This is a genomic window from Pantoea phytobeneficialis (assembly GCF_009728735.1).
GTDB lineage: Bacteria > Pseudomonadota > Gammaproteobacteria > Enterobacterales > Enterobacteriaceae > Pantoea > Pantoea phytobeneficialis.
The window spans coordinates 4,082,526-4,134,753 of record NZ_CP024636.1 but is presented as its reverse complement, the minus strand read 5'-3'; the positions used below and the strand labels follow the sequence as shown (position 1 = coordinate 4,134,753).

General features: G+C 56.6%; 47 protein-coding genes, 1 pseudogene and 1 riboswitch (1 of these 49 running past the window's edge). Of the genes and pseudogenes, 27 read left to right on the top strand and 21 right to left on the bottom strand.

The features are described 5' to 3' along the window. A partial coding sequence (locus tag CTZ24_RS19255) for a transposase (protein WP_208723593.1) occupies positions 1-277 on the top strand: 277 nt, incomplete at its 5' end. A 450-nt stretch (positions 278-727) separates the two neighbouring features. Here CTZ24_RS19255 and CTZ24_RS19250 read toward each other — a convergent pair. Continuing rightward, positions 728-2,080, bottom strand: a complete 1,353-nt coding sequence (locus CTZ24_RS19250; protein WP_208724368.1) for an MFS transporter — start codon at positions 2,078-2,080, stop codon at positions 728-730. A 173-nt stretch (positions 2,081-2,253) separates the two neighbouring features. Further along, positions 2,254-3,156, bottom strand: coding sequence for a GntR family transcriptional regulator (locus CTZ24_RS19245; RefSeq protein ID WP_208724367.1), 903 nt, complete (start codon positions 3,154-3,156; stop codon positions 2,254-2,256). Between the two features lie 135 nt (positions 3,157-3,291). Between CTZ24_RS19245 and CTZ24_RS19240 the strand changes: the two genes are divergently transcribed. Continuing rightward, positions 3,292-4,320: a zinc-binding alcohol dehydrogenase family protein gene (locus tag CTZ24_RS19240; RefSeq protein WP_021184948.1), complete on the top strand. Its 1,029-nt coding sequence runs from the start codon at positions 3,292-3,294 to the stop codon at positions 4,318-4,320. 112 nt (positions 4,321-4,432) lie between these two features. Here the strand turns inward: CTZ24_RS19240 and CTZ24_RS19235 are convergent, their stop codons facing one another. Continuing rightward, on the bottom strand, positions 4,433-5,350 hold the full coding sequence (locus CTZ24_RS19235; protein WP_021184947.1) for a nucleoside hydrolase: 918 nt from the start codon (positions 5,348-5,350) through the stop codon (positions 4,433-4,435). A 130-nt stretch (positions 5,351-5,480) separates the two neighbouring features. After that, positions 5,481-5,556: riboswitch (Fluoride riboswitch) on the top strand. 91 nt (positions 5,557-5,647) lie between these two features. Between CTZ24_RS19235 and crcB the strand changes: the two genes are divergently transcribed. Continuing rightward, a complete protein-coding gene (crcB, locus tag CTZ24_RS19230) occupies positions 5,648-6,025 on the top strand; it encodes a fluoride efflux transporter CrcB (RefSeq protein ID WP_021184944.1) in 378 nt (125 codons plus the stop codon). Positions 6,026-6,132: 107 nt separating this feature from the next. Then, positions 6,133-6,948 (top strand): sugar phosphate isomerase/epimerase family protein, encoded by an 816-nt coding sequence (locus CTZ24_RS19225; RefSeq protein WP_208724366.1) that lies wholly within the window; start codon positions 6,133-6,135, stop codon positions 6,946-6,948. On the opposite strand, the gene CTZ24_RS19220 is transcribed toward CTZ24_RS19225, so the two are convergent. From CTZ24_RS19220 to CTZ24_RS19210, 3 genes are all read right to left on the bottom strand, one after another. After that, positions 6,945-7,550, bottom strand: a complete 606-nt coding sequence (locus tag CTZ24_RS19220; RefSeq protein WP_021184942.1) for an alpha/beta hydrolase — start codon at positions 7,548-7,550, stop codon at positions 6,945-6,947. The genes CTZ24_RS19225 and CTZ24_RS19220 overlap by 4 nt on opposite strands. A gap of 11 nt (positions 7,551-7,561) precedes the next feature. Next, positions 7,562-8,503: a glutathione S-transferase family protein gene (locus CTZ24_RS19215; protein WP_208724365.1), complete on the bottom strand. Its 942-nt coding sequence runs from the start codon at positions 8,501-8,503 to the stop codon at positions 7,562-7,564. A 99-nt stretch (positions 8,504-8,602) separates the two neighbouring features. Then, entirely contained in the window at positions 8,603-9,502 is a 900-nt protein-coding gene (locus CTZ24_RS19210) for a LysR family transcriptional regulator (RefSeq protein WP_021184940.1), read from the bottom strand. Positions 9,503-9,690: 188 nt separating this feature from the next. Here CTZ24_RS19210 and CTZ24_RS19205 point away from each other — a divergent pair, with 188 nt between their 5' ends. After that, entirely contained in the window at positions 9,691-10,806 is a 1,116-nt protein-coding gene (locus tag CTZ24_RS19205; protein ID WP_208724364.1) for a GNAT family N-acetyltransferase, read from the top strand. Here the strand turns inward: CTZ24_RS19205 and CTZ24_RS19200 are convergent. Beyond that, positions 10,803-12,635, bottom strand: coding sequence for an ABC transporter ATP-binding protein (locus CTZ24_RS19200; protein WP_208724363.1), 1,833 nt, complete (start codon positions 12,633-12,635; stop codon positions 10,803-10,805). The two genes, CTZ24_RS19205 and CTZ24_RS19200, sit on opposite strands and share 4 nt — an antisense overlap. A 63-nt stretch (positions 12,636-12,698) precedes the next feature. Between CTZ24_RS19200 and CTZ24_RS19195 the strand changes: the two genes are divergently transcribed. The 10 genes from CTZ24_RS19195 (at position 12,699) to CTZ24_RS19150 (ending at position 25,986) form a co-directional block, all read left to right on the top strand. Then, entirely contained in the window at positions 12,699-13,205 is a 507-nt protein-coding gene (locus tag CTZ24_RS19195; protein ID WP_021184937.1) for a GNAT family N-acetyltransferase, read from the top strand. Between the two features lie 1,239 nt (positions 13,206-14,444). Beyond that, a complete protein-coding gene (locus tag CTZ24_RS19190) occupies positions 14,445-15,839 on the top strand; it encodes an MFS transporter (protein WP_208724362.1) in 1,395 nt (464 codons plus the stop codon). After that, positions 15,820-16,779: a 2-hydroxyacid dehydrogenase gene (locus CTZ24_RS19185; protein WP_208724361.1), complete on the top strand. Its 960-nt coding sequence runs from the start codon at positions 15,820-15,822 to the stop codon at positions 16,777-16,779. Before CTZ24_RS19190 ends, CTZ24_RS19185 begins: the two co-directional genes overlap by 20 nt. 195 nt (positions 16,780-16,974) lie before the next feature. Continuing rightward, positions 16,975-18,141: an HD-GYP domain-containing protein gene (locus CTZ24_RS19180; RefSeq protein ID WP_208724360.1), complete on the top strand. Its 1,167-nt coding sequence runs from the start codon at positions 16,975-16,977 to the stop codon at positions 18,139-18,141. A gap of 108 nt (positions 18,142-18,249) precedes the next feature. After that, positions 18,250-18,339, top strand: a complete 90-nt coding sequence (gene kdpF / locus CTZ24_RS19175; protein WP_071783594.1) for a K(+)-transporting ATPase subunit F — start codon at positions 18,250-18,252, stop codon at positions 18,337-18,339. Beyond that, entirely contained in the window at positions 18,339-20,018 is a 1,680-nt protein-coding gene (kdpA, locus tag CTZ24_RS19170; protein WP_208724359.1) for a potassium-transporting ATPase subunit KdpA, read from the top strand. Before kdpF ends, kdpA begins: the two co-directional genes overlap by 1 nt. A gap of 7 nt (positions 20,019-20,025) precedes the next feature. Next, on the top strand, positions 20,026-22,074 hold the full coding sequence (gene kdpB / locus CTZ24_RS19165) for a potassium-transporting ATPase subunit KdpB (RefSeq protein WP_208724358.1): 2,049 nt from the start codon (positions 20,026-20,028) through the stop codon (positions 22,072-22,074). Positions 22,075-22,085: 11 nt separating this feature from the next. Next, on the top strand, positions 22,086-22,658 hold the full coding sequence (gene kdpC / locus CTZ24_RS19160) for a potassium-transporting ATPase subunit KdpC (RefSeq protein WP_021184930.1): 573 nt from the start codon (positions 22,086-22,088) through the stop codon (positions 22,656-22,658). Between the two features lie 100 nt (positions 22,659-22,758). After that, positions 22,759-25,434, top strand: a complete 2,676-nt coding sequence (gene kdpD / locus CTZ24_RS19155) for a two-component system sensor histidine kinase KdpD (protein WP_021184929.1) — start codon at positions 22,759-22,761, stop codon at positions 25,432-25,434. 54 nt (positions 25,435-25,488) lie between these two features. Continuing rightward, a complete protein-coding gene (locus CTZ24_RS19150) occupies positions 25,489-25,986 on the top strand; it encodes a TIGR00645 family protein (RefSeq protein ID WP_208724357.1) in 498 nt (165 codons plus the stop codon). A 71-nt stretch (positions 25,987-26,057) separates the two neighbouring features. Here the strand turns inward: CTZ24_RS19150 and CTZ24_RS19145 are convergent, their stop codons facing one another. After that, positions 26,058-26,990: a LysR family transcriptional regulator gene (locus tag CTZ24_RS19145; RefSeq protein WP_208724356.1), complete on the bottom strand. Its 933-nt coding sequence runs from the start codon at positions 26,988-26,990 to the stop codon at positions 26,058-26,060. Between the two features lie 92 nt (positions 26,991-27,082). On the opposite strand from CTZ24_RS19145, the gene CTZ24_RS19140 reads away from it, so the two are divergent. The 3 genes from CTZ24_RS19140 (at position 27,083) to CTZ24_RS19130 (ending at position 29,780) form a co-directional block, all read left to right on the top strand. Then, on the top strand, positions 27,083-28,291 hold the full coding sequence (locus tag CTZ24_RS19140) for an MFS transporter (protein ID WP_208724355.1): 1,209 nt from the start codon (positions 27,083-27,085) through the stop codon (positions 28,289-28,291). A 92-nt stretch (positions 28,292-28,383) separates the two neighbouring features. Further along, on the top strand, positions 28,384-28,710 hold the full coding sequence (locus tag CTZ24_RS19135; protein ID WP_021184926.1) for a hypothetical protein: 327 nt from the start codon (positions 28,384-28,386) through the stop codon (positions 28,708-28,710). A 173-nt stretch (positions 28,711-28,883) separates the two neighbouring features. After that, a complete protein-coding gene (locus CTZ24_RS19130; protein WP_208725596.1) occupies positions 28,884-29,780 on the top strand; it encodes an alpha/beta hydrolase in 897 nt (298 codons plus the stop codon). A gap of 8 nt (positions 29,781-29,788) precedes the next feature. Here CTZ24_RS19130 and CTZ24_RS19125 read toward each other — a convergent pair whose 3' ends face one another. Further along, positions 29,789-30,703, bottom strand: a complete 915-nt coding sequence (locus tag CTZ24_RS19125) for a bestrophin family protein (protein ID WP_208724354.1) — start codon at positions 30,701-30,703, stop codon at positions 29,789-29,791. Between the two features lie 238 nt (positions 30,704-30,941). On the opposite strand from CTZ24_RS19125, the gene CTZ24_RS19120 reads away from it, so the two are divergent. Beyond that, positions 30,942-31,583 carry a hydrolase gene (locus tag CTZ24_RS19120; RefSeq protein ID WP_021184923.1) on the top strand — a complete coding sequence of 214 codons (642 nt, stop codon included), beginning with the start codon at positions 30,942-30,944 and terminating at the stop codon, positions 31,581-31,583. On the opposite strand, the gene CTZ24_RS19115 is transcribed toward CTZ24_RS19120, so the two are convergent. Both CTZ24_RS19115 and CTZ24_RS26985 read right to left on the bottom strand, forming a co-directional pair. After that, complete coding sequence (locus tag CTZ24_RS19115; protein WP_437180266.1) at positions 31,574-32,197, bottom strand: LysR substrate-binding domain-containing protein; 624 nt, start codon at positions 32,195-32,197, stop codon at positions 31,574-31,576. The genes CTZ24_RS19120 and CTZ24_RS19115 overlap by 10 nt on opposite strands. A gap of 112 nt (positions 32,198-32,309) precedes the next feature. Beyond that, positions 32,310-32,444: pseudogene (locus CTZ24_RS26985) on the bottom strand (helix-turn-helix domain-containing protein); the annotation flags it as partial. A 95-nt stretch (positions 32,445-32,539) separates the two neighbouring features. Between CTZ24_RS26985 and CTZ24_RS19110 the strand changes: the two are divergent. The 3 genes from CTZ24_RS19110 (at position 32,540) to CTZ24_RS19100 (ending at position 35,705) form a co-directional block, all read left to right on the top strand. Then, positions 32,540-33,361 carry an SDR family oxidoreductase gene (locus tag CTZ24_RS19110; RefSeq protein WP_208724353.1) on the top strand — a complete coding sequence of 274 codons (822 nt, stop codon included), beginning with the start codon at positions 32,540-32,542 and terminating at the stop codon, positions 33,359-33,361. Positions 33,362-33,407: 46 nt separating this feature from the next. After that, entirely contained in the window at positions 33,408-34,544 is a 1,137-nt protein-coding gene (locus tag CTZ24_RS19105) for an epoxide hydrolase family protein (RefSeq protein ID WP_208724352.1), read from the top strand. A 144-nt stretch (positions 34,545-34,688) separates the two neighbouring features. After that, positions 34,689-35,705: a zinc-dependent alcohol dehydrogenase family protein gene (locus tag CTZ24_RS19100; protein WP_208724351.1), complete on the top strand. Its 1,017-nt coding sequence runs from the start codon at positions 34,689-34,691 to the stop codon at positions 35,703-35,705. A gap of 222 nt (positions 35,706-35,927) precedes the next feature. Here CTZ24_RS19100 and CTZ24_RS19095 read toward each other — a convergent pair whose 3' ends face one another. From CTZ24_RS19095 to gorA, 3 genes are all read right to left on the bottom strand, one after another. Further along, positions 35,928-36,707, bottom strand: a complete 780-nt coding sequence (locus tag CTZ24_RS19095) for an L-threonylcarbamoyladenylate synthase (RefSeq protein ID WP_021184918.1) — start codon at positions 36,705-36,707, stop codon at positions 35,928-35,930. A gap of 320 nt (positions 36,708-37,027) precedes the next feature. Next, positions 37,028-37,960: a nucleoside recognition domain-containing protein gene (locus CTZ24_RS19090; protein WP_208724350.1), complete on the bottom strand. Its 933-nt coding sequence runs from the start codon at positions 37,958-37,960 to the stop codon at positions 37,028-37,030. Positions 37,961-38,191: 231 nt separating this feature from the next. Further along, a complete protein-coding gene (gorA, locus tag CTZ24_RS19085; RefSeq protein ID WP_208724349.1) occupies positions 38,192-39,544 on the bottom strand; it encodes a glutathione-disulfide reductase in 1,353 nt (450 codons plus the stop codon). 125 nt (positions 39,545-39,669) lie between these two features. Here gorA and rnz point away from each other — a divergent pair, with 125 nt between their 5' ends. After that, a complete protein-coding gene (rnz, locus tag CTZ24_RS19080; RefSeq protein ID WP_208724348.1) occupies positions 39,670-40,581 on the top strand; it encodes a ribonuclease Z in 912 nt (303 codons plus the stop codon). Positions 40,582-40,587: 6 nt separating this feature from the next. Here the strand turns inward: rnz and CTZ24_RS19075 are convergent, their stop codons facing one another. After that, entirely contained in the window at positions 40,588-41,430 is an 843-nt protein-coding gene (locus CTZ24_RS19075) for a 23S rRNA (adenine(2030)-N(6))-methyltransferase RlmJ (RefSeq protein ID WP_021184914.1), read from the bottom strand. A gap of 186 nt (positions 41,431-41,616) precedes the next feature. Here CTZ24_RS19075 and prlC point away from each other — a divergent pair, with 186 nt between their 5' ends. Together prlC and rsmJ are read left to right on the top strand one after the other, a co-directional pair. Beyond that, positions 41,617-43,659, top strand: a complete 2,043-nt coding sequence (gene prlC, locus CTZ24_RS19070) for an oligopeptidase A (protein ID WP_021184913.1) — start codon at positions 41,617-41,619, stop codon at positions 43,657-43,659. 8 nt (positions 43,660-43,667) lie between these two features. Further along, positions 43,668-44,417 (top strand): 16S rRNA (guanine(1516)-N(2))-methyltransferase RsmJ, encoded by a 750-nt coding sequence (gene rsmJ / locus CTZ24_RS19065; protein WP_208724347.1) that lies wholly within the window; start codon positions 43,668-43,670, stop codon positions 44,415-44,417. Positions 44,418-44,469: 52 nt separating this feature from the next. On the opposite strand, the gene uspA is transcribed toward rsmJ, so the two are convergent. Next, on the bottom strand, positions 44,470-44,904 hold the full coding sequence (uspA, locus tag CTZ24_RS19060; RefSeq protein ID WP_013510885.1) for a universal stress protein UspA: 435 nt from the start codon (positions 44,902-44,904) through the stop codon (positions 44,470-44,472). A 410-nt stretch (positions 44,905-45,314) separates the two neighbouring features. On the opposite strand from uspA, the gene uspB reads away from it, so the two are divergent. Beyond that, on the top strand, positions 45,315-45,650 hold the full coding sequence (gene uspB, locus CTZ24_RS19055; RefSeq protein ID WP_036626735.1) for a universal stress protein UspB: 336 nt from the start codon (positions 45,315-45,317) through the stop codon (positions 45,648-45,650). 45 nt (positions 45,651-45,695) lie between these two features. Here uspB and pitA read toward each other — a convergent pair whose 3' ends face one another. Continuing rightward, positions 45,696-47,195, bottom strand: a complete 1,500-nt coding sequence (pitA, locus tag CTZ24_RS19050) for an inorganic phosphate transporter PitA (protein ID WP_021184910.1) — start codon at positions 47,193-47,195, stop codon at positions 45,696-45,698. A gap of 241 nt (positions 47,196-47,436) precedes the next feature. On the opposite strand from pitA, the gene CTZ24_RS19045 reads away from it, so the two are divergent. Then, complete coding sequence (locus CTZ24_RS19045; RefSeq protein WP_208724346.1) at positions 47,437-48,627, top strand: BaiN/RdsA family NAD(P)/FAD-dependent oxidoreductase; 1,191 nt, start codon at positions 47,437-47,439, stop codon at positions 48,625-48,627. On the opposite strand, the gene CTZ24_RS19040 is transcribed toward CTZ24_RS19045, so the two are convergent. The 4 genes from CTZ24_RS19040 to CTZ24_RS19025 form a co-directional block, all read right to left on the bottom strand. Continuing rightward, positions 48,628-49,458, bottom strand: coding sequence for a hypothetical protein (locus CTZ24_RS19040; protein ID WP_021184908.1), 831 nt, complete (start codon positions 49,456-49,458; stop codon positions 48,628-48,630). It abuts the gene before it with no gap. A 17-nt stretch (positions 49,459-49,475) separates the two neighbouring features. After that, positions 49,476-49,958 carry an Hcp family type VI secretion system effector gene (locus CTZ24_RS19035; RefSeq protein ID WP_021184907.1) on the bottom strand — a complete coding sequence of 161 codons (483 nt, stop codon included), beginning with the start codon at positions 49,956-49,958 and terminating at the stop codon, positions 49,476-49,478. Between the two features lie 45 nt (positions 49,959-50,003). Next, positions 50,004-50,486, bottom strand: a complete 483-nt coding sequence (locus CTZ24_RS19030) for an Hcp family type VI secretion system effector (RefSeq protein WP_021184906.1) — start codon at positions 50,484-50,486, stop codon at positions 50,004-50,006. Between the two features lie 497 nt (positions 50,487-50,983). Continuing rightward, positions 50,984-52,228, bottom strand: partial view of an APC family permease gene (locus CTZ24_RS19025; RefSeq protein ID WP_036626733.1) — the 3' portion only. Its footprint extends 153 nt past the window's final position; the window shows 1,245 of its 1,398 coding nt (coding positions 154-1,398); its start codon lies beyond the right edge, outside the window; its stop codon occupies positions 50,984-50,986.

Genomic DNA, 52,228 nt, shown 5'->3' with positions numbered 1-52,228 from the left:
TGTGGTACCGGTGGAAAAAACGTCCGGGAGCTCAGTCAGGGGGCGTGCGCGGATGTCAAAAACAGGCCCGGCAGACGTAAGGGCGAAACTGTATATGGCGGCGATCGTAGCGATCAGGTGGAATGCCCCGGCGAAGGCGCTGTACCAGAGGCTAATCGCGAAGGGCAAAGCCAGCAAGGCCGCGCTTGGAGCGGTGATGCGCAAGCTGGTTCATCAGTGCTTCGGGGTGCTGAAAACGCGGATGAAGTGGGATGAAAATTACGCAGCTACCGCTTGACGTTCAAGACGGTAGCTACAACTGCCGACGGACCGGCGGCGATTCGCTCCTGCTCAACGCCGCCTTTCGCCGCATCCATGCGGCTCATCCTGGCAGCATTCATTCGCTCAGCGAGTCCGGATGGCGCCCCACCCTCGCTGCACGCCTTTTACTTCTCTGTAATATCATCACTGCTGTCTGCGCGATAAATCGCGCCGCTACGGGTAACGTGCGGCCATTTGTAGCGGCGCGATTTATCGCGCAATTAAGAGAGCACCTGGCTTACAGGCGGTGAGGTGGGCGGCATCCGCAGCGCCGAGCGCGAGGACGGCGCAGGGCGCGGATTGTTAAGGCCCGCGTCCTCGGGCCTTAACCCGTCCGCCTGCACGATGCAGCTGAAACTCCACCATGTCTGGCGGGCGGAACCTACTCAGAGTTAAACCGCTGCTGGCGGGCGGAACCTTTCCAGAATCAAACCCCATCCGTAATCGGTTTACGCACCAACAACAGATACGCCAGCGCCCCTACCACCGTCACACCGGCACAAATCATCAGCGCCAGGCTGAAGGATTTGGTGGTGTCCAGCACCCAGCCCGTCACGACCGGTGCAAACGAAGCGAAAACAAAGCTGGCAAAGTTCTGGATACTGCCGACCGACGCCGTCATGCGTGCAGTCACGTTGGCATGAATCAATCCCCAGCAGGACGTACCGGCAAAATGGATACAGAACAGCGCCATACCAATCAGCGTCACCGCGCTGGTGGTGTCAGTGGCACGGGTGACGAAGGCGGTAAATGCAGCTGACAGCAACATACCGCTGACAATGCTCACCTTACGCACCTTCACTGCATTTATCCCACGACGCACCAGCGCATCCACCACATAGCCGTTGAGCAACATCCCGGCGGCACCGAACAGGAACGGAATCGCCGCCAGTAAACCGGTGCTTTTCAGGTCGAGGTTATAGGTGGATTGCAGGTAGCCCGGCAGCCAGGCGATATACAGCCACGCGGTGTAGTTGATGCCGCTGAAACCAATCATCATGCCCCACATGGTGCGTTGCTTAAACAGACCACGCCACTCGGCAAAACTGATCGGCTCCTTGCGTGATGCCACGCTACCCGCCTGTAAATAATGGATCTCTTCCGCGCTCAGTTTGTTGTTGTCGCGATCGCGGTAGGTCAGATACCAGCCGATAGCGAGGAACATACCCAATACGCCGATGGTGACAAACATACCGCGCCAGCCCAGCACCAGCATCATCGCTGCCAGAATGGGCGGGGCAATCGAAAGGCCAATCATCGAGGCGGCGTTAAACATCCCCATCGGCATACCGCGATCTTTGATGTTGAACCAGTCGTTGATCACCTTCACGCCGCACGGGTTCATCGGCGCTTCGCCAATACCCAGGCCAATACGCACGAGGATAAATTGGGTGAAGTTATGCACCATACCGGCGGCGGCCTGGAACAACGACCAGAAGAACATGCCAATCGCCAGCATAATGCGCGGGCCTTTGCGGTCCAGCAGTGCACCGCACGGCAGCTGCGCCAGACCATACGCCAGCGAAAACGCTGACAACAGTACGCCAATCTCGGTGGCCGACAAACCCAGCTCGCCGCGAATGGTCATATTGGCGACGGACAGGGAACTGCGGTCAAGATAGTTAATAATGGCGGCGAACAGCAGCAACAACATCGCTGTCATCTGAATCTTTCTGATGCGCGGTGAGCGCACCACATCGCCGCGTGCAGGGACAAATTCGCGTCCATCTGCGGCTGGGGCTGGCGCTGTCTCGCGACCACGAGCCGACGTATTTTCCATTGCAACCTCCCGGATCTGGGTACTTATCGTTATCAGTCAGTGTGGGGTTCTGTGGTCGCCAACCGATGCGACCTCAACAGATGGTTCCGAGACTAGAAGCAAAGATGACAGGATGTTGCAAAGATGTTTCTGATTCGTGCGGGAGCTAATGCTTTGTGGTTTTTAATCGGTTTTTAATTGTACTGACGGATCGATCGGATCATCGAGGTTTTGGCGGTGTCGAGATGGGCATGCAATGCACACAGCGCTTCCACATCCTGACGGCTAATCAACGCGGTGAGGATCGCCATATGTTCCTCCAGTGCCACGATATTACGCTGCTTTAAATCGCTTTCATCCCATTGATAATGCGAGTGAAAAATCACCGAGATGATCTCCAGCGATTGATTAAAAAATGGGTTGTTGGCGGCGGAAAGAATCAACGAATGCATCTCCTTATCCAGTGCGGCGAAGTGGCGGTAATCGCTGGCAATGGTGTCTCGCATCGCACGGTGCCGGTCGAGTAAATCGCGTGCCTGAATCCAGCGCTCATCCTCCGATGCCAGATTGAGAAAGCGATTTAACGCGTGGGTTTCCAGCATTTCACGCAGCTCAAACAGTTTTTCCGCGTAATTCTGGTCGAACTTTTTCATGCGCCACTGACCGCGCTTCACCGGCTCCAGCAGGTTGTAGCGCATAAAACGCAGCAAAAACTCACGCACCACCACCGGGCTGACCTTCACCCGTTGCGCCAGTTGCAGCTCGGTAAAGGTATCACCCGGCATCAGTAGCCGCTGGTTGATCAAATTAAAAAATGCCTGCTCGAATTGCGTGGCCTGCTGCTCAATCGGTGGAGTGAGGGCACTGAAGCCATCTTCATCGCTGGGGTTACGCACGATGACATACGTCTCATCCACTTTATCCAGAATGCCGCGCTGGTGCAGGTAATGCAGGGTGTGGCGCACCGTGGTACGGCTGATATTGAACATCTCCGCCAGCGCCGCCTGCGGGGGTAAAGGCGAACGGATATGGCGTTGCGCGATGCCTTCCAGCATTTGGTTGATAACGTTCTGACGCAGATTCTGGCTTCGGCTCATAACAGGCTCCGGTTTTTTATTTATTAAAAACCATCGAAAGCCCAAAAAAATCGTTCTGCCTCACACTTTTGCGTGCGCAACAAGCCGTTAACATCGATTCTCGCCATAACTGTGACATCAGCACAGGAGAAACCTATGACAAGCATGAAAACCCTGGTGGTGGCGGAACCGCGTAGCATGGTGTGGCAGCAGCGTGCCAGACCGACCCCGGCCGCCCACGAGGTTCTGATCAAACCGATTACCGCCGGGATTTGCGGCACCGATATCCATGCCTGGGCGGGGAACCAGCCGTTTTTCAGTTATCCACGCGTGTTGGGCCATGAGCTATGCGGCGAAGTGGTGGCGCTGGGCGCTGAGGCGAGCGGCTTTACGCCGGGGCAACGTGTGGCGTTGATCCCGTACGTCGCCTGCCAGCAGTGCGACGCTTGTCAGAGCGGCAAAACTAACTGCTGTGAAAACATCTCGGTGATTGGCGTGCATCAGGATGGTGGTTTCTGCGAACTGCTCAGCGTACCGCAAAACAATTTACTGGCGGTGGATGATGTCGCACCGGAAGCGGCAGCCTTGATCGAGCCATTCGCCATCAGCGCCCATGCGGTGCGCCGGGCTGCGGTGATGCCGGATGAGCAGGTGCTGGTGGTCGGTGCCGGGCCGATTGGCCTGGGTGTGGCGGCAATTGCCGCAGCAGCGGGCGCGCAGGTGGTGGTGGCGGATACCAGCGAGCAGCGGCGGGCGCATGTCGCGCAGCAACTGGGGCTGGCAACCATCAACCCGCTGGATGCGGATTTTGACGCCACGCTGCGCGCGCAGTTCGGTGGACGCCTGGCAGCCAAAGTGATCGATGCCACCGGCAGCCCGGCAGCAATGAACGGCGCGGTAAAACTGATTCGTCACGGCGGCACTATTGTGTTTGTCGGCCTGCACAAAGGCGACCTGGTGATCCCCGATACCGAATTCCACAAAAAAGAAACCACGCTGATGGGCAGCCGCAATGCTACGCGCGAAGATTTCGACAAAGTGCGCGCACTGATGGCGAGCGGCCAGCTACGTGCTGACATGATGCTCAATCGGCATTATGACTTCTCCACCCTGGCGGAAACCTTTGAACCCGAGGTGATCAACAATCGCGAACTCATCAAAGGCGTCATCCACTTCGCCCGTTAAGTTTTCATCGGGCACCGCACCGTGGGTGTGCGGTGCCGCAAAAATCGCGTGATAAATCACGCCGCTACAGGCCATCAATCATCCCAGTAGCGGCGCGATTTATCGCGCGTCTTTACGCCTGCAATGTGGCGAAAAAGTGCTGGCGCACTGCGTCAGCCTCCACCCCAAGACACAGACGCTGGGCATGCAACCCGGCAAAGGGATCATGGCGTGAGGCGAGGGCGTTGAGGCGGCGTAACGTCTGACCGCTGCTGATACCTTCCGTCACCACGCGTACCGGCGCTTCCGTGACGTGAAAGGCGTGCGGCAGCGCCAGCCAGGAAAGGGTTAGGGTGTCGTGCAGTGCCATACCCGCAAACCCCTCTTTTTCCAGGCTATACGCCAGATAGGGACGGCAGATGGCGCTCAACACCGGTTGATTAAGTTGATGTACTTCATTTGCGGTAATCAACACCTTATGGGTGACATCCAGCGGCAGTACCACCACTTTTAACGCCGAGGACAGCACCTGGTCGGCGGCATGCGGGTCTTTCCAGATGTTGAACTCGGCGAACGGCGTAACGTTGCCGCTGTGTCCGTCGGTGCCGAATGCGCCACCCATGATCACCAACTCTTTCACCAGCGGAATAATATCCGGGGCCTGATTGATCGCGCTGGCAATATTGGTCAGCGGGCCAATCGCCACCAGGGTGATGGCATGCGGGTGAGCGCGTACGCTGTCGATAATAAATTGTACCGCGCTGGGGGCCTGATCGCTGTGCGGGTTAGGGAAGGCATCGCCCAAACCATCTTCCCCATGCAGACGCGCCGGTTCAGAAGGGGTCAGCGCCAGCGGGCGTGAACACCCGCGATACACCGGGGCATCAATAGCCATTTTCTCGCAAAACAGCCGGGCGTTTTTCACCGCCTGGCCCACCGGAACATTGCCAAATACCGTGGTGATACCCAGCAATTTCTGGGTGCGCGCTGCATACGCCAGCGCAAAGGCGTCATCCACGCCGATATCAGTATCAAAAATCAGGGTGCGCATGAGGATCTCCAGTTAATCGCTGCCGTCCAGGTTAAAACATAAATGTGTTGGGTGATACACCAATTTGTCCGGACGATTACCTTGCGCAACGTCACATATTGTTTGCCAGCGCCAGCCATCGTATTATCAACCCCCTCAAGGTGATGGCGTGCCACCTTCCCCAACCGCCGTTCTGGCAACAGACGGCTGATGACGCCTGACAACACTCTTATCCCTGCGCGGGAGACGGCGGTGTGTCAGGTGTTTTTCTGTCCTGCCGCGGCCCTGCGCGTTTCAAACATCAGGAGCTACACATTTATGTTGAAGTCGCTGTTGGCTGTTATGCTCGGTGGTGCCGTGGGTTGTACACTGCGCTGGCTGATTTCCCTCCGTTTTAACACGCTATTCCCCAATCTGCCGCCCGGCACCTTAATGGTGAATCTGATTGGTGGATTTATTATTGGTGCTGCACTGGCCTGGTTTTTAAAGAATCCACAGCTTGATCCGGCCTGGAAATTGCTGATTGTCACCGGTTTGTGTGGCGGTTTGACCACCTTCTCCACCTTCTCGGCAGAAATTGTCGTGCTGATCCAGGCAGGCAAATATTTCTGGGCGATGTCGAGCGTGATGGTGCATGTGATCGGTTCTTTATTGATGACCTTTGCCGGTTTCGCCGTGGTCAATCTGCTGGGCTAAACGGAGCGCTTGAAATAACCTTTAAGAGGTAGATACTGGTCAGAGTTCTGTGCGTGTGACGCACAGAACGTGTCACCGATTTATCCGGACGATTAAGGAGCACGTTGATGAGTAGTCACCCCAAATTCCTTAACCTGGTGTTGTTAAACGGTGAGCCCGAAGAGAAATTGCGAGCAGCGCATGCCGCGGGCTTTGATCAGGTTGAAATCTGGCGTGAAGATGTTCAGGCCAGCGCGCAGGGCACCCTGGCGCTGGCGCAATTGGCCGCTCAGCAGCAGCTTACGTTTACCAACTTGCAGGTATTACGCGATTTTACCGGTGCGCCGGATCGTGAACGTCAGCAGAAACGCGAAGAACTGCGTCAGTTTATTCAGGTCGCTCAGGCGCTGGGCTGCGACACCATTCAGGCACCGGCCACCACGCGTGAAGATTGCCTCGCGGAACGTATCGATGAGGATTTGCAGTGGATGGCGTCAGAAGCCGCGCGCTACAAAATGCGTATCATGTACGAGCCAATGGCGTGGTGCAGCGTCGATAACACCCTGCCGCTGGCGTGGGAGCGCCTGCAACGGCTGGATCAACCCAACATTGGTTTGGTGGTCGATCTGTTCCACATCTGTGCGCGGGGCGGCGATGCTTCGCAGCTGGATGGTATCCCCGCCGATCGCATCTATGAAGTGCAGCTGTGCGATATGGCGGCACTGCCGCCGCAGAACAATGACGCCATTATCGATATTGCGCGTCATCAGCGTTTATTACCGGGTGACGGCATCATCGAAGTGGAGCGTTTTGTCGATAAGCTGAAAAGTGCCGGTTACAACGGCCCGGTTGGCATCGAGGTGTTTAACGATGCGTTAAAAGCGCAGCCACCGGCAGTGGCGGCGCAACAGGCGTGGACTGCACTGAATCGCTACTGGCCTTAATCCTGCAAACATTGCGCGATAAAGGCAGCCGCCTGCATCGCGCCCTGCGAAGAAATGGTGTGGCCGGTGGCCGGTTCAAAACGTGTTTCCAGCGTCACACCCGCGGTTTTCAGGCGCAGCGCGGCGGATTCGCTCTCGGTCCAGGGGATCACGCCGTCAGCGTGGCCGTGGATCAACAGCGCAGGCGTCAGCGGCTGCGGCGTCAGGGCACCGTCAAAGGCCAGACGGCCAGAGAATGCCACTACACCCGCCAGCGGATGACGACCCGACGCCAGCGCATCCAGCGCCATAATCGACCCCTGCGAAAAGCCCACCAGAATCACTTTATCCCAGGCATCGGTAAAGCCATGCTGTGCCATTAATTGCTGTAGCGTGGCATCGAACGCAGCGCGCGCTTCACGCACCCGTGCCGGACGGTTTTCCACGGTGACTCCGTTCAGGCTAAACCACTGATAACCCATGCCGTGTTCAAACGGATAAGGCGCATTCGGTGAGGCGAACGCCACATCCGGCAACAGGCTGGCCCAATGCTGGCCGAGTACCGCCAAATCGTCACCATTGCTGCCGACGCCGTGCAGAAAAATCACTAACGCTTTTGCCATCTTACCGCTCCTTAAAAACCGTATTCCGCCATATCCGGGCCAACCGGCACGATACCATTCGGGTTCAGTGCTTTGATGGAATAGTAGCCCTGTTTGATATGGTCGATATTCACTGTCTGACGCACGCCGGACACCGACAGCATACTCTTCAGGTAGCGATCGAGCAGCGGATAGTCGCGCAGGCGGCGCAGGTTGCATTTGAACAGGCCGTGGTAAGCCGCGTCAAAGCGGATCAGCGTCACAAACAGGCGGATATCGGCTTCGGTCAGGCGCTCACCCAGCAGGAAAGTACGGCCATCGCTCAGGCGTTCCTCCAGCTCATCCAGTTGGCTGAAAACATCCTGAAACGCCTGCTGATAGCTGATTTGCGTGGTGGCGAAACCGGTGCGATACACGCCGTTATTCAGACGCGGATAGATCGATTCGTTGATCGCATCGATCTCGCTGCGCAGATCCTGCGGATACAGATCGAGGCTGTTCTCGGCCAGATCGCCGAATCCGCTGTTCAGCATCCGCAGGATGTCGGCGGATTCGTTATTCACGATGGTTCCGGTTTTTTTGTCCCACAACACCGGCACCGTGGCACGACCGGTGAAATCAGACGCGGCGCGGGTATACAGCTCGTGCAGATATTCGGCGTTATTCAGCGTATCGCGATCGGCGCCGGGATAATCGCCGAAATGCCAACCCTGGTCACCCAGTTGTGGCTCCACCACCGACACGCTGATTACCTGCTCCAATCCTTTGAGGTTGCGGGCAATCAGGGTACGTGAAGCCCACGGGCAAATCAGCGCCACATAGAGGTGATAGCGATCCGGCTCGGCGGCAAACTCGCTGGAACCATCGGCGGTGATCCAATGGCGAAAACTGGATGTCTGACGGACAAAGCCGCCCTGTTTATCGGTGGCCTGTACCGGATGCCACTCTGCGCTCCACTTACCGTTTACCAACATCGCTCTGCTCCTCTGTGGTGATGTTGGTTAGCTTAACCCGCTGCCGGATGGGTGATAATCCGGGCAAAATGGCTTTCATTGCTTCCAGAATGGAAGGAATCAGCCCGGTGGATAATGACGGAAATGCTCGGCGAGAAAGTCGATCAGCAGACGAGTTTTCTGTGCCAGATGGCGGGCCGGAGGATAAAGCGCAAACAGGCCGAGCGGCGGGGTGGCAAAGGCATCCAGCAGCGAGACGATCTCACCGCGTTGCAGGGCCGGCGCGGCAATAAAACCCGGTAAGCGCGCGATGCCCAGCCCGGCCAGTGCCGCCTGTAAACAGGCTTCGGTATTGGAAAAACACAGGCGACCGCGAATTGGCATATTAACGCTATCGCCGCATGGGGTGACGAACGGCCAGTGCCAGGGATCGCGGAAATTGGTGTCGCTGATACATTGGTGTGCCGCCAAATCGCGCCAGTGCTGCGGCGTGCCGTGTTGCTGGAGATACCCCGGCGAAGCCGCCACGCGCACCGGCACATCACCGAGGCGGCGGGCAATCAGGCTGCTGTCATCCAGCTTGCCAATCCGAATCGCCATATCAAACCCTTCATCGACGATATTCACCGCCCGATCGGAGAAGTTCACGTCCAGTTCGATTTGCGGATAGGTGCGGGCGAACTCCACCAGCACGCTGGCGAGCACGGCGGTGCCAAAGGTGCCGGGGGCGCTGATCTTCAGGCGTCCGGTGGGAGTCGTTGCGCTTTCACGCACCGTGGCATCGAGGGTATCGAAGGCTTCCAGCAGGCTTTTTACCCGTTCGTAATAAGCGCGCCCCACTTCAGTGGGAGAGAGGGCGCGTGTGCTGCGTTTAAACAACTGCACACCCAGCTCCTGCTCCAGTTTGGATACCAGCTTTGACGCCTGGCCGCTGCTGGTGCCAAGCCGCGCGGCGGCACCGGCAAAGCTGCCGACTTCCAGCACGGCAACAAACATACGGTCACAATCAAGACGATCCATGATGCTTCCTGATGGCAAACAAAAGCGGAGTATATAACGTCTGATGGATCCGTAGCGGCGCGATTTATCGCGCGCTTTTTTCCGGTACAGTGCTCTGGTTTAAGTTCGCATTCGGTGCGCTGCACCTTTCCCCCGGCGGCAAAACCTGTTTGACTACAGGTTTGCTGTTATCTGGCCGGGAGCCGTGGATGTCCTTGCTTCACCTGTCATCGCTGGCGGAGATTAGCGCCGCCGCGTGGGATGCATTGTTACCTGACGATCAACCGTTTTTACGCCACGCTTTTCTGCTGACGCTGGAAGAGAGCGGCAGCGTGCGGCCGGAAAGTGGCTGGCAGCCGGATCACCTTATCTGGCGCGAACAGGGTGAAGTGCGTGCCGCGCTGCCGGGCTATCGCAAACGCAATTCGTGGGGCGAATATGTGTTCGATCACGCCTGGGCCGATGCCTGCCAGCGGGCGGGTATTCCTTATTATCCCAAATGGCTGGGGGCGATTCCGTTCAGCCCGGTGACCGGTGCGCGCCTGCTGGGCGATGCCGCCCCATTAATCGCACAGTTACCGGATTACCTGCATCAGCACGGTCTGAGCAGCGCCCATATCAACTTCACCACGCCGCACGCCAATGCCTTGCTCGAACAGGCCCCGGACTGGCTGGCACGTCTTGGCATTCAGTATCACTGGCACAACCGGGGCTACCGGGATTTCCAGGATTTTCTCGATACCCTGATGTCGCGTAAACGTAAACAGCTACGCAAAGAACGCGAGCAGGTGGCGAGTAACGGCTTTGCTTTTGACTGGTATCGTGGCGATCAACTGCGTGAAGATCAGTGGGATTTTATTTATACCTGCTACGCCAATACCTATGCGGTACGCGGTCAGCGTCCCTACCTGACGCGGGATTTTTTCAGCCTGCTGGCCGAACGGATGCCGCACAGCATCCGGGTGTGCATCGCTTCGCTGCAACGACAGCAGGCAGCGATGGCGTTCTGCCTGGTGGATGGTGAGACGTTGTATGGCCGCTACTGGGGCTGCCTGGCGGAGTTTGACCGGCTGCACTTCGAAACCTGTTTTTATCAGGGAATGGACTACGCGATGGCCGAGGGGCTAGCGCGCTTTGATGCGGGTGCGCAGGGCGAACACAAACTGGTGCGAGGTTTCGAGCCGCAGATCACCCACTCGTGGCATTATCTCAGCCATGCGGGGTTACGGGCGGCGGTGGACGATTTTCTGCAACAGGAGCGGGCAGGGATACGCGCCTGGGAGGTTGAGGCGCGCGACGCCCTGCCGTATCGACGCGGCGATTAATCCACGCCGACAAAACCTCCGGTCTGATGCTGCCACAGGCGCGCGTACAAACCGTTGTGCGCCAGCAGCTCGCGGTGATTACCCATCTCGACAATTTGCCCCTGCTCCAGCACCACCAGACGATCCATTTTGGCAATGGTGGAGAGACGATGGGCGATGGCAATCACCGTTTTGCCCTGCATCAGCGTTTCCAGGCTCTCCTGAATGGCCGCTTCGACTTCCGAATCCAACGCCGAGGTGGCCTCATCCATGATCAGAATCGGCGCATCTTTCAGCAGCACGCGAGCGATGGCGATACGCTGGCGTTGCCCTCCCGACAGCTTCACGCCACGTTCGCCGACGTGCGCATCCAGCCCGGTGCGGCCCTGCGGGTCAGACAGCAGCGGAATAAACTCGTCGGCACGCGCACGACGAATCGCCTGCATCAGCTCCGCTTCGGTGGCATCCGGACGACCATATAACAGGTTTTCACGAATCGAACGGTGCAGCAGTGAGGTGTCCTGGGTGATCATGCCAATCTGACCACGCAGGCTTTCCTGAGTGACGTTGGCGATGTTCTGGTCGTCAATCAAGATGCGGCCACCGTTCAGGTCATACAGCCGCAGCAGCAAATTCACCATCGTCGATTTACCGGCACCGGACGGGCCGATCAGACCAATTTTCTCCCCCGGCTTGATGTTAAGGTTGAGGCGATTGATCACCTGACGACCGCCGCCGTAATCGAAGCGCACATCCTCAAAACGGATCTGGCCGCGCGTCACCTGCATCTGCTGTGCGGCGGGCGCGTCCTGCACGCTGAGCGGCTGGGAAATGGTGTTCAACCCATCCTGCACCATGCCGATATTTTCGAAGATGCCGTTCACCACCCACATGATCCAGCCGGACATGTTTACCAGGCGAATCACCAGGCCGGTTGCCAGCGCAATCGCGCCGACGCTAATCAGCGACTGGCTCCATAACCACAGCGCCAGACCGGACGTGCTGACGATCAGCATGCCGTTCAGGGTCGACAGCGTGATATCCATGCTGGTGACCATGCGGCTGGCGTGCTGGGTTTTGTCGGTTTGCTCCTGAATCGCTTCGCGCGCATAACGTTTTTCCAGATCGTTATGGGCGAACAGCTTGATGGTGGCGATATTGGTGTAGCCATCGACAATGGTGCCCATCAGCTTCGAGCGCGCCTCGGAAGACACCACCGAACGCTGTTTCACGCGCGGCACAAAGAAACGCAACGACAGGCTATAGGCGACCAGCCAGATAATCAGCGGGATCATCAGCCGCCAGTCGGCCTCGGCAAACAGCACCAGCGAGGTGATGGCGTAGATCAAAACGTGCCAGATGGCATCCACCAGTTGCACCGCCGAATCACGCAGCGAGTTACCGGTCTGCATAATGCGTTGCGCGATACGTCCGGCAAAATCGTTCTGGAAAAAGTTCAGGCTCTGGCGCAGCACGTAGTTATGATTTTGCCAGCGGATCAGGCTGGTCATGCTGGGGCTGATGCTTTGATGCACCAGCAGATCGTGCAAGGCAATCACGATGGGGCGGAAAATTAGCGCCACCGCCGCCATCCACAGCAAAATCTGCCAGTTATCAGTAAACAACGTCGCCGGAGTCGAGTGGTTAACCAGATCGATAATGCGACTGAGGTAGCTGAACAGCGCCACTTCAATCAGCGCCTGCACCAGCCCGACAATCAGCAGGGCGAGAAAACTCGGCCAGACCTGACGCAGATAGTAGAGATAAAACGGCCAGACAGTGGAAGGGGGAGAATCCGTTGGTGCATCCTGGAAAATATTGATAAAACGTTCAAAACGGCGATACAGCATAGCGTCACTCTTTCCGTCTCATTGAATCATTCAGCTTAGTGTAATTTCCAGGAGAATAGCGATATGGATTTGATTATCCGTGGCCGTGAACCGCGTGATGCGGCGGCATACCAAAGGTTGTTTAGCCAACCGGCGGTTTATGAATGGACCACGCAGCTACCCTTTCCCAGCGTTGCTACCTGGGAGAAAAAATTTGAGAAAATGGATGCGGAAGGCTTCATTGCGTTTGTGGCGGAAATCGACGGCAACCTGGTGGGGGAGCTGACGTTGTTTGTTGAACATCGGCCCCGCACCCGCCACAGCATCAGCTTTGGCATCAGCGTTGACCCGGCATTCAGTGGGCGCGGTATTGGTGAAAAACTGATCCGTACCGGCATGGATTATGCCTTTAACTGGCTGGGCGTGCAGCGTATGGAGTTGGAGGCGTTTCACGATAATCACCGCGCGCTGCGCTTGTACCAGCGTCTCGGTTTTCAGCACGAAGGGGTGCGGCGCAAAGCCTGCCTGCGAAATGGCGAGTACCACGATATCGTGGTGATGTCGGTATTGCGGGAAGAGTGGGCGCAATGAATTGCGCCGCTACCGCTCACACCGGTCCGTAGCGGCGCGATTTATCGCGCGGATTTTTCCCACAGCGCGCACGAAATTGCGCAATGCATTGCGCCGCTACCGCTCACACCGATCCGTAGCGGCGCGATTTATCGCGCGGATTTTTCCCACAGCGCGCACGAGATTGCGCAATGCATTGCGCCGCTACCGCTCACACCGATCCGTAGCGGCGCGATTTATCGCGCGGATTTTTCCCACAGCGCGCACGAAATTGCGCAATGAATTGCGCCGCTACCGCTCACACCGATCCGTAGCGGCGCGATTTATCGCGCGGATTTTTCCCACAGCACGCACGAAATTGCGCAATGAATTGCGCCGCTACCGCTCACACCGATCCGTAGCGGCGCGATTTATCGCGCGGATTTTTCCCACAGCACGCACGAAATTGCGCAATGCATTGCGCCGCTACCGATCACACCGGTCCGTAGCAACGCGATTTATTGCGCGGATTTTTCCCACAGCGCACACGAAATTGCGCAATGAATTGCGCCGCTACCGATCACACCGGTCCGTAGCAACGCGATTTATTGCGCGGATTTTTCCCACAGCGCACACGAAATTGCGCAATGAATTGCGCCGCTACCGCTCACACCGATCCGTAGCGGCGCGATTTATCGCGCGGATTTTTCCCACAGCGCGCACGAAATTGCGCAATGAATTGCGCCGCTACCGCTCACACCGATCCGTAGCGGCGCGATTTATCGCGCGGATTTTTCCCACAGCGCGCACGAAATTGCGCAATGAATTGCGCCGCTACCGCTCACACCGATCCGTAGCGGCGCGATTTATCGCGCGGATTTTTCCCACAGCGCACACGAAATTGCGCAATGAATTGCGCCGCTACCGCTCACACCGGTCCGTAGCGGCGCGATTTATCGCGCGGATTTTCCTACAACGCGCACGAAATTGCGCCGCTACGTAATGTGTTAGCCTGCTCATAGTTGCATCACGAATGATTTTCTTCGACCTGGCGCACACTCCCGGCTTTTGCTGTCGGAAGATTTAGGGTTCTGTGCAGCACCGCACCCTCCTTTGTGGCATCCGCCAAAACGCGTGCGAAATTCCCCGTGCAATTCCCCCATCCGCACAATGACCGCGCCATGTCCGGCTCTCTATATTTTCTCAACAGGGAAATTTAAGCGGTATTCCTGAATACATCATCCGGGGCAGGAGGCTCCCCCTGATTAAGGAATTCACCCCATGTCACAACAAAAAAACGCTGGCCGTACCAGCCATGTCCGTATCTGGGTCCTGATGTTGATCCTGTTTCTTTCCGTCGTGGCCTACGCCGACCGCTCGATCCTGTCGATCTCTGGTTCAGCGATCAAAGAGGAGTTTGGGCTATCGGCGATCCAACTGGGGCTGATCCTCTCCGCCTTTAGCTGGGCCTACGTGATCGGCCAGATTCCCGGAGGATTGTTCCTCGATCGCTTCGGCACCAAAAAGGTTTATGGCGTGACGCTGGCGCTCTGGTCGCTTGCCACCCTTGCGATGGGTTTTGTTGGTGAGTTTTCCAGCGGCATGACGGCGGCGCTGGCGCTGATGTTTGCGTTGCGCTTTGTCCTCGGTCTGATCGAGGCACCCAGCTTTCCGGCCAACGCTCGCGTGGTGATCATGTGGTTCCCCAGCGCGGAACGTGGGCGCGCCTCGTCGCTCTTCAGCTCGGCGCAATATTTTGCCGTGGCGATCTTCTCACCGCTCTCCGGCTGGCTGGTTTCGCGCTATGGCTGGGAGTGGCCGTTCTTTGTGCTGGGCGGCATCGGCGTGCTGGCGGTGTTTGTCTGGGCGGCGTACATGCGCAGCCCGAAACAGCACCCGCAGGTGTCGGAAAACGAACTGCGCCATATCGTGGACGGTGGCGCGCTGGTGGATATCGATGCGGCGCAAACGCTCAAAGCCCGCCCGGCACTGAGCAAAGCGATGTTCAAAAAACTGCTCAGCAACCGGATGCTGTGGTGCGCCTACATCGGTCAGTACTGCATCATCGCGCTGAGTTACTTTTTTATCACCTGGTTCCCGATCTACCTGGTGCAGGCGCGCGGTATGAACATTCTTGATGCCGGGTTTGCCACCATTGCTCCGGCGTTGTTTGGTTTTGCCGGTGGCATCAGCGGGGGCTTCATCTCGGATAAGCTGCTGGCGCGTGGCTGGAGCATCTCCTGGGCGCGTAAAACGCCCTATATCGTCGGCATGCTGATGGCGGCGACGCTGATTCTCGCGGCGGTGATCCCGAGCAACGTCGGCATCATCGCCATCATGTCCTTCGCCTTCTTTGGCAAAGGGGTCGCCGCCGGAGCGGGTACCTGGACGATAGTCAGCGATACCGCGCCGAAAGAAGCGGTGGGCCTGGCCGGCTCGATCTTCAATGGCATCGGCAATATCGCGGGTTTTCTCACGCCGCTGCTGTTCGGCATCATCGTTGGCGTGACCGGTAGCTACAGCATCGGCCTGGTGTTTGTCGGCGCGCACTGCGTGGTCGCTGCCTTGCTGTTCTGGCTGGTGATGGGACCGATCGAACGTGTCGGCGAGGAGCAGGAATCTGGCGTTACATCGTATGAAAAACAGGGGAAAGAAGATGGCATCAACGCAGTTTAAGGTATTGATGAAAGGTCCGTTACTGCCGGTACGCTTGCAGGACAACCTGGATGCGCAGTTTACCACTTACCGCCTGTGGCAGCAGGATGATCAGGCCGCCTGGTTGGCACAGCACGGCGCGGAAATTGACGCGCTGGTTACCAGCGGCAACGCGTTGATGGGCGCCAGCGCCGAGTTGATGGACCAACTGCCCAACCTGAAAGTGATTTGCAGCAACGGTGTGGGCTATGACGCCATCGACATCGCAGCAGCCGAGGCGCGCGGTATCGTGGTGACCAACACTCCTGGTGTGCTCAACGCCTGCGTCGCCGATACCGGCATGGCGCTACTGCTCGATGTAGCACGCCGGATCAGCGCGGCGGATCGTTACACGCGCGCAGGACAATGGCAGAGCCAGGGGCGTTATCCGCTCACCACCAAAGTAGGGGGCAAGGTGTGCGGCATTGTCGGCTTGGGGGGCATTGGCAAAGCGCTGGCGAAGCGCGCCCAGGCCTTTGATATGGATATTCATTACTACAACCCACGTTCACGCCCGGATGTCCCTTATACCCGCCATGATTCGTTGTTGTCGCTGGCACAGCGCGCCGACTTTTTGGTGCTGACGCTGCCGGGTGGCGCGGCGACCCATCATCTGGTGGATGCCGGGGTACTGCGTGCGCTCGGACCCAAAGGCTTTCTTATCAACATCGCACGCGGCAGCGTGGTGGATGAACAGGCGCTGATCGCCGCGCTGCAAGCCGGTGAAATCGCCGGGGCCGGGCTGGACGTGTTTGAACAGGAACCCGCCGTTCCCGCGGCGCTGCGCCAGCGTGATGATGTGGTCATCACTCCGCATCTCGCCAGCAGCACCGAGGAGACGATGGCGGCGATGGCAGATTTGGTATTTGAAAATCTGCTGGCCTTTGCACAAGGCGAAGCGGTGCTGACCAGGGTGGTTTGACCGAAGTAGCGGCGCGATTTATCGCGCAACATGCACGGATTTGCGCAATAAATTGCGCCGCTACGGTATGTGCCAAAACCTCCCGGCATCACTGACTTTATCGCGCTACTCCGCAGATCGCACAAAACCGCCTGAAGATATTTTGTTCAGTTGCCGATATCTCTCTACCATCCACTGATATTAAGGAGAGATATCGTGATAAAGCTGATAACCGTTGACGAACTGCGGCCGGGGATGTTTGTCCACAAACTGGAGGTGTGGTGGATCAAAGACAAACGCATTCGCAACCAGATGCTGATCACTGATAAACGCCAGATCGCCTGGATCCGTAATGAAGGGATCCTTGAAGTCTGGATCGATCTTGATAAATCGGTGCAGGCACCACAGAAGCCACCTGAACCGAAAAAAGAAATTCCGCAAACGCCGTTTTTTCACGAAATTGACCAGGCGCAGGCGATCTTTATCCAGGGTAAACCCCAGGTGCTGGCAATGTTCAACGAAGCGCGCCTTGGGCAGGGCCTCGACCTCAACTATACCCTGAACCTGGTGGACGAAATCGCCGGATCGCTGACGCGTGAACCCACCGCGTTACTCAGTATGGCGCGCTTGAAAAACCATGACGACTACACCTATCTGCACTCGATGGCGGTATGTGGTTTGATGATTTCGCTCGGTAAAAAACTCGGGCTGGATGAACAACAGCAGCGGCGCGTAGGCATGGGCGGATTGCTGCATGATGTCGGCAAGGCGGCGGTGCCGCTGGAGATTCTCAACAAACCTGGCAGGCTCACCCCGGAAGAGATGGCGATCATGCGCCAACATCCGATTGTCGGCGCGCAGATGCTGATGGAAGCCGACGCGGATGAGGATTTACTGGATATTACGCTCCATCATCATGAAAAAATGGATGGCAGCGGCTATCCGCACGGCCTGAAAGGGGAAGAGATCAGCCTTTTTTCACGTATGGCAGCGGTGTGCGACGTGTACGATGCCGTGACCTCCGATCGCCCCTACCGTAAAGGCTGGACCCCGGCTGAAGCGATGCACAACATGCTGAGCTGGCGTGGCCACTTCGATATCAAATTGCTGCAAACCTTTGTGCGTTCCATTGGTATCTATCCGGTGGGATCGCTGGTGCGGCTGGCCTCCGGGCGGGTAGCGCTGGTGGTACAAGCCGGTGAGCAATCGCTCTTGAAGCCGAAAGTGCATGTCTTCTGGTCGCTGCATGCGCAGCGGGAAATCAAACCAGAAGAGCTTGATCTCGGCGACAGCTTTTGTACCGACAGCATCACCGGTGCCGAAGACAGCAGCATGTGGCATAACATCGATCTCAATCGTATCTGGGCGCTGGAAAGCGCCTGATTTTCGACCATTTTTATACTTTTTTTACGCCCGCCAATCGCCTTTTTACCTCTTCTTTATATCGCCGCGCGCATGCTTGCAGCACAACCAAATCCTCTGGAGGTCGCTGTGAGTGTGGGCGTGATAACCGGCATCGTGCTGGTGTTTTTATTACTGGGCTATCTGTTTTATGCCCTGCTTAACGCGGAGGCATTCTGATGGCTGCCAATGCATTTCTGCTGATCGCGGTGTTTCTGCTGGTGCTGATGGTGCTGGCGCAGCCGCTTGGACGCGTTCTGGCGCTGATGATTGCCGATAAACCGCTGCTGCCGCGCACCGAGCGCGCGCTGTGGCGGCTGGCGGGTGCTGACGGCGAGGCGATGCGCTGGCCGCATTATCTGCTGGCGATTCTGCTGTTTAACGCGCTGGGCTTTGTCTTGTTGCTGGTGATGCTGATGATGCAGGGCGCATTGCCGCTCAATCCGCAGCACTTGCCGGGGCTGAGCTGGGATTTAGCGCTGAACACCGCCATCAGCTTTGTCACCAACACCAACTGGCAGGCTTACAGCGGTGAAAGCACCATGAGCTACTTCAGCCAGATGGCGGGATTAACGGTGCAAAACTTCCTGTCGGCAGCCACCGGTATCGCCGTAGCGTTTGCGTTGATTCGTGGTTTTGCCAATCGCTCGCTGGCGACCCTGGGTAACGCCTGGCGTGATCTGACCCGTATCACGGTTTATGTGCTGCTCCCCATCAGCCTGCTGATGGCGCTGTTCTTCGTCAGTCAGGGCAGCATTCAGACCTTTGAACCCTATCATGCGATCTCCACGCTGGAAGGGGCGCAGCAAACCTTGTCGCTCGGTCCGGTAGCGTCGCAGGAAGCGATCAAAATGCTCGGCACCAACGGCGGGGGGTTCTTCAACGCTAACTCGGCGCACCCGTTTGAAAACCCCAATGCGCTGACCAACTTCGTGCAGATGCTGAGTATCTTCCTGATCCCGGCGGCGCTGTGTTTCGCGTTTGGTCAGCAGGTGGGCGATCGTCGTCAGGGGCATATGTTGCTGTGGGCGATGACGTTGATGTTTGTGCTGGCGGTGGTCACGGTGATGTGGGCTGAGCTGCGCGGTAATCCGCACTTCCTGACGCTGGGAGCTGACAGTGCCATCAACATGGAAGGCAAGGAGACGCGCTTTGGCATCCTCAATTCCAGCCTGTTTGCGGTGATCACTACGGCGGCCTCCTGTGGTGCGGTGAATGCGATGCACGACTCCTTCACCGCGTTGGGCGGCATGGTGCCGATGTGGTTGATTCAACTGGGTGAAGTGGTGTTCGGCGGCGTGGGGGCCGGGTTGTACGGCATGTTGTTGTTCGTGCTGCTGGCGGTGTTTATCGCGGGCCTGATGATTGGCCGTACCCCGGAATTCCTCGGTAAAAAAATCGACGTCTGGGAGATGAAGATGACCGCGCTGGCGATTCTGGTGACGCCGACGTTGGTGTTGATCGGCACGGCGCTGGCGATGATGACCGAAGCGGGCCGGGCCGGTATGGCTAACCCCGGCACCCACGGTTTCAGCGAGGTGCTGTACGCCGTCTCTTCGGCTGCCAACAACAACGGCAGCGCCTTTGCCGGTTTGAGCGCCAACACGCCATTCTGGAACCTGCTGCTGGCGGTCTGCATGTTTGTTGGTCGTTTCGGCATCATCATTCCGGTGATGGCGATTGCCGGTTCGCTGGCGGTGAAAAAAGTGCAACCGGTGGGTAACGGGACACTGCCGACGCACGGCCCGCTGTTTGTCGCCCTGCTGATTGGCACCGTGCTGCTGGTGGGTGCGCTGACTTTCATCCCCGCACTGGCGCTTGGTCCGGTGGCGGAACATCTGCAATTAATTCAGGGATAACGGAATCATGAGTCGTCAACAACTGGCCCTGTTTGATGCGCGACTGACGCGCGTCGCTATGCTGGATGCGGTGAAAAAACTCGATCCACGCGTGCAGTTTCGCAACCCGGTGATGTTTCTGGTGTGGCTCGGTAGCGTGCTGACCAGCGTACTGGCGATCGGCATGGCCGCAGGGCAATTAAACGGTAGCGCCGGTTTTACCGCCGGGGTGGCGGTCTGGCTGTGGTTTACCGTGCTGTTCGCCAACTTCGCGGAAGCGCTGGCGGAAGGGCGAAGCAAAGCCCAGGCCAACAGCCTGAAAGGGGTGAAAAAAAGCGTCGATGCGAAAAAACTGGCGGAGCCGCACTACGGAGCCGCCTGGAAAGCCGCTTCGGCGGATAGCCTGCGCAAAGGCGATGTGGTGCTGGTGGAAGCGGGTGACATCATTCCGTGCGATGGCGAAGTGCTGGAAGGGGGGGCATCGGTGGACGAAAGCGCCATTACCGGCGAATCGGCCCCGGTGATCCGTGAATCCGGCGGTGATTTTGCCTCGGTGACCGGCGGCACGCGCATACTTTCCGACTGGCTGGTGATCCAGTGCAGCGTTAATCCGGGGGAAACCTTCCTCGACCGCATGATCGCTATGGTGGAAGGTGCCAAACGCCGTAAAACCCCGAATGAAATTGCGCTGACCATTCTCCTGGTGTCGCTCACCATCGTGTTCCTGCTGGCGACCGTAACCTTGTGGCCATTCTCTGCCTGGGGCGGTACGCCGGTCAGCATCACCGTGCTGGTCGCGCTGCTGGTGTGCCTGATCCCCACCACCATCGGTGGCTTATTGTCGGCAATCGGCGTGGCGGGAATGAGCCGTATGCTCGGCGCGAATGTTATCGCCACCAGTGGCCGTGCGGTGGAAGCGGCGGGTGACGTTGATGTGTTGATGCTGGACAAAACCGGCACCATCACCCTCGGCAACCGTCAGGCGACGCAGTTCCTGCCAGCGCCCGGCGTCAGCGAACAGCAACTGGCCGATGCAGCGCAACTGGCCTCGCTGGCCGATGAGACGCCGGAAGGGCGCAGCATTGTGGTACTGGCAAAGCAGAAGTTTAACCTGCGTGAGCGTGACCTCAGCAGCATGGGGGCCAGCTTTATCCCGTTCTCAGCGCAAACGCGTATGAGCGGCGTGAACGTGCAGGATCGCCTGATTCGTAAAGGGGCGGTGGATGCGGTGCGCCGCCATATCGAAGCCAGCAATGGCCGCTTCCCGGCGGAGGTGAATGCCGCGGTGGAAGAGGTGGCGCGTGCCGGTGGGACACCGCTGGTGGTGGCGGAAGGCGCTCAGGTGCTGGGCGTGGTGGCGCTGAAAGATATCGTAAAAGGTGGCATCAAAGAGCGTTTTGCCGAACTGCGCAAAATGGGCATCAAGACCGTGATGATCACCGGTGATAACCCGTTAACCGCTGCCGCGATTGCGGCTGAAGCGGGCGTGGACGATTTTCTCTCGGAAGCGACCCCGGAAGCCAAGCTGGCGCTGATTCGCCAGTATCAGGCGGAAGGGCGGCTGGTGGCGATGACTGGCGATGGCACCAACGATGCCCCGGCACTGGCGCAGGCTGACGTCGCGGTGGCGATGAACTCCGGCACCCAGGCGGCGAAAGAGGCGGGGAATATGGTCGATCTCGACTCCAACCCGACCAAGCTGCTGGAGGTGGTGCACATCGGGAAACAGATGCTGATGACACGCGGCTCACTGACCACCTTCAGTATCGCCAACGACGTGGCGAAATATTTCGCCATCATCCCGGCAGCGTTTGCCACCACCTATCCGCAGCTCAACATGCTGAATGTGATGCAGCTGCACTCCCCCAACTCCGCCATTTTGTCTGCGGTAATTTTTAACGCGCTGGTGATTGTATTCCTGATCCCGCTGGCCCTGAAAGGGGTGAGCTACCGCCCGCTGAGTGCCGCTGCGTTGCTGCGCCGCAACCTGTGGATTTACGGGGTGGGTGGGCTGGTGGTGCCGTTTATCGGCATCAAAGCGATTGATGTGTTGCTGACCCTGTTGGGCTTGGCGTAAGGAGAAGAGAAATGAGTCAGTTACGTCCGGCTATTGTATTGTTAGTGCTGCTGGCGGTCATCACGGGTGGCGTATATCCGCTACTCACCACCGGCCTGGCGCAATGGTGGTTCCCGACGCAGGCCAATGGTTCGCTGCTGGAGCAGAATGGTGAGGTGCGAGGTTCTGCCATGATTGGTCAGGCATTCAGCCAGCCCGGTCATTTCTGGGGCCGCCCGTCGGCCACTGGCGACAGCGCCTATAATCCGCTGGCTTCCAGTGGCAGCAATCTGGCAGGCAACAACCCGGCGCTGGATAAAGCGGTGGCGGAGCGCGTCGCGGCGCTGCGTGCCGCCAATCCACAGGCCCCGACGGCGGTTCCGGTTGATCTGGTGACCGCTTCGGCCAGCGGCCTCGACCCGGATATCTCCCCGAAAGCTGCGCTGTGGCAGGCACCGCGCATTGCAGCAGCGCGCCAGATGCCGTTGCAGGAGGTTGAAGCCTTGATTGCACGCCATACTGAACGTCCGTTGCTGCCGTTTACTGGCGAAGAGACGGTGAACGTGCTGCGGTTAAATATGGCACTGGATGCATTAAACAACTAACACCGTAGCGCGCGATTTATCGCGCGGTTTTGTGCACGCGGTGGGAAAAATCTGCGCGATAAATCGCGCCGCTACGGATCGGAGAGATAACGGACTGAACATGAACGACGAACTGCCGCGCCCGGACCCCGATGCGCTGCTGCTGAACCACAGCGATAGCCATCGCGGCAAACTCAAAATCTACTTTGGTGCCTGTGCCGGGGTGGGGAAAACCTACGCCATGCTCCAGGAGGCGCAACGTCTGCGTGCCCAGGGACTGGATGTGCTGGCGGGCGTGGTCGAAACCCACGGCCGTGATGAAACCGCCGCCCTGTTGCAGGGGCTGGCGGTTTTGCCACGTCGCGCCACCGGCCGTTCACGGCACGCGGAGTTCGATCTGGATGCCGCGCTGGCACGCCATCCAGCGGTGATCCTGATGGATGAACTGGCGCACACCAACGTGCAGGGTTCACGCCATCCGAAGCGCTGGCAGGACATTGAAGAGTTGCTCGATGCCGGTATCGATGTGATCACCACTGTCAACGTGCAGCATCTGGAAAGCCTGAACGATGTGGTCGGTGGCGTTACCGGTATTCAGGTGCGCGAAACCGTGCCCGATCCCTTCTTCGATGCCGCGGACGAAGTGGTGCTGGTGGATCTGCCTCCCGATGATCTGCGTCAGCGGCTGAAGGAGGGCAAAGTCTACGTTGGCGACCGCGCCGAACGTGCTATCGAAAACTTCTTCCGTAAAGGCAATCTGTTTGCCCTGCGTGAACTGGCGCTGCGCCGTACCGCTGACCGGGTCGATGACCAGATGCGTGCCTGGCGCGATCAACAGGGACGCGACAAGGTGTGGCACACGCGTGATGCCATTCTGTTGTGCATAGGCGATGACACCGGCAGTGAAAAGCTGGTGCGTACCGCTGCACGGCTGGCGGCACGGCTTGGCAGCGAGTGGCACGCGGTGTACGTGGAAACGCCACGCCTGAATCGCCTGCCGGAAGCGCGTCGCCGCGCCATTCTGCGCACGCTGCAACTGGCGCAGGAGCTGGGGGCGGAAACCGCCACTTTGTCCGATCCCGACGAGGCACGCGCGGTACTGCGCTACGCCCGTGAACACAACCTCGGCAAGATCGTCACCGGCCGCCAGCCACAGCGGCGCTGGCGGCGTGACAGTTTTGCCCAGCGGCTCGGTGAACTGGGGCCAGACCTCGATTTGCTGGTGGTGGCGCTGGATGAACCGGTACGTGATGCCCCTTCGCAGCTAAATGGTCAGCGCGCCAGCGCGGAAAAATGGCGTATGCAGCTCCGCGGCTGCCTGATGGCGCTGGTGTTGTGCATCCTGGTTACCGCCGCAGGTCGCTGGTTGCTGGTTGAGTTTGCCCCGGCCAATGGCGTGATGATCTATCTGCTGGCGGTGGTGATTGTCGCGCTGCGCTTTGGTCGCTGGCCGTCGGTCTTCGCCACGGTGATCAACATCCTCGCCTTTGACCTGTTCTTTGTGGCACCGACCGGCACCGTGGCGGTGTCGGATCTGCAATATCTGGTGACTTTCGGGGTGATGCTGGCGGTGGGGGTGATTGTCGGTAATCTGACGGCAGGTGTGCGTTACCAGGCGAGGGTGGCGCGTTATCGCGAGCAGCGGGCACGCCATCTGTATGAGATGGCGAAGTCGCTTGGCAGCGCGTTGACGCCACAGGATATCGCCAGCACCAGCCAGCGGGTGATTGAGGTGACGCTTCAGGCACGCAGTCTGCTGCTGCTGCCGGATGAGCAGGGCGAGTTGCAGGCGGTGGGGGAAAGCAGCATGGGCACGCCACCGGACCTGGGCATTGCTAAGTGGAGCTACAGCAAAGGGCAACCCGCCGGGGCCGGCACCGATACCTTACCGGCGGTGCCGTACCAGATTCTGCCGCTAAAAAGCGGTAACCACTGCCGTGGCCTGCTGGTGGTGGAGCCAGAGAATTTACGTCAGCTGATGATCCCGGAACAGCAGAGGCTGGTGGAAACCTTCACCGTATTGATCGCCAACGCACTGGAACGGATGGCGCTGTCGCAAAGCGAAGCCGCTTCGCGCCTGGCGGCGGAGCGCGAGCAACTGCGTAACGCGTTGCTGTCGGCGCTGTCGCATGACCTGCGCACGCCGCTGACGGTGTTATTCGGTCAGGCGGAAATGCTGATGCTCGACCTTGCCAGCGAACAGCCGAAATATGTCGCACAGGCAAATCAGATCCGCGAGCAGACGCTAAGTACCATCCGGCTGGTCAGCAACATGCTGGATATGGCGCGCATCCAGTCTGGCGGGTTGAATCTGCGTGAAGAGTGGGTGGCGCTGGATGAGGTGATCGGTGGGGCGCTGAGCAGCATGGGCCCCTCGCTGAAAGGCCATGACTTCACCCTCGATCTGCCTGCTGAGCTGGTGTTGATCAAAGGCGACAGCAGCATGCTGGAGCGGGTGTTTACCAATATCATCGAAAACAGCCTGAAATATGCCGGGAACGCGGCACAGCATGGCATTCGCGCCTGGCGTGAAAATACCCGGCTGGAAATCGCCATTTGGGATAGCGGCCCGGGGATTGCGCCGGATGCCCTGACACGCATCTTTGATAAGTTTGCCCGTGGCGATAAAGAATCGGCCGTGCCGGGCGTGGGTCTCGGACTGGCGATTTGCAAAACCATTGTCGAATCTCACGGTGGACGCATCTGGGCGGAGAACCGTCCCGAAGGCGGCGCTTCGTTCCGGCTCTCGCTGCCGCTGCCGCCGCCTCCTGAAATTTCTGAAGACGGGCTGAAATAACTTCACATTTGTTCGGTTATAATCGCCGGCTTGTCGGTTGATTAATGGGAAATTATGGAACGTTTTACCGAGAACCTGATGTATGCATCGCGCTGGTTGCTGGCACCGGTTTACATCGGACTTTCACTGGGATTGCTGGCGCTAACGATTAAGTTTTTCCAGGAGATTTTTCACCTGTTGCCTGACATCCTCAGCATCGGTGAAAACGACCTGATTCTGCTGCTGCTGTCGCTGGTGGATATGACGCTGGTTGGTGGCCTGCTGGTGATGGTGATGCTGTCCGGTTATGAGAACTTTGTTTCTAAGCTGGATATCGCTGAACACAAAGAGAAGCTGAGCTGGCTCGGCAAGATGGATTCCGGTTCGCTGAAGAATAAAGTGGCGGCGTCGATTGTGGCGATTTCCTCAATTCACCTGCTGCGGGTGTTTATGGAAGCGCGCAACGTCGCCAATGATAAACTGATGTGGTTTGTGATTATCCACCTGACGTTTGTGCTGTCGGCGTTTGTCATGGGTTATCTGGACAATATGTCCAAAGCAGACAAAAAATAATGACGTAGCGGCGCGATTTATCGCGCGTTTTTTCCCGCACCGCGCACGAAATTGCGCGATAAATCGCGCCGCTACCTGCCTGCGGGTTGTGTCCCCGCTAACTGCGGCATCACCTCGCGAATCATGGCAAAAAACTTCTGCAACCTCGCCGGGTAGTAACTGGCCCACGGATAGGTTAGCCATACCGGTAACGGCGGTGCCTGCCACTCTGGCACCAGTTGAATCAAATCGCCGCGCGCCAAATCCTCCTGCACCACCCATGACGACACCACGGCCGCGCCCATGCCCGCCAGTGCGGCTTTGCGAACCGCGTACAGGCTGTCGCTGGCCAGGCGTGGGCTGATTGCCAGATTCACCGGATGCCCGTCGCTCAGGCGTTGGAGCGCTATCTCGCCGTGATAAAAACTGGTGAGTGCCAGCCACGGCAGATGCGGTAACTGTTCAACCTTTTCCACCGGCGGATGCGCGGCCAGTAACGACGGGGCCGCCACGACAAAACGCGGCACCTCCGCCAGCAGAATGGCCACCACTGAAGGGTCGGTCGGCGCACCGACCTGAATGGCACAGTCGACGTTTTCGGCGACAAAATCGGGCGTGCGGTCGTTCAGCATCCACTCCACATTCAGACGCGGATAGCGTTGCAGATAATCCACCAGCGGCGCGACCAACTGATCCTGGCCAAACGCATGTGGCGCTCGCACCCGTAGTGTGCCCACCGGATCATCGCTGGCACCGGTCAACTCATCTTCCAGCGCGTACCAGGTGGCGAGCAGTTGGCGTGCCTGCTGGTAGCAACGCTCGCCGTCATCGGTGAGTTTCAGCGCATGGGTGGTGCGCAGAATCAGCTTTAGCCCCAGCCGCTGCTCCAGCGCCTGCAAACGGCGGCTGATGGTCGGTTGGGTGGTGCCGAGTTGCGCGGCAGCAGCCGACAAGGAGCCGCTCTCCACGATGCGAATAAAGGTTTGCATCAGCTCGATGCGATCAACGCTGGAAAGATTGCTCATACGTACCACGTATAACGGTTTTGCTTTTCATCAGTCTACCGCGTATGGCTGTGACGCGCTTTAATAAACGCACTTTCACGGGGGAACCGAATATGTCTGCCATGACGCAATCATCTGAACAGATCACTGAGTCACTGCCCACACCGCTGGTCTTTACGCTGGCGGCGGGTGCCGGTCTGAGTGTCGCATCGATTTACTACAGCCAGCCGATGCTGGATATCATCAGCAAACAATTTAACGCCAGCATTGGCAGTGTCGGCATGGTGCCGATGCTGACGCAGGCAGGCTATGCGCTGGGCATCCTGCTGCTGGCCCCGCTTGGCGACCGCCACGATCGTCGTACCATCATCCTGATAAAAGGTTTGCTGCTGATGGCGGCGCTGCTGCTGTGTGGTTTCTCCGGCGGCCTGAACGCGCTGCTGATCGCCAGCTTTGTTACCGGCTTAACCGCCACCGTGGCGCAGGATATCGTTCCGGCGTCGGCAGCGCTGGCCCCGGAACGTAGCCGGGGGAAAACCGTGGGTACGGTGATGACCGGGCTGTTGGTCGGCATCCTGCTCTCCAGGGTGGTGAGCGGCGTGGTGGCGGAGTACTTCGGCTGGCGCACCATGTACCTGGTGGCCGCCGCAGCGGTACTGATGATCAGCCTCGCCCTGTGGCGCGTACTGCCACGCTTTACACCGGGCACCTCGGTGAGTTATCCGCGTCTGCTGCTGTCGCTGGCGCATCTGTGGCAGCATCACCAGACGCTGCGCCGTGCCGCACTGGCGCAAGGCTTGCTGTCCGTAGGTTTTAGCGCCTTCTGGTCAACGTTGGCGCTGATGCTGAGCGATCGCTTCCATCTGGATAGCGCAGTGGCAGGTGCCTTTGGCCTGGCGGGTGCCGCCGGTGCGCTGGCCGCACCGCTGGCGGGGAGCTTTGCCGACCGCATTGGTCCGGCCCGTGTGACCCAATATGGTGCCACGCTGGTCATGGTGTCTTTTGCGCTGATGTTCCTGTTGCCGGTGTTGCCGGTATCCGCCCAGCTTGGGTTAATCATCATCAGTACCGTCGGTTTTGACCTCGGCGTACAGGCGACGCTGGTGGCGCATCAGACGCTGGTCTACAGCCTCGCACCGGAAGCGCGTAGCCGTCTTAACGCCCTGATGTTCACCGTGGTGTTTATCGGTATGGCAACCGGTGCCGCGTTGGGTAGTCTGGCGTTGGCGCACTGGGGCTGGACCGGTGTGGTAGCGCTCTCGACCCTGGCGGCGGCGATAAGCCTGATGATTCGTCTGGCGAGCCGTCACCTGAAAAACTGATGTGGCAGGCTGCCTGATGAATTTAGTTGCATGGATGGCAACAGGTGCGCAACATGGGGCATCGCAATTTCTGGCAACTACAGGAGCCTGTTATGAAAGTTTGGTTGCTCGCCCTCATTGGGCTGTCACTGTCGACCAGTGCGCTGGCGGAAGATCCCAACGCAGACGCGGAACAAAACGTCTATGCCAGCCAGTTGTGCCATCTGGTAAGCAGCGAAAAAAGCACCGGAACGATGGACAGTTATGTGACAAAAATGAAGGCGCAAATCGCCAGCGGTCAGTCGGAATTCGATGAAGAGATGGCGCAGGAAGTGATCAGCGGTTGGTTACAGTTGGGCGAGGATGAACGCAGCCAGTTGCGTCATAACCAGCAGCAATGCGAACAGACGGTGATGACGCAATTTCAGCAGGAAGATTAAATCTTTTTCTCGACCGGGGTAGCCCTAAAATTCGCGCCATTTTTGGCGCGTTTTTTATAGCTTTTTTGTACAGATTGCGTACATAATCGCCAGCGTTTGGCATTGGACTTGCATCACCATAACGAGACACAGCCTCAAGGCTGTCCCTTTCCTGACAGTGGCTTCACAGCATGATGATAACGCGTCGCCGCCTTTTGCTGGCAACCGGGGCAACAGTACTTTCGATGACCACAGGCAAACTGTTTGCCCGTGATGACATTATCCCTCTCTGGCCGGAAGATCCGCCCGGCGGCGGAGGCCCATCGGGTTTGCTGCGTGTCAGTGCCAACGGTTCCTGGTCCAACATTGTTTCCCCGGCTATCCAGCGTTTTCGCCCGGAAAATCCCAATGGCGAAGCGGTGCTGATTGCGGCGGGCGGCGGTTATAAATGGATCGGTATGGGGCGCGAGGCCTGGCCCGTAGCGCGCTGGCTCAATGCCAACGGCTACACCGCCTATGTGCTGAGTTACCGCTTACCGGGCGAGAAGTGGCAGGCGGGCCATCTGGCCCCGTTGCAGGATGCGCAGCGCGCGATTCGTCTGGTCCGTTCCTTTGAACGCAAAGTCCATGTGCTGGGATTCTCGGCGGGCGGTCATCTGCTGGGAATGGCGGCGGCTCGCCCTGATTTCGACAGCTATCCGGCGCAGGACCCGCTTGATGAGGTGGTGCCGAAAGTGGACAGCGTCGGCCTGATCTATCCGGTGATCACCCTTGAAGCACCGTATCAGCACACCAACACCCATTTGATGATGGTGGGGAAAAACGCCACCCCGGCGGAAGAGGCCAACTGGTCGGTACAGAACTTTGTTACCCACAACTATCCGCCCACCTTTCTGGCGCAGGCGGAAGATGACCACACCTCTAATCCGTATAACACCGAATTAATGCGTGATACCTGCCGCCGTATGCGCGTGCCAGTGGAGCTGATCGAGCTGAGCAGTGGCGGGCACGGTTTTGGCCTGGGTAAAGCGGGAACGCCAGCGGCACTGTGGGATCAGGCTTATACGCGCTGGCTGGACCATCTGGGCTAAGCTGTGGCTTACGTAAGATTAAAATATTTATCCGGCTGCAACGGTTCCGGCAACGGATCACCGTTCATCGCCTTCAGGTTACGCTCAATCGCCACACAAATGGCGTCCAACGGTAGGTCATTCGGCGCGGTACCAAACGGGTCTTCCAGTTCCTCCGCCAACGATTCCAGCGACAAAAAGGTGTAGGAGATAAACACCGACACCAGTGGCGTCATGGCGTGCAGATCTGACACCAGCGCAAAAGGCAGCAGGGTGCAGAACAGATACACGGTACGGTGCAGAATCAAACTGTAGGCAAAAGGAATCGGCGTGCTGGCGATACGATCGCATCCGCCCAGTATCGTGGAAAGATGATTCAGGTTCTCATCGATGCTTTGCCAGACAATATCCGACACATGACCTTCATGCCGTTGTTGCGCCAGCCACTCCCCCATACACATCAAAATCTGCGTGGTCGCCAGCGGCTGATGTAGCACCGCATTGTGCCAGCGCGGCGGCAGGGTGCGCTGCAAATCCGTCAGCGGGTCCGTGCGGCGAAGTTGATGTTTCAGGCTCAGATTGAAGGCAATTTGCAGATCGGCAAATTCACGCGCCTGATCCAGGCTGAGCGTGCGAATACTTTTTACCTGGCGCAACAGGGAGCGCTGGGTAATCAGCAATGTCCCCCACAGGGTGCGGGCTTCGGTAAAGCGTGCGTAGCTGGCGTTGTTACGAAAGCCAAGGAAGATGGCGATCGACACACCAATCAGGCTAAACGGCGCGGTGGTCAGATGGATACCGAGCGTTTCATACCAGGGAAAACCGAGGATGGCGACAAGCGACATCAGCAGGTTGAGTGACAGACGGAACAGGATGCTGGTGAGCACCGAACCATGCCAGTCAAACAGCCGCAGGAACCAATGCTGGTGGGGGCGAACAATCATTTTTGCGATGGTGAATTTTTGATTTTGTGATCACAGGTTACGCCTGTCTTCACCGACTGATCAACGTTGTTTCGCAGGCTTTTGGCGAGGGGGAGGTTGTTTTTTTCAATTAAATCAATCTTCTAAAATCGTTTTGAACAACTTATAAAATTCTTTCCGTTATCTCTTCAGCACGGCTTTTTTTAAAGTTCATCTCAACGACACAACACACAAAACCTATACCGCTGAGGAATTTACCATGTCTAAACTTGACCTGCTCGACCCGCAAAACTCTACCCTGATCTTCATCGACCACCAGCCGCAGATGGCATTTGGCGTGGCCAATATCGATCGCCAGCAGCTCAAAAATAACACCGTTGCCCTGGCAAAAGCGGGCAAGATTTTCGACGTGCCGGTGATTTACACCTCGGTGGAAACCGAAAGCTTTAGCGGCTACATCTGGCCGGAACTGCTGGCGGTACACCCGGAAGCGAAGCCGATTGAGCGAACCTCAATGAACTCATGGGAAGATGCCAAATTTGTTGCCGCGGTAGAAAAAACCGGACGTAAAAAGCTGATTATCTCTGCGCTGTGGACCGAAGTGTGCCTGACCTTCCCGGCACTGATGGCGCTGAAAGCGGGTTATGAAGTCTATGTGGTGACTGACACCTCAGGCGGCACCAGCGTGGATGCCCACGAACGTTCGGTACAACGGATGGTGCAGGCGGGTGCGGTGCCGGTGACCTGGCAGCAGGTGCTGCTGGAGTACCAGCGCGACTGGTCACGCAAAGAGACCTATGACGCGGTGATGGACCTGGTGCGTGAGCACAGCGGTGCCTACGGTATGGGCGTTGATTATGCCTACACTATGGTGCATAAAGCGCCGCAACGTCAGCTGTAATAGGGCAGATACGTTTTCAGGGCATCGATAAACAGCCGTAGCGCCATCGACTGATGGCGGTTAGGTGGAAACCACAAGGCGATGCCCGCCGACTGCACACGCCACTCGGCCAGCAACTCCACCAGCTGGCCGTTGGCTAATCCTGCGCTGGCGTACGGCAGCGGCAGGTAAGCGATACCTAAACCGCTGATAGCCGCCTGGGCCATCAGCGCGTTACTGTCGAGTGTCAGCGTACCCGGCACATCCATTTCCAGCGACTCCCCCTGCCGTTGATATTCCCAGCGATAGCGTTTGCCACTCGGCAGCCGCTGGCGGATGCACTGGTGCTGCTGTAAATCCTGCGGATGCTGTACCGGCGGATGATCAGCGAGGTAAGCCCCGGCTGCCACGGTAACAAACGTCAGCGGGCCGCCAAGCGGCACTGCCACCATATCCTGCGGCACGTCTTCAATCAGCCGAATGCCGGCATCAAAACCCTGCGCGGTGATATCCACCAGTGCACCCTGCGCGGCGAGGTCCAGTTCTATTTGCGGATATTGGACGCTGAACGCCGGAATAACATGCGTTAGCAGTAAGCCAATTGCCGCATCGCTGGCGCTGAGCGCTGACGTCAAACAGCACCTCGTCCATCTCATTCAATAGCGGCGTCAGCCGACTGAGTAACCGTTGACCGGCCTCGGTCAGTGCCACGCTCCGCGTGGTGCGCTGAAACAACTGCACACCCAGATTGTGTTCCAACCCTTTTACCAGATGGCTGAGTGAGGAACGTTTTAGCCCGAGCATTTCGGCGGCGCGGCGAAAGCTGCGCTGCTCCGCCAGCGTTCTGATGGCTTGCAGTTCATGCCACGAAGGTCTTCTCATTGGTGGTTTTTCCTCACCAGGTCATGCGCGATTAGGGAGACGATAACCACCAGTAAAGCGATCTACCATCAGGTTTTCAACAGGAGGAAACAAAGATGAAAACCTGGTTAATTACCGGTGCCAGCAATGGGCTGGGTCGTTTGATGAGTGAACGCTTACTTGCGCGTGGTGATGTTGTGATTGCCTGCGTTCGTCGGGTGGCGGCGATGGCTGACCTGCAACAACGCTACGCTGAACGTTTGCAGGTTATCGCGTTGGATCTGGCGCAGACCGCCACCATTGCACCCGCCATCACGCAAGCTTTTGCCAGCGCCGGGCGCATTGATGTGGTGGTGAGCAACGCCGCTTACGGCCTGTTTGGTGCCGCCGAGGAGCTGAGTGATGCGCAAATTGAACGGCAAATTGCCACCAACCTCACCGGCTCAATTCAGCTGATTCGTGCAGCGATTCCGCTGCTGCGTCAGCAGGGCGGCGGTCGCATTGCCCAATTGTCGTCGGAAGGCGGCCAGGTGGCTTATCCCAACTTCAGCCTGTATCACGCCACCAAATGGGGCATTGAGGGTTTTGTTGAGGCGGTACGCCAGGAGGTCGTGAGCTTTGGCATCGACTTTTTGTTGGTGGAACCTGGCCCGACAGCGACCAACTTTGGTGCCGGACTGGATGTGGCTACGGCGCTGGAATGCTATCGCGCTACCGCCTCGGGCGAGCTGCGACGCAGGTTGCAGTCAGGGGAGTTTGCCATCCTCGGTGATGCAGAAAAATGTGTGACAGCGATGATCGCCACCCTGGAACAGCCGCAGATGCCGTTGCGACTGGCACTTGGCAGCACCGCTTATCAGCACATTGATATGGCCTTACAAAATCGTCTGGCGGAGTTGCATACGCAAAAAGCACTGGCCTATGGCGCGGATGCCTGAGCAGACTACAGTAGAGGCAGAGCCTGATTAAACTCCAGGAGTTGCTATGTCTGTGCAATCGTTTCAGATTGATATCGCGCAATCACAGTTGGATGACCTCGAATGGCGTCTGCGCCAGACGCGCTGGGCGGCGACCCTGCCCGGCGCTGCGTGGCAGAAAGGCACCGCGCCTGATGAGCTGAAAGCGTTGGTGGATTACTGGCTGCATCAGTATGACTGGCGTCAGCAGGAGCGCGACCTTAACCAGCTTGGGCATTATTACTGGCGGCAGGATGAGACGCAGATCCATTTTGTCCATCAACGCGGCAACGGGCCTGACCCGTTGCCGCTGTTGTTGACTCACGGCTGGCCCGATTCGTTTTTGCGCTACCAGAAAATTATCCCGCTGTTGACCGATCCGGCACGTTTTGGTGGCAAGGCGGAGGATGCGTTCGATGTTATCGTGCCATCGCTACCGGGCTTTGCCTTTTCGGCCTGCCCGCCGGGCGGGGTTAACAACGCGCAAATCGCTGATCTCTGGGCGCAGTTGATGACCGAGTTGGGCTACCCGCGTTTCGCCGCCAGTGGGGGCGATATTGGTTCTGGCGTCACCCGCTACCTTGCGGTGCAGCATCCCGACAGGTTGGTGGGTATTCACCTCACCGATATCGGGTTGGTACGCCCGTTGATGCAGGCGACCGGTGCAGATCTTACCGATGAAGCGCGCGACTATCAGGCGGCAGCGATGAAATGGATTACGCAGGAAGGGGCGTATATGGCGCTGCAATCCACCAAACCGCAAACCCTGGCATTCGCGCTCAATGATTCCCCGGTCGGACTGGCAAGCTGGATTCTGGAGAAATTCCACAGTTGGGGTGATTGCCAGGGCAATGTGTTTGGCCGCTTCAGCAAAGATGAGTTGCTCAATAACATCATGTTGTACTGGCTTACCGCTAGCTTCGGCACCTCAGCCAACCTCTATTACGAAAACAGCCACTCGCTTCCGCCGATGGCGAAAATCACCGTGCCGACCGGGCTGACGCGTTTTCCGTATGACCTGATGCCGCCGCCGCGCCACTGGGCAGAGCAGAATCTGGCTATTCGGCACTGGCATGAATTGCCACGCGGTGGGCATTTTACCGCGATGGAGGAACCAGAGTTGTTGGCGCAGGAGATTCGGGCGTTTTATCAGCCATTGCGCTGAAAGGTATCATTTCTGGCGATATCTAAAATCAAAAATCACGATTTCCGTGATGTCTTCTCCTTTGTCATGCTGAGCACCATCGGAAAAGGCAGGGATTCGCTATCACTGCCACACTTACCTTTTTGCTGACGAGGATGACTGACAATGCAAGCGATGATCTTAAAAAGCCCCGGTGGACTGGAGAATTTGCAATTGGTGGACCTGCCGGACCCCGGCAAACCTGGGCCGGGTGAAATCCGGGTGGCAATTCATGCCACTTCACTGAATTTCCACGATTTACTGGTCGCCCAGGGGGCCATTCCGACCGCTGATGGCCGCATTATGATGGCAGACGGCGCGGGGGTGGTGGAAGAGATTGGCGCTGGCGTCAGCGAATTTAAGGTGGGCGATCATGTGGTATCCGGCTTCTTCCCGCAGTGGCAAGACGGATTATCCTCGGCTCAGGTCGGAAACTTTGCCCAAACACCGGGCGATGGTGCGCACGGTTTTGCCGCAGAAGTGGTGGTGCGTCCGGCCAGCCACTTCACCCTGGCACCAAAAGGCTGGCGACATGCGGAAGCGGCGACCATCACTACCTCCGGTCTGACGGCCTGGCGCGCCTTGGTGGGTGATGCGCAGATCAAAGCGGGTGATACCATTCTGACGCTGGGTACCGGTGGCGTGTCCATCACCGCGCTGCAAATTGCCAAAAGCATGGGCGCTCGGGTGATCGTCACCTCCTCGTCCGATGAAAAGCTGGCGCGTGCGCGCGAGCTGGGCGCGGATGAGGTGATTAACTATCGCAGCACGCCGGAGTGGGGCAAAGCGGTGCAGCAATTGACGCAGGGTCAGGGTGCGGATGTGGTGATTGAGCTGGGCGGTCCCGGCACGATGGCGCAATCGATCGAAGCGGTGCGTGTCGGTGGTCATATTGCGTTGATCGGTGTGCTGACCGGGCGTGAAGGCGTGATCCCTACCTCGCTGTTAATGGCAAAGCAGGCGCGCATTCAGGGATTGATTGTCGGCCATCGCCGCCAGCAGCAGGACTTTGTGCGCGCACTGGAGCAGACCGGCATTCGTCCGGTGATCAGCGACAGTTACGGCACCCTGGGAGATCTACCGGCCGCGTTTCAGCATCAACAAAACGCCGGTCACTTCGGCAAGATTACGGTGGAGTGGTAAATTTCATTGCGCGATAAATCGCGCCGCTACCGTATCTGCAAAGTTTCATAACGACGCGATTCATCGCGCTGTTATGAACAATATCTGCAAAGTTTCGTAGCGGCGCGATTCATCGCGCTGTAATGAATAATATGTGCAAAGTTTCGTCGCGGCGCGATTCATCGCGCTGTTATGAACAATATCTGCAAAATTTCGTCGCGGCGCGATTCATCGCGCTACAAATTAATAATAATCGCCGTGACGATAATCCCACGAAGGGAAAATATCGGACAGCAGCGACATAATCTTATCAACATCAAGACCTTTGCGGATCAGCACCGGACAGGGTGTGATTTTGCGCTCGCCTTTTTGCTCCGGGATTAAACGACCTTCATTATCCACCATCGACACCATCACTCCCTGCTCATAACGCACTTTGTTGTCGTCATTGGGTTGAATGGATTTCACGTAATCGTTGGCAGCAATAATTAAATCGGCACGGGATTCAATGCGTTCGCCAATACCTTCAACCAGACCGCGGTTACCCTGACCGGATGGGTTAGCGGAGCTGGCAAAGGAGAATTTACCGTGTTTTTCCCACAATTCTTTTGCCAGTATTTCACCCGGCTTGCCGAATTTAATCACGAAACAGCTGGTCTGGCGGCCATCCATCATTAACGCTTTGGAACCGTCAGCCGGAATACGCGACAACGCATCTTCACGCCACGGTAAGATGCAGCCCAGCAAAATGTCCTGATCCCAGTGGCGTTGATACAGTTCGTCGATTTCCGGGTTGAGCTGTGCCAGGGAACGCAGTTGCTCCAGCGAGCCGCACAGCACCACGCCTGGCTTGTTGCGATTACGGTTTTTCGCCTCGAACTTGCGCTCCAGACCGGCTTTATCGGAGGTCATAATGATGTAGCCGACCTTGGTGGGGCTGACGATCATGCCGCCCTCTTTGGCCAGAATGTCGATGGCTTCGTGCTGTAACCCGCCATTCCAGGTTATTTTTTTACCGCTCATGGAAAGACCCTATCTGCATACAAAATATGACGCACAGGAATATTACCTGCGATGAATATAAGGGATTACGTTATTAACCCGATATTTCTTCAGGATATGCTCTGCCATTATTTATTAACAGGCAAACCATTAGAGTTATAGGGTTAATTGCAGCGTTTAGCAATAATCGTCTCGGGATAATAATACTAACAATAACCGTCATGCAACTGATGAAAATAACGATAAAATAGATAGGGTTAATTTTAAATAACGCTTAAGAACTGTGGTGTTATTTAGAAAATCGAAGCGCTAAACAGGTGGTTACCGGTTTAGCGTTGCGTTTAAAAAAGGAGAGAATGCGCCGTGGCGCGCAGCGCGATACCTAACAGAATACCCGGTACGGCGAAACGGAACAGTCGTGGGAAGCGACTGGACAGCCCGAGGAAAATGCCGATGCCGGGCAGGTCGAAGGTCTGGATAAGCAAACCTGCCGACGCGTTAATATTGTGGGCGCTGTACAACCCTTTTTCCACCAGACCCGCAATGACGCCATAGTAGGCCGTGCCGCCTGCCAGGCATTTGGTGAGCGCGGGCAGAATGTAGACCTCGGAAATATTCAGCCGATCCAGCAACGGAGACAACCACCGGGTCAGCAATTCTACGCCACCGGCCTCTTTCAGAATGCCGACTACCGATAAGGAGAGGATCAACATCGGTAGCGAGCCAAGCGCCAGACGAATCGCATCGGAACCGGCATTATTGATAATGGCAATCAGGCCGGGCTTCGCTTCGTTATGACTGATCCCTTCGTCTTCATCACGCAGCGCGACGGCAGGGAGCTTACGACCAAAAAAGTGGTAAGTGGTGGAAGCCGCCACGATGCCCCCACAAATCGAGATCAGTATGGCCGCCCCCCAATGCAGACCGGCAGGAATCAAAGGATAAAAGGCATTTGCCTGGCCCATGGCAAATAACATGCTGAGCGTGGCAGCCATATGGCGATCGGAGGTGCCACGTTTTTCCATAATCGCCAGGGCGGCGAGCGGAGCGGCGAAACTGACAAAATTTAACTGGATGAGGGCAAATAACGCCAGCCCGGTAATACCCAAAGGTTTTAATAACGGCGTGGTATGACGAACAATAAAATCGAGTACGCCTTTTGCCTCCAGATATTTCATCACAAATAACATAACAACCATGATGGGAATCAGCGTATACAGCGCCACATCCACCGAGGCTTTGCCCGCCGACATAATAATACTGATGATATTCATGCCTGATTCTGTTCCTTGCTACTTAATCCCCGCTGCGCAAAATAAATATTCACGCCAGCCTCCCTCTGCCAAATAATTCACCAAAAAACAGCCACGCGATAAATGCGTTAGCGTCTGCAAAGAGAGAAATGTTATCCCGGCGAGCGAGGATTGAGTAGTAAAGAAACAGAGTTTTTGTCTGGAAGGGAAAGGGAGGAAAGCCAGCATGCTGTAACATGCTGGCCGGGTTAGTTAGCGCATCGTCACAAACTCTTCCGCTGCGGTCGGGTGGATCGCCACGGTGTTGTCGAAGTCTTTTTTGGTGGCACCCATTTTCAGCGCCACTGCAAAGCCTTGCAGCATCTCATCCATGCCAAAACCGATACCGTGGATACCGACGATTTTCTCTTCCGGTCCTACGCAGACCAGCTTCATCCGGCATGGCTGACGGTGTTGGGTGACGGCGGTGTACATGGCGGTGAAGGCCGATTTGTACACTTTCACCTGATCATCGCCGTACTGCTCACGCGCCTGGGGTTCGGTCAGACCGACGGTGCCAATTGGCGGGTGGCTGAATACTACGGTCGGGATATTGTTGTAATCCAGATGTTCGTCCGGCTTGTTGTTGAACAGACGCTCAGACAAGCGACGGCCTGCTGCTACCGCTACCGGTGTCAGCTCCACCGCACCAGTGTTGTCGCCCACTGCGTAAATGCCCGGCACGCTGGTGTTCTGGAACTTATCCACCTTGATATAACCTTTCTCATCCAGCGCCACGCCAGTGACGGCCAGATTGAAGTTATCGTTGGCTGGCTCACGGCCAATCGCCCATACCAGGCAATCTACGGTTTGCTCCTGACCGTTTTCCAGTTGCAGCGTCAGGCTGCCGTCAGCGTTTTTGATCACCGCTTGCGGGATGGAATCGGTATGCAATGACGGGCCTTCAGCCTGCATCACTTCAACCAGCGTATCGGTGATCAGCGGATCAAAGCTGCGCAGCGGCGCGTGCTTACGCACAAACAGGTGGGTTTCCGCGCCCAACGCGTTGACCACACCTGCCAGCTCCACGGCGATATAACCGGCTCCGACGACCGCCACACGCTTTGGCAGCGCATCCAGCTCAAAGAAGCCGTCGGAGTCGATGCCGTATTCTGCTCCCGGCACGTTGGGATGGCTTGGACGGCCACCAGTGGCGATCAGGATATGATCAGCGGTAATGGTTTCGCCGTTCACCTCCACGGTGTGCGCATCAACAAAACGGGCGAAGCCTTTGATTACTTCCACCTTATTCTTGCCCAGCACGTTGTCGTATGAGGTGTGGATACGATCGATATAGGCGCTGCGATTTTTCACCAGGGTTGACCAGTCGAAGCGGTTAACCGTGGTGTCGAAGCCGTAATCCGGGCCATACAGGTGAATAGCTTCGGCAATCTGCGCCGCGTGCCACATCACTTTTTTTGGTACGCAACCTACGTTGACACAGGTGCCGCCCAGCTCTTTGGCTTCAATCAGGGCGCATTTCTGGCCGTACATCGCTGCACGGTTAATGGAGGCGATTCCGCCGCTGCCGCCGCCAATGGCAAGGTAGTCAAAATGTCTGGTCATCAGATGTGTCCATTTGCAGGAAGAAAAATTGGGTTAGAGTGTAACGCTGACAGGGGAAAGGGCGCAAAGATTGCACCTATGATTGTGATAGGGTTGGATCAACACCCATTACAGGGAAGCACCGTATGCAACTGACATTTCTTGGCACCGGCGCAGGTGCGCCAAGCCTGCAACGTAACGTCACCGCCATTGCGTTGACCTTATCCAAACGGGGTGACACCTGGTTGTTCGATTGTGGTGAGGCGACGCAGCATCAATACATGCGTTCGGCGCTGAAACCGAGCAAGCTGGAAAAAATCTTTATTACCCATCTGCACGGCGACCATATTTTTGGTCTGCCCGGATTGCTCACCAGTCGCTCGATGGCGGGCTTGAAAGAACCACTGACCATCTATGGTCCGTCAGGTATCCGTCAATTCATCGAGACGGCGCTGAACCTGAGCGGCTCCTATACCAGCTTTCCGCTGGAAATCGTGGAAATCGCCGCCGGGCTGGTGTTTGACGACGGTGATTTCCGTGTCACCGCCTGGCCTATGAATCATATTGTGGAGTGCTACGGCTACCGCATCGAACAGCATGATACCCCCGGTTTTCTTGATGCTCCGCGCCTGAAAGCGGAAGGGGTGCCGCGTGGGCCGTGGTATCAGCAACTGAAGCAGGGCGAGCGTGTCCGGTTGGAGGATGGGCGCGAAATTAATGGTGCTGAATATCTGGGGCCGTCCACCAAAGGCAAGGTGGTGGCGATTTTTGGCGATACCGGGCCGACTGAGGTGGCGTTGCAACTGGCGGCTGATGCCGATGTGATGGTGCACGAAACCACGCTCGAGGCGGCGCTGGCGGAGAAGGCCAACAGTCGCGGCCATTCCACCACGATACAAACGGCAGAAGTGGCAAAACAGGCCGGGGCTAAGCGGTTGATCGCCACCCATTTTAGCTCGCGCTATTTGTCACAGGATCGGGAGAGATTGCTGGCGGAGTGCCAGTCCATCTTTGCGGCGACGGAGCTGGCACATGATTTTGCGGTGTTCGAGATTTAGTGCGCCTTACTCCGGCACAATCCACTCAATACGAGTATGACCGGTGCCTGCTGGCACCAGTTTCTGATGCAGCCACGGCAGCAGTTCTTTCATCTGCTGCTCCAGCTTCCACGGTGGGTTAATCACAATCATCCCCGAAGCGGTCATACCACGCTGGTCGCTGTCCGGGCGGACGGCCAGCTCAATCTGCAAAATGTTGCGAATGCCGGTGGCTTGCAGATCTTTGGTCATATGTTTGATTTGCTGACGTAGCACCACCGGATACCACAACGCGTAGATACCGGTACTGAAACGCTTGTAACCTTCCTGAATGCCTTTCACCACGTCCTGATAATCGCTTTTCAGCTCATACGGCGGGTCGATCAGGATCAGGCCACGGCGCGTTGGCGGTGGCAGCTTGGCTTTCAACTGCTGATAACCATCGGCACGCTCGACACGCGCACGGCTGTCTTTGCTGAATTCATTGCGCAGCAGCGGATAATCGCTGGAATGCAGCTCGGTGAGTTGCAGTTTATCGTCCTGGCGCAGCAGATGGCGGGCAATCAGCGGTGAACCCGGATAGTAGCGCAGGGTGCCGTTAGGGTTCAGGTTACGGATCGCCGAGAAGTAAGGCTTCAGCAGTTCCGGCGCATCCGGCTGCTGCCAGATACGCGCGATGCCTTCCAGATATTCACCGGTACGCTCGGCGTGCTCACCGCTCAGCTGGTAACGTCCGGCACCGGCGTGGGTATCCAGATAGAGGAAAGGCTTCTCCTTCTCCATCAGGGCGGTCAGGATCAGGCTCTCAACGGTGTGTTTGAGCACGTCGGCATGGTTGCCGGCATGAAAACTGTGGCGATAACTCAGCATAAAAAAGAGGGGTCCGCGGTTGGATCAAAGAATTCACTACATCGTATGTGGCGGGATTATAGCCGCGCTGGATAAAAATTGCTGACGTTTCGGGGCAGCATTGATTTTCCGCTAATCAGGCCGCATGTTAGTAAGATTGCGTTGCGCGACCGATCGCGCCCCATACTCCATAAAAGGACTGCGCTTATGACCAATCCGTTACTTACGCCTTTTACCCTTCCGCCTTTTTCTGCCATCAAACCTGAGCACGTTGTTCCTGCGGTAACCGCCGCACTGGACGACTGCCGTGCGGCGGTGGAGCGCGTAGTGGCACAGGGCGCGCCTTATAGCTGGGATAACCTGGTACAACCGCTGGCAGAAGTGGATGATCGCCTCGGGCGTATTTTTTCGCCGGTCAGCCATCTGAACTCGGTAAAAAACAGCCCGGAACTGCGTGAGGCTTATGAGCAGACGCTGCCGCTGCTGTCCGAATACAGCACCTGGGTTGGTCAGCATGAAGGACTGTACCAGGCGTATCGTGACCTGAAGCAGGGTGACAACTATGCGGCGCTGGATATCGCCCAGAAGAAAGCGGTGGATAACAGCCTGCGTGATTTCGAGTTATCGGGTATCGGACTCGATAAAGAAAAACAGAAACGCTATGGCGAGATTGCCGCGCGTCTGTCTGAGCTGGGTTCGACCTACAGCAACAACGTCCTCGATGCCACTCAGGGCTGGAACAAACTGATCACCGATGAAGCGGAGCTGTCCGGTATGCCGGAAAGCGCGCTGGCGGCAGCCAAAGCGATGGCGGAAGCCAAAGAGCAGGAAGGCTGGTTGCTGACGCTGGATATCCCGAGCTATCTGCCGGTGATGACCTACTGCGACAACGCGGCGCTGCGTGAAGAGATGTACCGCGCCTACTCAACCCGTGCGTCTGATCAAGGCCCGAACGCCGGTAAATGGGATAACGGCCCGGTGATGGCAGAAGAACTGGCGCTGCGCCACGAACTGGCCCAGTTGCTCGGCTTTGATTCCTTTGCGGATAAATCGCTGGCGACCAAAATGGCGGAAAGCCCGTCTCAGGTGATCGATTTCCTCACTGACCTTGCTAAACGCGCCCGTCCACAGGGTGAGAAGGAGCTGGCCCAACTGCGCGCCTTCGCCAAAAAAGAGTTCGGCGTCGACGAGATGAATCCGTGGGATCTGACTTACTACGGCGAAAAGCAGAAGCAGCATCTCTACACCATCAGCGATGAGCAACTGCGTCCCTATTTCCCGGAAGCGCGTGCGGTGAATGGCCTGTTTGAAGTGGTGAAACGTATCTACGGCATCAGCGCGCAAGAGCGTAAAGATGTCGACGTTTACCACCCGGATGTGCGTTTCTTCGACCTGTTTGATGAAACCGGCGAACTGCGCGGTAGCTTCTACCTCGACCTCTACGCGCGTGAGCACAAACGCGGCGGAGCCTGGATGGACGACTGTGTCGGCCAGATGCGCAAAGCCGATGGCAGCCTGCAAAAGCCGGTGGCTTACCTCACCTGTAACTTCAACCGTCCGGTGCAGGGCAAGCCTGCGTTGTTCACCCATGATGAAGTGACCACGCTGTTCCACGAGTTTGGTCATGGTCTGCATCATATGCTGACGCGTATCGAAACCCCTGGCGTGTCCGGTATCAGCGGTGTGCCGTGGGATGCGGTGGAACTGCCGAGCCAGTTTATGGAGAACTGGTGCTGGGAACCGGACGCGCTGGCGTTTATCTCCGGCCACTATGAAACTGGCGAGCCGCTGCCGAAAGAACTGCTGGATAAAATGCTGGCAGCGAAAAACTACCAGGCAGCGCTGTTTATCCTGCGTCAGCTGGAGTTCGGCCTGTTCGATTTCCGTCTACACACCGAGTTTAACCCGCAGCAGGGCGCGCAAATCCTCGAAACCCTGCGTGAAGTGAAGAAGCAGGTGGCGGTGGTACCCAGCCCGGAATGGGGCCGTTTCCCGCACGCCTTCAGCCATGTGTTTGCGGGTGGCTATGCCGCAGGTTACTACAGCTACCTGTGGGCCGACGTGCTGGCTGCCGATGCGTACTCACGCTTTGAAGAAGAGGGTATCTTTAACCGTGAAACCGGTCAGTCGTTCCTCGACAACATCCTGACGCGTGGTGGTTCTGAGGAGCCAATGGAGCTGTTTAAACGCTTCCGTGGCCGTGAACCGCAGCTCGATGCGATGCTGGAACATTACGGGATTCAGGGATAAGCCTGCTTGTGAAAATCGGTTTAATTGATGAAACAGGCGCCGGAGACGGCGCCTTATTACATTTGGCCCAGCGCTGGGGACTGGAGCAGGATGAGCAGTCGCCACTGGCGCTGGTGCTGACTGCCAGCCATCTTGAGCTGCGTAAACGCGACGAGCCAAAGCTGGGCGGCATTTTTGTTGATTTCGTCTCTGGCGCGATGGCGCACCGGCGTCGTTTTGGCGGTGGGCGCGGTGAAGCAGTGGCGAAAGCGGTGGGTATCAAGGGTGATTACCTGCCGGATGTGGTCGATGCCACGGCCGGATTAGGACGCGATGCCTTTGTTCTGGCCGCGCTGGGCTGCCGGGTGCGCATGCTGGAACGTCATCCGGTGGTGGCGGCGTTGCTGGAGGATGGTTTGCGTCGGGGTTATGACGATGCGGAAATCGGCGGCTGGCTGCGCGAGCGATTAACGCTGCTGCATGTCGTCAGCCAGCAGGCGCTGAGTGAAATCACTCCCGCGCCAGATGTGGTGTATCTCGACCCGATGTATCCTCACCGGCAAAAAAGCGCGATGGTGAAAAAGGAGATGCGGGTATTCCAGTCTCTGGTAGGCGCGGATGAGGATGCTGATGCACTGCTGGAACCGGCGCGGCGTCTGGCGAAAAAACGTATTGTGGTGAAGCGCCCGGATTACGCCCCGCCGTTAGCGGGTGTGGTGACACAGTCAGCGGTGGTGACCAAAAGCCATCGTTTTGATATCTATCCGCCGCTAAGCTGATATTTGCACCTATCCGCTACAAAAAAACAGGCCGGTTTCCCGGCCTGTTTTGTTATTCGTCGTCATCGCGCAACGGCACAATCAACATATCAATATGCACCGTATTAATGAGCTGGCGCGCTGAGGACATCAGCTTGCTCCAGAAGTCCTGATGGTGGCCACATACCACCAAATCCACATCATATTTTCTAATCGCATCCACCAGCACCTGACCGAGGTCACCGCTACCGCTCAGGGTTTCACTGATGGGGTATCCGGCGTTGGTCGAAAGTTCTTTCAGTGCGGTATGCGTCTCTTCAGAGATGCGTTTCTGCATATCACCTAAATTGACGTCAATCAGCCCGGTGTAGAGGTCTGAATAATTCACATCAACGTGGATTAATGAGATTTTCGCATCATAAGGACGTGCCAGTGAGACGGCTTTTTCAACCAGTAACTGGCTTTCAGGGGAAAGGTCTACTGCAATCAGGATGTGTTTATAAGCCATGATATAACTCCTTTCACAAGATTCTGGGGGCAACCCGAATTCCTGCCACGTCACGGCTGGCGAAATCCTTTGCGCATAACGGCGATAAGCGCCACCCATCGAGATTTATGCTTTGCAGGCGGTTTGTTGTTATACCCCCAGTATAGCCAGAGTTGTTAACAAATGCTGCAAGGCGCTGCGCCGCTGTGAGGAAGATCAAGGGTTATCGCTTTTTTCGCTCGCGGTGAACGAAAATCATCGCTGGAAAAATTTTTACCAAATCTCCTACACTGAAAATGACGGTCATACATCTCCTGATGACTTACCGCCGGACTCGCAAAAAAACAACGCAATTCGATTCATTCAGTGGAAGGCTTTCTCGTGGAGCGTTTACAGCGTTGCGTCTCCACGTCTCCAGCCGGGAGGGGATCATGATTAGCACTATCGCGCTTTTTTGGGCTCTTTGTGTAGTTTGTCTGGTGAATATGGCGCGCTACTTCTCTTCTCTGCGCTCGTTATTGGCGGTGCTACGCGGTTGCGATCCGCTGTTATATCAATATGTGGATGGTGCTGGCTTCTTTACGTCGCACGGTCAGCCCAGCAAACAGGTGCGCCTGGTGCGCTATATCTGGGAGAAGCGCTATCGTGACCATCACGACGAAGAGTTTATTCGTCGCTGTGAACGGGTACGCGGGCAATTTATTTTGACCAGCGGGCTGTGTGGGCTGGTGGTTGTCAGCCTGATCGCGATGGCGGTCTGGCAATAAAAAAAGGGCGACATTGCTGTCGCCCTTCGGTGTCTGAAGCGGTGATTACACCAGCTTCAGCGCAATCCAGTACAAGGAACCGGACAACAGAATACACACCGGCAGGGTAAACACCCACGCCATCGCGATATTCTTGATGGTACGGCTTTGCAGACCGCCACCATCAACCAACATGGTCCCGGCGACTGACGACGACAGAATGTGCGTGGTGGAAACCGGCATCCCGGTGTAGCTGGCAATGCCAATCGACACCGCTGCCGTCACCTGCGCTGACATACCCTGCGCGTAGGTCATGCCTTTCTTACCAATCTTCTCACCGATAGTGGTCGCCACACGACGCCAGCCAATCATGGTGCCGACGCCAAGCGCCAGGGCTACGGCCATGATGATCCACACCGGCGCATACTCAACGGTTCCCAACAGATCGCTTTTCAGCTTGTTCAGGAAACGCTGGTCGTCAGCGCTGGTTTCCGGCAGCTTCGCCGCTTTATCGGCGGTATCGGAGATGCACAGCAGCAGACGACGCATCTGGCTGCGCTGGTCAGGTGTCAGGTCACTGTAGCTTTGCAGATTGTTCAGTAAGCCCTGAGCTCGCTGAATCGCTGGCAGCGCACGGGCGCTATCGCAGTGGAATTCATGCGGGCCATTGATGGACTCTTCTGGCGCAGGCACCGCAGGCGGCACCATCTGCACGATGTGCGTCAGGGTTTCGCTGTGCTGCTGGTAGTACTGCTCCAGATGGTTGACGGCATCACGGGTACGGGTGATGTCATAACCGGAGGCATTCATGTTGACCACGAAACCCGCAGGTGCGACACCAATCAGCACCAGCATGATCAGGCCAATGCCTTTCTGACCATCGTTCGCACCGTGTGAATAGCTTACGCCAATGGCGGAAACAATCAGGGCGATACGCGTCCAGAATGGCGGCTTTTTCTTGCCGTCGATTTTCTCGCGATCGGCTGGCGTCATATGAATACGCGAGCGTTTCTTGGTGCTGCTCCAGTAGCGGCGCAGCAGGAAAATCAGGCTACCGGCAATCACCAGACCGACAATCGGCGACAGGATCAGGGAAAGGAAGATATTCAGAACTTTTGGCAGGTTGAGCGCATCAACCACCGACGTTCCGGTCATCAGAGCATTGGTCAGACCGATACCAATAATGGCACCAATCAGGGTATGGGAGCTGGACGCCGGCAGGCCAAGATACCAGGTGCCGAGGTTCCAGATAATCGCAGCCAGCAGCATGGAGAACACCATAGCCAGGCCGTGAGCTGAACCAACATTTAATAGCAGATCGGTGGGGAGCATATGAACAATGGCATAGGCCACGCTCAAACCGCCCAGCAAAACACCGAAAAAGTTGAAAACACCTGCCATCACAACCGCCAGCTGCGCCCGCATCGCACGGGTGTAGATAACTGTCGCGACCGCGTTGGCTGTGTCGTGGAAACCGTTGATTGCTTCGTAAAACAATACAAACAGCAGGGCAAGAACCAATAACAGGCCGGTACTCAGGTCAAGACCAGCAAACAGATGTAGCATAAACGTTACGCCATTTTGGAGGACATGAACGCGGCGCATTATCCGCGACAACGTGCTGTATGGGAAAGGGAAATATAGTCTTTTTTTGTCTTAATGTTGCCAGTCACACGCCTAAACAAGGGAAAAATGCCGAAATATGAGTCATTTACAATATGACATATTTACGGCATTTTTTTGACACTGGCGTCAAAGAGGACAGATCACTACAATCAGCGCCTTTCGGGTGAAGTGAGAAAAAGCAGTGGAAAAGTTTGACGTTATCATTGTTGGCGCGGGTGCTGCGGGCATGTTCTGTGCTGCACAGGCCGGACAGCGTGGCCTGCGTGTGCTGCTGCTTGATAACGGCAAAAAAGCGGGCCGCAAAATTCTGATGTCGGGCGGCGGACGCTGCAATTTCACCAATATGTATACCGAACCCGCAGCTTACCTGTCGCACAACCCGCATTTCTGTAAATCTGCGCTGGCGCGCTATACCCAGTGGGACTTTATCGATCTGGTCAATCGTCACGGCATCGCATATCACGAGAAAACGCTGGGCCAGTTGTTCTGCGATGATTCGGCGCAGCAAATCGTGGATATGCTGCTGGCCGAGTGTGAAGCCGGACAGGTGACGCTCCGGTTGCGCAGCGAAGTGCTGAGCGTGCAGCGTGACGACGCAGGCTACACCCTGCAACTGAACGGCATGACGGTGCAGGCGGAGAAGTTGGTGATCGCCAGCGGTGGCTTATCGATGCCGGGGCTGGGAGCTTCACCGTTCGGTTATAAAGTGGCGGAGCAGTTTGGTTTGAAAGTGTTCCCGACGCGCGCTGCGCTGGTGCCTTTTACTCTGCATAAACCGCTGCTGGAACAATTGAACACCTTATCCGGCGTGGCGTTACCCACCACCATCACTGCGCAGGACGGCACCTTATTTAAAGAGGCGTTGTTGTTTACCCATCGCGGTTTATCTGGCCCGGCGGTGTTGCAAATCTCCAGTTACTGGCAGCCCGGCGAGTTCGTGACGGTGGATTTATCCCCGGCAACGCCGCTGGATGGGTTTATTAATATCCAGCGTGACGCCCATCCGAATCTCAGCCTGAAAAACAGCCTGGCGAAAATTTTGCCGAAGCGCCTGGTGGAAGTGTTGCAGGCGCTGAACCAGATCCCTGACGTCACCCTGAAGCAGCTCAACAGCAAGCAGCAGGGCGAACTGGTGCAAACCCTGCATCAGTGGCGGGTACAGCCAAACGGCACCGAAGGCTACCGCACAGCTGAAGTGACGCTGGGCGGCGTGGATACCACCCTGTTATCGTCAAAAACCCTGGAAGCACGCGATGTGCCCGGATTATATTTTATCGGCGAAGTGGTGGATGTGACCGGCTGGCTGGGTGGCTATAACTTCCAGTGGGCGTGGAGTTCCGCCTGGGCGTGCGCGCAGGCGTTGTCATCCTGATTACGGCAACTTGAGATTGATCAGGTAATCATACTGAATACGTGAAATATCCAGCGGGGCCCCGCCTTCAAAATAGACCTTCATAAACTCGGCAGGTCGGCCAACAATATCAACGCGCTGATAGGCTGAGCTGATAAATCGGGTCAGTATCTGCTGAATTGCCGCGGCCTGATCGCCCGGAAGTGCATTTTTACCGGTGACATTTTGTTCAAAAGTCAGGGGAGGGCTGTCTTCATCAGGTTTGTACTGTACGCGTTTGACATAGACGTCATTGCGGAATTCAGAAAATGCATTGTGGGTGGTATTGAACATATCGGCGAGATTTTTGATATGTGACGCCATCTGATTCACCGCCACGACTTTCTGGGTCACAAAACGTGTTCCCCACGCGGAGGCGGCGGTGACGCCGAACTGTACGGCATTCCTGCCAATGATGCTGCCCACACTGGAACCTAATCCCGCCCATAGCCCGGCACCGAGAAATATTGCGGTTCCCCCCAACGCACTTTTGGCGGCATTATCCACATGCTGGACGCGCACACCGGCTACCCGGTTATCCAGATGGTTAATCCTCCCCAGTGGTAACTGTCCTGACTCGACATCGCCGGAAGCCAGGCGGCGGTTATTCTCGTCTTTGTAATCTTTCAGGGTATAAGCAATCTGACTGGTTTCCGATTTAGCCAGTCTGAAGACTTCATCCGTGGATAACGAACGGACGAGAATCAAAGCTTCGTCCAGAATTTCAGTGGTCAGATAGTTTGCTGACACACGATTATTTAATTCGGGTTGTGATGTCAGTGCTAATATTTCATGTGATTTCGGAAATGCCATAACGCCCCCGAGCGTGGTTAGACTTCTTTGTTTTGTTTGATATCCCAACCCATCTGCACTGACGCGCCTTTATTCCCCTGCGAAGTCTGTTCCCAATATTCCATCGCCACCTTACTGGCCTGAAATGCGTATTCCATACCCAGGGTTGATCCATGTGCTACGCCGATATAATCGGTTTGTGTTACCAACACATCTTCCAGCGTAATAAGGGTATATTCGACTTCCTGACCGCCGGCTTTGCAGACTGACAGTTGAACTTTGGCAATATGTTTGCCGCTGGAGCAATATTTCAGTAACGCCGGGGTACCTTTATCAACCAGCGCCTGCACAGTAAGGTCACGATAATTCACTTTGCCTGCGCCACCACCACCACCCACCGCCATATTACCGGGTTGCTTTGCACCCCAGCTAAATGAATACACATCGATCCAGTTCTTGTGATTCGCATTTTGCGATTCACCATTGATGCCATCCACTTTTAAAAAAATATCTATCGCCATTGTGTTTACCATCGCCTTGTCGTGATATCAGGGTGTCATGCGTGTTTAGCTTTCTTTGTTTTGCTTAATGTCCCAGCTCACTTTGCTTTCGGCACCTTTGGTACCACTCTCGCCCTGTTCCCAATAGCTCATGGAGACTTTGGCCGCCTGGAAGGCGTAATCCACTACGATGGTGTCGCTCTGACCCACGCCGTTGAAGTCGGTTTGCGTAACCAGCACGTCTTCAAGAGTGATCTTTGAATATTCAACCTGGTTGCCACCGGCCTTACAAACTGACAGCTCGACTTTGTCGACATGTTTACCGCTGGAGCAGAACTTCAAAATCGCCGGGGTGGATTTATCAATCAACGCCTTAATATTCAGATCACGGTAAGCCACTTTGCCAGCACCACCGCCGCCGCCAACTGACATATTTCCCGGTTGTGCAGCCCCCCATGTAAAGGAGAGTACATCGGTCCATCCTTTGTGATTGCTGTCCTGGGACTCACCGGTTGTTCCGTCAACTTTCAAATAAATATCAATAGCCATTACCTGATTTCCTGATTGTTTTTTCCATGAAAGATAAATGAGATACGCATCTCACTCGGTTACGTGAAAATGGTGTCAAGCCAGTTAATATGGAGATAATTCTGTCACCGCAATGTCACTTTTCACCCGATTATCTGAATAAACCGAGGTGATATTGCGGCCTGCTAAAGCTGATATGTCACTTATTTGTGTAGAGATTGGATCTGATTATCATCGCGTAAATACGCGATGGCACCGTAATACATTAGTAAAATTTAACACGGCTTCATGTCAATAAATTAACAGTGTTAACGATTTTATTAGGATGATTCTGAAACTGAATGATGTTGCCCAATGTTGGGAAGCGTGGGGCGGGAAACGATGGTGCATTGAGTAGCGGCGCGTTTTATCGCGCGGGTCTTTGCAGGTCATGCCACAGCCTGAAAAGAGCGCGATAAATCGCGCCGCTACATATAGGGATATTCAGGGGGAAACTGAGTTAAAGCAGCTAAGGCAGATTATTTTTTTATCACCGCCACTTTCATTCCACGCTTCAATGACATGCCGTAACCCGCCAGCGCACAGGCGGCGATAAACCACGGGATCATCTTCACCACGCTGGAATCGCTGCCACTCAGGGATTGCAGATTGTTCACCACCAGAATGATGGTGAGGGTCATACAAATAATCGACAGCAGCGGTGCCCAGAACACCTGAAACCGGCTGTCATCCGTTACGACGCGACGGAAAAACAGCACCACCGCCGCTGACACGCCCAATTGCAGAATCAGGATACACAGGGTAGCGACCGCCGAACCGATGGCAAAGATGTGCACCATCGGGTCCAGCCCGGCGCTGCCCATCCCCGCCAGTAACAGCAACAGAATCACGCTATGCAGATGGCTGGCGTTATGTGGCGTACCGTTGGTGGGATGGGTTTTGCACAGCTCTTTCCAGATCAGACCATCACGGCTGATGCTAAACAGATAGCGGGAGATATTGTTGTGAAACGCCAGGGTGGCGGCGAACAGGCTGGTGATCAACAACACCGACATGGTATCCACCGCCCACTGGCCGACATACTGACGGGTGATGTTGAAGACAAAATTGCCGGGATCTTTGCTGGCGATGGCCACAATTTCATCGAAGCCATAGGCCTGCACCAGCGACCAACTGGTAAAGCAGAAAAAGGCGGTGATGAGCAGCAGGGCGCAAATGGTGGCGCGTGGCACGGTTTTCTGTGGATCGCGGCACTCTTCGGCATAGATCGCCGTTGATTCAAAACCGATAAAGGCGGCGATGGTAAAGATAAAGGCGATACCGAGGTTGCCTTGCATAAACACGGACGGCTCAAACGACTGGAAGGTGTAAGGACCGGCTTTTTTCACCAGCAGCATCACATCGGTCAGCAGCACGATCGCGACCTCGGCCAGCATCAGCACGCCCAGTAACTTACCGCCCACCTCAACCCGTTTGATGCCCAGAACCCAGGCAATCACCGCAAACAACATACTCAGCGCCCACCAGGGAATATGGGTGCTGAGATGTTCTTCAAGGAACAGCTGGGTAAAGAAGCCGAGCATGGCGACAATCGCGATTTGGATGGAGAAGTAGGCCATTAACGCCAGTACCGACGCCGATGCGCCCCAGTTTTCTCCCAGACCTTTGGAGATATAGGTATAGAAGGCACCGGCGTTATTGACGTGGCGACTCATGGCGATAAAGCCCACCGCGAACAGCATCAAAATGACGCACGACAGGAT

Excerpts from the sequence above, each read along its gene's own strand:
- CTZ24_RS19250 (WP_208724368.1), bottom strand. The coding sequence starts at position 2,080 with ATGGAAAATACGTCGGCTCGTGGTCGCGAGACAGCGCCAGCCCCAGCC.
- CTZ24_RS19245 (WP_208724367.1), bottom strand. The coding sequence starts at position 3,156 with ATGAGCCGAAGCCAGAATCTGCGTCAGAACGTTATCAACCAAATGCTG.
- CTZ24_RS19240 (WP_021184948.1), top strand. The coding sequence starts at position 3,292 with ATGACAAGCATGAAAACCCTGGTGGTGGCGGAACCGCGTAGCATGGTG.
- CTZ24_RS19235 (WP_021184947.1), bottom strand. The coding sequence starts at position 5,350 with ATGCGCACCCTGATTTTTGATACTGATATCGGCGTGGATGACGCCTTT.
- crcB (WP_021184944.1), top strand. The coding sequence starts at position 5,648 with ATGTTGAAGTCGCTGTTGGCTGTTATGCTCGGTGGTGCCGTGGGTTGT.
- CTZ24_RS19225 (WP_208724366.1), top strand. The coding sequence starts at position 6,133 with ATGAGTAGTCACCCCAAATTCCTTAACCTGGTGTTGTTAAACGGTGAG.
- CTZ24_RS19220 (WP_021184942.1), bottom strand. The coding sequence starts at position 7,550 with ATGGCAAAAGCGTTAGTGATTTTTCTGCACGGCGTCGGCAGCAATGGT.
- CTZ24_RS19215 (WP_208724365.1), bottom strand. The coding sequence starts at position 8,503 with ATGTTGGTAAACGGTAAGTGGAGCGCAGAGTGGCATCCGGTACAGGCC.
- CTZ24_RS19210 (WP_021184940.1), bottom strand. The coding sequence starts at position 9,502 with ATGGATCGTCTTGATTGTGACCGTATGTTTGTTGCCGTGCTGGAAGTC.
- CTZ24_RS19205 (WP_208724364.1), top strand. The coding sequence starts at position 9,691 with ATGTCCTTGCTTCACCTGTCATCGCTGGCGGAGATTAGCGCCGCCGCG.
- CTZ24_RS19200 (WP_208724363.1), bottom strand. The coding sequence starts at position 12,635 with ATGCTGTATCGCCGTTTTGAACGTTTTATCAATATTTTCCAGGATGCA.
- CTZ24_RS19195 (WP_021184937.1), top strand. The coding sequence starts at position 12,699 with ATGGATTTGATTATCCGTGGCCGTGAACCGCGTGATGCGGCGGCATAC.
- CTZ24_RS19190 (WP_208724362.1), top strand. The coding sequence starts at position 14,445 with ATGTCACAACAAAAAAACGCTGGCCGTACCAGCCATGTCCGTATCTGG.
- CTZ24_RS19185 (WP_208724361.1), top strand. The coding sequence starts at position 15,820 with ATGGCATCAACGCAGTTTAAGGTATTGATGAAAGGTCCGTTACTGCCG.
- kdpA (WP_208724359.1), top strand. The coding sequence starts at position 18,339 with ATGGCTGCCAATGCATTTCTGCTGATCGCGGTGTTTCTGCTGGTGCTG.
- kdpB (WP_208724358.1), top strand. The coding sequence starts at position 20,026 with ATGAGTCGTCAACAACTGGCCCTGTTTGATGCGCGACTGACGCGCGTC.
- kdpC (WP_021184930.1), top strand. The coding sequence starts at position 22,086 with ATGAGTCAGTTACGTCCGGCTATTGTATTGTTAGTGCTGCTGGCGGTC.
- kdpD (WP_021184929.1), top strand. The coding sequence starts at position 22,759 with ATGAACGACGAACTGCCGCGCCCGGACCCCGATGCGCTGCTGCTGAAC.
- CTZ24_RS19150 (WP_208724357.1), top strand. The coding sequence starts at position 25,489 with ATGGAACGTTTTACCGAGAACCTGATGTATGCATCGCGCTGGTTGCTG.
- CTZ24_RS19145 (WP_208724356.1), bottom strand. The coding sequence starts at position 26,990 with ATGAGCAATCTTTCCAGCGTTGATCGCATCGAGCTGATGCAAACCTTT.
- CTZ24_RS19140 (WP_208724355.1), top strand. The coding sequence starts at position 27,083 with ATGTCTGCCATGACGCAATCATCTGAACAGATCACTGAGTCACTGCCC.
- CTZ24_RS19135 (WP_021184926.1), top strand. The coding sequence starts at position 28,384 with ATGAAAGTTTGGTTGCTCGCCCTCATTGGGCTGTCACTGTCGACCAGT.
- CTZ24_RS19130 (WP_208725596.1), top strand. The coding sequence starts at position 28,884 with ATGATAACGCGTCGCCGCCTTTTGCTGGCAACCGGGGCAACAGTACTT.
- CTZ24_RS19125 (WP_208724354.1), bottom strand. The coding sequence starts at position 30,703 with ATGATTGTTCGCCCCCACCAGCATTGGTTCCTGCGGCTGTTTGACTGG.
- CTZ24_RS19120 (WP_021184923.1), top strand. The coding sequence starts at position 30,942 with ATGTCTAAACTTGACCTGCTCGACCCGCAAAACTCTACCCTGATCTTC.
- CTZ24_RS19110 (WP_208724353.1), top strand. The coding sequence starts at position 32,540 with ATGAAAACCTGGTTAATTACCGGTGCCAGCAATGGGCTGGGTCGTTTG.
- CTZ24_RS19105 (WP_208724352.1), top strand. The coding sequence starts at position 33,408 with ATGTCTGTGCAATCGTTTCAGATTGATATCGCGCAATCACAGTTGGAT.
- CTZ24_RS19100 (WP_208724351.1), top strand. The coding sequence starts at position 34,689 with ATGCAAGCGATGATCTTAAAAAGCCCCGGTGGACTGGAGAATTTGCAA.
- CTZ24_RS19095 (WP_021184918.1), bottom strand. The coding sequence starts at position 36,707 with ATGAGCGGTAAAAAAATAACCTGGAATGGCGGGTTACAGCACGAAGCC.
- CTZ24_RS19090 (WP_208724350.1), bottom strand. The coding sequence starts at position 37,960 with ATGAATATCATCAGTATTATTATGTCGGCGGGCAAAGCCTCGGTGGAT.
- gorA (WP_208724349.1), bottom strand. The coding sequence starts at position 39,544 with ATGACCAGACATTTTGACTACCTTGCCATTGGCGGCGGCAGCGGCGGA.
- rnz (WP_208724348.1), top strand. The coding sequence starts at position 39,670 with ATGCAACTGACATTTCTTGGCACCGGCGCAGGTGCGCCAAGCCTGCAA.
- CTZ24_RS19075 (WP_021184914.1), bottom strand. The coding sequence starts at position 41,430 with ATGCTGAGTTATCGCCACAGTTTTCATGCCGGCAACCATGCCGACGTG.
- prlC (WP_021184913.1), top strand. The coding sequence starts at position 41,617 with ATGACCAATCCGTTACTTACGCCTTTTACCCTTCCGCCTTTTTCTGCC.
- uspA (WP_013510885.1), bottom strand. The coding sequence starts at position 44,904 with ATGGCTTATAAACACATCCTGATTGCAGTAGACCTTTCCCCTGAAAGC.
- uspB (WP_036626735.1), top strand. The coding sequence starts at position 45,315 with ATGATTAGCACTATCGCGCTTTTTTGGGCTCTTTGTGTAGTTTGTCTG.
- pitA (WP_021184910.1), bottom strand. The coding sequence starts at position 47,195 with ATGCTACATCTGTTTGCTGGTCTTGACCTGAGTACCGGCCTGTTATTG.
- CTZ24_RS19040 (WP_021184908.1), bottom strand. The coding sequence starts at position 49,458 with ATGGCATTTCCGAAATCACATGAAATATTAGCACTGACATCACAACCC.
- CTZ24_RS19035 (WP_021184907.1), bottom strand. The coding sequence starts at position 49,958 with ATGGCGATAGATATTTTTTTAAAAGTGGATGGCATCAATGGTGAATCG.
- CTZ24_RS19030 (WP_021184906.1), bottom strand. The coding sequence starts at position 50,486 with ATGGCTATTGATATTTATTTGAAAGTTGACGGAACAACCGGTGAGTCC.